A 57671-nucleotide genomic window follows, 5' to 3' on the forward strand; every position below is an offset into this window, starting at 1 on the left:
CCGGGTGCCGCTGCTCAGCCCGATCCTGCACTGCACCGGCGTGACCTACGACGAGACCGGCAGGGCCGTGGACGTGGTCCGCATCCACTACCGCGGCGACAGGTTCTCCTTCACCGTGACGATGGAGGCACCCTGACGGGCGTCAGTAGCATGCGTGTGGTGAGCGATGACGCGCCTTTGCTGCACGACCTGATGCCCTGGTCGGTGCGCCCGCTGCGCATCGGCCGCGGCTGGCCGATGGCGTCCGAACCCGCCTGCCTGCGGGCCCGCTGGACGCTCCTCACCACCGCGCCGGACGAGGCCACCAGAAACGCGTTGCTGCGCCCGACCCGGGCCCGGGGCCCGCACACCCCGGTCGGCCAGCTCCCCGGCCACCCCACTCCCACCACCGCGATCGCCCGCGAGGCCGGCCGCTGCCCGGAGCCGGTCCGCGTCCAGCACGGGCCGTTCGACCAGCAGTGGCTGATACCCGACCACCGGCTGATCGACGTGGCCCGGCCCGAGTTGTGGCGGATCGCCGACGACCGGCAGCTCTTCGCCGTCGAACACAGCCCGCTGCCGGACACCGCGGAGGCCGTGGTGACCTTCAGCGCGCTGCTTCCCGACGGGCGTTCGCCGGCCGGCAGGCCCGCGCTGATCCGGCCGCTGTACCGGCGCCCCGGCGGCCGCGACCCCAACCTCGCCCCGGGCCTGACCGGTTGGCTCGCCTCCCGCCTGGACACCGGCGTCACCGCCGAGGACACCCTCGCCTGGATTGCCGCCGCGGCCCGCCCCGGCCACCGGGGCTGCGAGGTGCCGCTCCCCCGCGACCTGGACCAGTGGCAGGAGGGGACGGCCCTGGGCCGCAGGTCGCTGTGGCTGCACACCCGGGGCGCCCGCTGCGCCGACCCCGGGCAGGGCCGCGACGCGTCCCGGCTGCGGCCTCCCGGGGGCAGCCGCCCCTACGTCCGTGCGGCGCTGCCCGAACGGCCCCGGCCGGACGACCTGCGGTACGACCCGCAGGAGCGCGCCCTGTGGGTCGGAACCGGCCAGGTGGCTCCGGTGGCGCCCGAGGCGTGGGAGGCCACCGCGGGCGGCGTGCGGGTGCTGGAGGCGTGGTACGGGCGGCGGACCGCGCCCGGCGAGCCCGGCTCGCTGGAGGCCCTGCGCCCGGCCGCCTGGACGCGGGCGACGACCTCGGAACTCCTGGAGCTGATCGGCGTGCTGACGCTGCTGGCCGGTCTCCGGGAGGAGGTGGCGGACTTCACGGCGCGGTCGGCAGCCGAGGGGGTCGACAGGGCGGGTGCGGCCGGCGCGGCGGCGCTGCGGGCGGCCGGGGTCCTTCCGGTGCCCGCGGCCAGGCGGAGGCCGGCCTCGGTGCTGGAACACCACGAGGAGGGCCCGGACGGGCAGTTCGCCCTGCTGTGACCGCGCGTGTGACCGCGCGTGCGGTGGTCGGGCTGCGGCCGCTGGGGAGGACGGCCGCATGCACCCCACCACCGAGGTGACAGCAGGACGGACGCGAACTGCTCGCGGACTCAGCGGTGATTGCCGAAGAGCGACCTCCGCAGCCGGCGCAGCGGCGCGAACAGGGACACCCGGGCGCCCTTGTCGGTCCTGACACGCGTGGCGTCACGCGAGGTCAGCTCCCGCAGCAGCACGGTGGCCTCCTCGGCCTCACGCTGCGGCACTGCGGGGCCGGCCAGTATCGAAAGGTGCCGGTCCAAACGCGCACTGGACGCCGTAGTACCGCAGTTGATGGCAGGCACTCTTGGCCTGCTGTGCATCGCTATCTGTTCCATGACTCTCCCCACCCTGTCGAGGGCACCCAGCACGGGCAGGGTAACCCTATCGCCCCGTCACGTCACGTGCGCGTCCCCCGTGCACCCCTGTCGCCCGATTCACCTTCCGCACAAGGGGGTTGACGCGGTAGTGCACACAAAGGGGCGACGTCGCACGTCGCGGCCCCGGCCGCACCGGAATCCTTTCCGGACACGCGTGCGGCGAATCAACCCTTTCGAGGGGTTTGGAAGTTCACACCAGGGCCCGAATCGAACCGAAAAGCACTGGGCGATCGCCCCTCCGTGCCGGATCATGGGCCCCATGTCCGCCACACCCCGTCCACCGAGGAGGCACGTGCCGCCCACCTCTCCCGCCGCCGACGCGACGGACGCCGCGGCCGCCGATCCGTTCCGCACCCTGCCCGTCCACCTGCGGCTGGACGACAGCGACTCGCCGTCCGACGTCGTCGACGCCCTGTTCCTGGGGCGTTTCACCTCGGGGCGGCAGCCCTTCGCCCGCAGCAGCTCGCTGGAGAACGTCAAGCCCGGCCTCACCCTGCTGCCGCCGGACGCGACCGTACTGCGGCAGGCGCGCGACAAGGACCGCAGCGCCCTGCTGGCCGAGGGGGAGGACTGGACGATCCTCGTCTCGCGCTGGAGCCGGGGCGCGGACGTCACGGTGACGGCGACCTCCGACGAACTCGCCGAGCGGGTGCTGAAGTCGGCGGTCGAGGACGCGGAGGACGAACCGGAGCCGCAGCCGGAGAACGTCACCATGGGCTTCTGGTACGTCTCCCCCCGGCGGGGCCCGCACCGCACGACCCGGAAGATCTCCGCCGGCACCTGGGACGAACTGCGCGGCAACTACTCGGCGCCGGTCGCCGACGCCATGGACGGCCTGATGAAGATGACGGCCGACGACATCACCGGGCGGCTGCTGCTGCTCCACGGACCGCCCGGCACCGGCAAGACGTCCGCCCTGCGCACCCTGGCGCGCTCCTGGCGCGACTGGTGCCAGGTGGACTGCGTCCTGGACCCCGAGCGGCTCTTCAACGACGTGGGCTACCTGATGGACATCGCCATCGGCGAGGACGAGAGCGAGGGCGGCCGCTGGCGGCTGCTCCTGCTGGAGGACTGCGACGAGCTGATCCGCGGGCAGGCCAAGCACGAGACCGGCCAGGCCCTGTCCCGCCTGCTCAACCTGACCGACGGCCTGCTCGGGCAGGGCCGCAACGTCCTGGTCGGCATCACCACCAACGAGGCCCTGGAACGCCTGCACCCGGCCGTCGTACGGCCCGGCCGCTGCCTCGCCCGCATCGAGGTCGGCCCGCTGAACCGGGAGGAGGCCGTGCGCTGGCTCGGCACCGGCGAGGGCGTCGGACGCGAGGGGGCCAGCCTCGCCGAGCTGTACGCCCTGCGCCGCGGCACCTCGCCGACCCTCGCCGTGCCGCCCCAGGCGGACGGCGGCCTCTACCTGTGACGCCGGCGCCGGTCCACCGCCGGCGTCCGCCGCCCCGGTCCGGCGCCCGGACCTACCCGCCGTACTCCGCGCGCAGCGCCTCCTCCACGGCGGCGCGTGCGGCGTCACGGTCCAGGCCGAGGCGGTGGACCCGCCGGGCGTAGCCGGCCGCGGCGTCCGCCACCTCGCGGGCCATGGCGTCGCCGGCCGCGACGTAGGTCCCGTGGCGGCCCCGGGTCTCGATCACCCCGTCCGCCTCCAGCGCCCGGTACGCCTTCGCGACGGTGTTCGCGGCGAGGCCCAACTGTTCGGCCAGCCCCCGTACGGTGGGCAGCTTGTGGTGGACGGGGAGCTCCCCCGAGCGGGCCTTCTCGGCGATCTGGCCGCGCACCTGCTCGTACGGCGCGGCGGTGGCGTCCGGATCGATCGTGATCTTCAGGCTCATACGCCGGATACTGGCACAGCGGCCGCCGCCAGCGGCACCGCTCGGGCCGGCCCGTCCGGGGCGTGGGCGATGGAGTCCCCGCTCTCGTGCAGGTGGAGCAGGAAGCGGTGGCCGGCCAGGAAGCCGTCCACCGCCGCACGGCAGTAGGCGACCATGTCGTCGGGCAGCGCGTCCAGCGGGTACCAGCCGAGCTCGGAGCACTTGTCCGGTTCGCGGTTGACCGGCTCGGGGCTCCCGGCCGCGTGGTGCGCGACGAAGAACCAGCCGATCCTGGCCCGGCCGTCGGGCGCCCGGTGCTGCATCACCATCGCGGCTTCCAGGTCGCCGGGGGCCAGGTCGAGCCCGATCTCCTCACGGGCCTCGCGGAGCATTCCGCTCCGGACGTCCTCGCCGTCCTCCAGGTGCCCGGACGGGGCGTGCAGCAGGCCGTCCGCGTATCCGGTCCCGTCCCGGCGGGAGAGCAGCACCTCCCGGCCGCGCAGCAGGAGCAGGTGCACGTCGACGATCTCGGTGTGCCGGCGGGCGGCCCGGTGCGCGGGGCGGACCACCGCCACGTACCTCTCGTCGCGGACCGCGCGTCCCCACAGCGGCGTGTCGTGTCCGAGCTGTTCGACCTGGACCGACCCGCCGAGCGGAGCGGCGAGTCGGACGAGGGTGTCGGCCGCGATACCGGCCGGGGGCGTCCCCCACCGGCCCTCCACGAGGACCAGGCGGCCGCCGGGCCGCAGCAGGTCCGCCCACCGCCGCAGCACCTCCTCGGGGTCCGGCAGCGCCCACAGGACGTGGCGGACGAGGACGACGTCGAAGCCGCCGGCGGCCACCGGCGGCCGGGCCGCGTCGCCGACGAGCACCCGCGCGCGCGTCCCGGAGAGTTTGGCGCGGGCCAGCGCGACCATCCGCTCCGACCGGTCCACCGCGGTGACGCGGTGCCCGTCCGCGGCCGCGAGGAGCGCGAGGCTTCCGGTTCCGCAGCCCAGGTCGAGGACGTCCGACGGCCCGGCGGGCAGCCAGGACCGCAGCCGCGCCTCCCAGGCCGAGCGCACGCCCGGGTCGCGCAGGCCGTGGTCGGGCTCGTCGTCGAAGTGGTCGGCGGCGGCGTCCCAGTACTGCCGGGCGTCCGGGTCCGGGCCCGATTCCGTGCTCGTGGCGTCCGTGCTCATGGGAGGAGCCTCCCACCTGCCACCGACAGCCGGGCGGCCCCGGACCGCCCGGCTCCCCGCCGGGAATCGACGATCCCCCCGAGGAGCCGGCCGGCCCGCGGGCGACCACGGACGCCGGGTGCGCGTGCCGGGCGTCGCGGGCCCGGCACGTTCCGCCGGACAGGGCCTGACCGGCTAGCTCGCCGCCGACAGGCAGGTGGTCCGGGTGGCGTGCGCGGGATCGAGCGCGTTGGCCGCCTCGTGGAACGCGATGCGGTCGGTCAGGCCGATGGCGACGTGTTCGGAGACGTCGAGCGGGCAGAGGTCCTGGAGCACCACGTTGTGGACGTTGGGCCCGGACAGTGCCTGCGTGGTGTAGGGGGTGACGACCTCGTCGTAGATGGTGGAGATCACGGTGTACTGCACGCCGGGCACCGTGTCGCCGCCCGCGTTCAGTTCACGCTGGAAGTCCGAGCCGGCCACCTGGTCGGCCAGGCCGGGAAGGTCGTCCTGGAGGAAGTCGGACGCGCCGGGGAAGTACGGCAGCAGCGCGGTCAGCCCGTCCAGCGTGGTCCCGTGGTTGTCGGGGGCGAGGGCGACCAGTGCGTTCACCTTGGACGCGCCGCCGAGGAACTGCAGGTAGTAGCGCGGCATCATGCCGCCCTGGGAGTGGCCGACGATGTCGACCTTGGACGCGTGGGTGGCCGCCAGCACCCGGTCGGTGAAGTCGGAGAGCTGCTGCGCCGAGTCGGCGATCGGCCCCAGCCCGCCGATCAGGTTCTCGCCGGGGAGCATGCCGTAGTCGAGCGAGAAGACGCAGTAGCCGCGCGCCACCAGGTAGGGGGCGAAGGCGAGCCAGTTGTCGGTGCCGTTGGCGAAGGTGCCGTGCACCAGGACGACGGGCCGGGGGTGTTGGGCGGAGGGGCGGCAGGAGTAGTTGTTCCAGCCGCTGGTCGGCGCGGAGCCGGCAGACGCGGAGCCGGTGGACGCGGAGGCGACGGCCGTGGGCGCGACCGCCATCGCGGTCGTCAGGGCGAACACGGCCAGGAGCCGTCTCCAGGACAGCCTCATGGGAACTCCTCACAGGGAAGCGGGGGCGCGACAACGACACCCGGCAGCCTGTGATCCGGATCACTTTGCTGGGCTCATGACAAGTTACGCACGAGTAGGAAGCCGCTGACTAGTTACGCGTGAGTAAAAAATGGCGCACCCGCCGCATCGGCCCTCCCGCGAGGGCGTTCAAGCCGGACGCGGGTCGGACGCGGGCGGGCTCGGGCCGGGCTCAGGACCGCCGGGCGGCCAGACGTGCGGCCATGGCCGCGAGGTGGTCGCGGTGGCAGCCGGGGGGCAGCTCCTCCAGCGCGGCCAGCGCGACGGCGAGGTGGTCCGCGGCGGTGGCCCGGGCGGCACCCAGCGCCCCGCCGGCCTCCAGGAGTTCGGCCAGGGCGTGCTGGGCGTCCTCCGCCGGCCGCCGCCACAGGTCCTGCAACAACAGGCGCTGCCGGGGGGCCGCGTCGGCGAAGGCGATCAGCACGGGCAGGGTCGGGCGCCGGTTGCGCAGGTCGCTGAGCGCGGGCTTGCCGGCCGCCCGGCCGTCGTCGGTGTACGGCAGCAGGTCGTCCTGCATCTGGAAGGCGACGCCGAGGTGGTCGGAGAACCGGGCCAGCGCCCGGGCGTGCGACGGTTCTGCGCCGGTCAGCACGGCGGCGGTGCGGGTCGCGGCGTCGAGCAGCGCGCCCGTCTTGAGCCGGACCATCCGAAGGTACTGCGCCATGGCGCAGTCCATGCGCCCGGCCAGGTCGGCCTCCATCATCTGGCCCCGGCTGACCTCGATCGCGGCCGTGCTGATCACCTCCAGCACCCGCAGGGCCCGGTCGGCGCCGTAGCCGCTGGAGGCCAGGGCCCTGGCCTGTCCGAGCGCGGCGCACATCATGGCGTCCCCGCCCACCAGGGCGTCGGCCTGGCCGAACCGCGCGGCCACGCTGGGGCGACCGCGCCGCAGCGCGTCCTGGTCGATGATGTCGTCGTGCACGAGCGTGGCGGCGTGCAGCATCTCCAGGGCCGCGGCGGCGGGCAGCGCCGCACCCGGGTCACCGCCGAGGGCCGCGACGGACTCCAGGAGGAGCAGCGGGCGCAGCAGCTTCCCGCCGGGCAGCAGGGCGTGGCGCATCAGCGCCCCCAGCCGGTCGTCCGAGGCGCACACGGACTCCAGGTGCCCGAGCAGGAGCGCGGCCATCTCCACGGCGCAGCCGTCCGCGACGGCGTCGGCGGGCGGGGAGAGCACCGTCAGGGGCTCGGGGCCGAGTTCCACGCCACCGCGCACACTCCACCAGCTCTCGGGCAGGACGGACGACAGGATCCACGCGCCCGCCCTCCGGCACGACGAACCGGGCGCAGGCCGACGAGCGGCAGATACCCACACAATATGCCGACCGTGTGGAGCGGCTGCCAGCGCCCCATGGATGGCGTGGGCGGCGGGCGGCCGGCGGGCGCGTTCGGATCGCCGCGCCTCGGCGTCGCGGCGCGGCCGGCCGCGGCCGGGCCGTGCCGTGCCGTGAGGAACGTCATGGCGGTCGGCGGCGCCGCGCCGCGTGCCGCCAAGTCCGTTGCCGGACCGCGGAGATGCCGCGCGGGCGTTCGATCCGGCCACCGCCTCCCGCGGTCCCGTCCGTCCGACGCGGGCGCGTTCGAGTCGCTGACCTGGGGCGACCGCGCTAAGCTAATCGAACGAACGTACGAGGAACGTTCCGGGTGGATGGCCGAAAAGGGGTGGAGCGGGAGGTGCGGCATGGCGGGCTTCGCCCATCTGCATGTCGCGTCCGGCTACTCCGAGCGGTACGGCGCCGCGCACCCCGAACAGCTCGCGCTGCGGGCCGCCGAGCGCGGCATGGAAGCGCTGGCGCTGACCGACCGGGACACCGTGACCGGGATCGTCCGCTTCGCGCAGGCGTGTACGCAGACGGGGGTGCGGCCGGTTTTCGGGATCGACCTCGCCGTGGCGGGCCTTCTGCCGCCGCCCCCGGCGCGGCGGACGCGGACTCCGGTGCGCGGCGGCGCCCACGTGGTCGAGCCGCCGCTGAGGTTCGTGCTGCTGGCCCGCGACCGGGAGGGCTGGGCGCGGCTGTGCCGGATCACCAGCGCCGCCCACGTGGGGACGGCGAGCCGCGCCGCGCCCGTACAGGTGTCGTGGGACGCGCTGCGCGAGCATGGCGGTGCCGGTCTGACCGTCCTGCTCGGACCGCTCTCGGAGCCGGTGCGGGCGCTGGCGGCCGGACGGGAGGACGTCGCGGCGCGGCTGCTGCGCCCCTGGCAGGAGGTCTTCGGTGACGGGGTGCGCCTGGAGGCGGCCGTCCACGGCCGGTCCGGAACCGGTCCGGGCTCCCTGCGGCTGGCCGCCCGTACCCTCGCGCTCGCCGACCGGACCCGTACGCCCGCGGTGCTGACCAACGCCGTCCGCTACGCCGACCCGGCACAGCACCGCCTCGCCGACGTCCTGGACGCCGCCCGGCTGCTGCGGCCCATCGACCGGCGCCGGCTGGACGGCGGACAGCGCTGGCTCAAGGGCGAGGAGGAGATGGCACGCGTCGCGCGGCAGGTCGCCGAGTGCGCCGGCGACGACCCGCGCCGGGCCGACCGGCTGCTCGCCGACACCGTCGCCACCGCGGCGGCCTGCCGCCTCGACCCGAAGGCGGATCTCGGGCTGGGGGCCCGGCACTTCCCCGAGCCGGCGGTCGTCGGCGCCGGCCCGGGCCCCGGCGCCGGTGCCCGGCTGCTGAGGGAGCGCTGCGCGGCGGGTCTGGCCCGCCGCGGCCTGGAGCGGGACGGGAAGGCGCTGGACCGGATGGACCGTGAGCTGGGGATCATCGGGAAGCTGGGCTACGACTCGTACTTCCTCGCCGTGGGGCAGGCCGTGGCCGACATCCGCGAGCTGGGCATCAGGGTCGCCGCCCGCGGTTCCAGCGCGGGCTCGATGGTCTGCCACGCCCTCGGCATCGCCACCGCCAACCCGCTCGACCACCACCTGCTGTTCGAACGCTTCCTCAGCGAGCGGCGCCGAAGCCTGCCGGACATCGACATCGACGTGGAGTCGATGCGCCGGTTGGAGTGCTATGACGCGATCTTCCGCCGGTTCGGCCACGAGCGGGTCGCGGTCACCGCGATGCCCGAGACCTACCGGGCGCGCAGGGCGCTGCGCGACACGGGACTGGCGCTCGGCATCCCCCCGGCGGAGGTGGACCGCGTCGCCAAGAGCTTCCCGCACCTGCGGGCCTGCGACATCACGAGCGCGCTCGCCGAGCTGCCCGAACTGCGCGCCCTCGCCGCCGAGGCCGGACGGTACGGGCCGCTGTGGGAGCTGGCCGAGGGGCTGGACTCCCTCGTCCACGGCATGGCCATGCACCCGTGCGGAGTGATCATCAGCGACGCGACCCTGCTGGACCGCCTCCCCGTCCAGCCGACCCCCCAGGGCGACTACCCCATGGCCATGGCGGCCAAGGAGGAGGTCGAGGCCCTGGGCAACATCAAGCTGGACGTCCTGGCCGTACGGATGCAGTCCTCGATGGCGCACGCGGTCACCGAGATCGAACGCGCCACCGGGAAGCGGATCGACCTCGACGACGGGAGGCAGGTCCCGCTGGACGACGTCTTCGCCTTCAGGCTGATCCAGGAGAGCCGGACCATCGGCATGTTCCAGCTCGAGTCGCCCGGCCAGCAGGATCTGCTCTCCCGCCTGCAACCGCGGGACGTGCAGGACGTCATCGCCGACATCAGCCTCTTCCGCCCCGGCCCGGTCCAGGGCGGCATGCCCGAGCGGTACATCGCCGCCCGGCACGGCGGCGTCCCGCACTTCGCCCACCGCGCCCTCGAACCCGTCCTCGCCGACACCTACGGGGTGACCATCTGGCACGAGCAGGTCATCGAGACGCTGCACGTGATGACCGGGTGCGGAAAGGACCGGGCGGAGATGGGCCGGCGCCTGCTCGGCGACAAGGAGAGGCTGCCGGGGATCCGGGACTGGTTCCACCGCGCCGCCGCCGCCCGCGGCTTCTCCCCCGAGGTGCGCGAGGAGGTGTGGGCGACGGTCGAGGCCTTCGGCGCCTACGGGTTCTGCCGGGCCCACGCCGTCGCCTTCGCCGTGCCCGCCCTGCAGTCCGCCTGGCTGAAGGCGCACTACCCGGCGTTCCTGCTGGCCGGTCTGCTGGAGCACGACCCGGGCATGTGGCCCAAGCGCGTCATCGTCGCCGACGCCCGCCGCATGGGAGTGCCCGTGCTGCCGGTCGACGTCAACCGCTCCCGTCCGGAGCACGTCGTCGAGCGGGCCGGGGACGGCCGGTGGGGGGTGCGGCTCGCGCTGTCCGGGGTACGCGGGATCGGTGAGGAGGAGTGCGCGCGGATCGCCGCCGGGCAGCCCTACGGATCGCTGTCCGACTTCTGGCAGCGGGCCCGGCCCAGCCGCCCGGTGGCCGAACAGCTCGCCGGGATCGGGGCCCTGCACGCGTTGCACGACGGGCGGTTGACCCGGCGGGACCTGCTGTTGCAGATCGCCGAGCTGCACCGGCAGTCCCGCCACCGGAACGCGGCCGAGGGGCAGCTCCCGCTCACCGCCGACGCGATCGGCGCGACCGAGCCCGCCGGGCTGCCCGAGATGACCGGACGCGAGATGCTCGGCGCGGAACTGCACACGCTCGGCATCGACGTCTCCCGGCACCTGATGGAGTACCACCACCGGCTGCTGAGGGAGGTCGGCGCGACCGACTCCGTCCACCTGGCCGACCTGCCCGCGGGCCGCCAGGTGCTCGTGGCCGGCATCCGCTCCGCGACCCAGACCCCTCCGATCGCCTCCGGCAAGCGGATCATCTTCGTCACCCTGGAGGACGGCTCCGGCCTGGTCGACCTCGCCTTCTTCGAGGACTCCCACGAGCGTTGCGCCCACACGGTCTTCCATTCCGGGCTGCTGCTGGTCCGCGGCACCGTCCAGGTCCGCGGCACCCGCCGGACGATCGTCGGCACCATGGCCTGGGATCTGGAGGAGGTCGCCGCCACCCGGCGGGACGACGGCCCCGAGGCCGCTCTCGCGCTCCTGGGAGCGGACGGCCCCCACCCGACACCGGCGCAGCCGCAGCCGCAGCCGCAGCGGACCCTGGAGAACGGCACCACCGGCGCCCGCCTCCACCCCTACGCCGACCTCCAGCCGGCCGGCTCCCGCACCGCCGACCTGCGCAGGCTCGGCCACCGCAGCCCGGGGAGCGCGGGATGAGGCCGCGCCACATCGCCCACCTCCACCTGCTCGCCGACAGCCTCGGCGAGGAGGGCTACGCGCAGGTGCTGGAGGTGCTGAGCGGCCTCACCCCCCACGTCCAGGCGTTCCCGCCCGACGCGGTGCAGCTCGACCTGACCTCGGCACTGCGCTACTTCGACCGCGGCCCCTACGACATCGTGCAGATGGCCAGGCTGCGGATCGCCGCCCTGTACGGCGTCCGGACCAGCGCGGGACTGGCCAGGAACCCGATGCTGGCGGCCATGGCGGCGGCCGCCTCCCCGCCCGGCCGCACCACGCGCGTCCCCGGCGACCAGGAGGCGGTGGACGCCTGGCTGGGACCGATGCCGGTGGTCACGCTGCCCGGGGTCGGCCGGGCCACCGCGGCCACGCTCGGCATGTACGGGCTGTACACCATCGGCCAGGTCGCGGGCGTCCCCGCGGCCACCCTCCAGCGGATCCTGGGCGCCGCCCCCGCCCGGCTGCTCGCCGAACGCGTCCGCGGCAACGACCCCCGCCCGGTCACGCCGCAGGCTCCCGCGGCGCACCTGACCGCCGACCTCGCGCTCGACCGCGACTGCCTCGATCCCCTGCACCACCGCCGCGCCGTGATCGGGCTGGTCGAGGACCTCGGCCACAGGCTGCGGACCGGGGACCGGGTCACCGGCCGCCTCACGCTCACCCTCCGGTACGCCGACCGGAGCGCCACCACCCGGACCCGTACGCTGCCCGAACCCACCGCCCACTCACCCCTGCTGGCCGCCTCCGCCCTGGACGTCCTGGCCTCCCTGGGCCTGCAACGCGCCCGGGTGCGCGGCTACTGCCTGACCGCCGACAGCCTGCTGGCCACCACCGACGCCACCCGCCAACTCAGCCTCGACGCCGCCGATGCCCGCGCCCGCGCCGCCGAAGCCGCCGCCGACCGGGCCCGCCGCCGCTTCGGACCGGGCGCGGTGAGCCCCGCGATCCTGGCCGGGCGCACCGGACCCGGCGGGTCAGGCGGGTCAGGCGGGCCAAGCGGTTCCGGCGATCCGGGCGGTCTCCTCCGGCGGTGAGTTCGGTGCGGACGCCGCCCCACCGGCCCGACCTCGGGTCCCCGTCCACTCGGACGAGTGAATCCGTGCGGATCGGCGTTCGAGCCGGAACAAGGGTCGGTCACGGTGCGTTCTCCCCACCACAGGCAGTAACCGACCGGTATCCGTCAGCACCCCTCCACCAGGAGCGATCATGCACCAGGCCCCCGCCACCAGCCCGCTGCTGGACCTGCTCAAGGAACAGCGGAACGGCGTGCTCGTCACCCTCAAGAAGGACGGCCGCCCCCAACTGTCCAACGTCACGTTCCTCTACGACGAGTCGACCCGCCTCATCCGGGTCTCCGCCACCGACAGCCGGGCCAAGACCCGCAATCTGCGCCGCGACCCGCGGGCGAGCTTCTACGTCACGACCCCGGACCTGGGGGCGTACCTGGTCGCCGAGGGCGAGGCGGAGCTGACCCCGGTGGCCGCCGACCCGCATGACGCCACCGTCGACGAACTGGTCGAGATCTACCGGGCGATCGCCGGGGAGCACCCGGACTGGGAGGAGTACCGCGCGGCGATGGTGGCCGACGGGAGGCTGGTCATACGCCTGCGGGCCGATCGTGCCTACGGATGGGGCCGCACCCAGGGCGGCACGAGCGGCGCTCTGGACTGAGCGGGCCCGCCCGGGGTCAGGGGGCGCCGCCGTCCCCGGCCGTGCGGCGGGCCGCGCGGGCCAGCCGGCCGGACACCGCCGCGAGGTGGGACACCAGCTCGGGCGGCTCCTTCACCTCGAACTCCGCGCCCGTCATGCCGATGAACATCGCCACCGCGTCCAGCGACTCGAACCCGGTGGTCAGTTCGCAGGCGTCGGGCCCGAGCGCGGTGAGCCGGCCGAAGCCGGACCAGGCGAGGGAGGCGATGGCGTCCAGCGGCGCGTGCAGCACCACCCGGGCCTGGTAGCGGTAGGCCCGTGAGGTGACGCCTTCGGCGACGTAGGAGGCGGCGTCGTCGGGGAGTCCACGCGGGGCGAACCGCGGACCGGTGGGCGGCCTGGGCTCGATCCGGTCCACCCGGAAGGTCCGCCAGTCGTCCCGGTCGGTGTCGAACGCGAGGAGGTACCAGCGCCGGCCGTGGTGGACCAGCCGGTAGGGCTCGACGGTGCGGCGGCTCCCGGTGCCGCGGTGGTCGAGGTAGTCGAAGCGCAGTTGCTCGCGGTCCCGGCAGGCGGCCCCGATGACGGTCAGCACCTCCTGGCTGACCGTCGTCGCGGCCGGCGCGGGGCCCACGGTGACCGCCTGCATCGCCTGCACCCGGTGCCGCAGCCGTGACGGGAGGACCTGCTCCAGCTTGGTCAGCGCCCGCCCCGAGGTCTCCTCGATGCCCTCGACGCCGCCGACCGCGCCCGTCCGCAGGCACAGCGCCACCGCGACGGCCTCCTCGTCGTCGAGCAGCAGCGGCGGCAGGGCGGCTCCCGCGCCCAGCCGGTAGCCGCCGGCCGTGCCGGGCGCGGCGTGGACGGGATAGCCGAGCGTGCGCAGGCGTTCGACGTCCCGCCGGACCGTGCGGGCGGTGACCTCCAGGCGCGCGGCGAGTTCGGGCCCCCTCCAGTCACGGCGCGACTGGAGGAGGGAGAGCAGGCGCAGCAGGCGCGCCGACGTTTCCAGCATGCGTGCAGTCTGGCAGCGGGCCGGGACAGGAGGCGGCCGCGCACCGGTCGGCCGCGGGGGCTCAGGCCGTGGGGCTCAGGCCGCGGGGCTCAGCAGTCGCACCCGCAGTCGCAGCAGTCGCAGTCCCCGCAGCACTCGGCGCACTGGCAGCAGTCGCCGCAACCGCTGCAGTCCCCGCAGTCCCCGCAGTCGCACGAGGTGCACCAGGCGTCGCGGGGCCGGCCGGTCCAGGCGTCCTGGTGGTCGGTGCAGCACAGTCGGCAGGTGCAGCACATGCCCGTGTAGACCAGGCATCCGGACAGCAGCCCGCGCCGGCGCGGCGGCTCGGGCGGGGGCGGGAAACCGCCGGGACCGGCCGGTCCGCCCGGCTGCCCGGGCGGGTAGGGCCGCTGGCCGGGCGCACCGGGCGCGTAGGGGCTGCCGGTGTACGGGTCGCCGGTGTACCGGTCGCCGTCCCGTGCCGACGGGCCGTGCGAGCAGCCGTCGGTGCCGAACACCCGGTCCACGGAGCGTTCCAGTTCGTGGACGAGCAGGGTGTGGGCCAGGCGGGCGGAGGCGGTGTCGGCGAAGTCGACGTCCCGCAGGGCGAGCCGGATGCCGTGCCGGGCGTCGTCGCACAGCCGGCGGGCCTCGGCGAGGTCGGTGCCGGTGGCGGCGAGCGGGTTCCAGGCGCCGGTGCGGGCGTCCTCGGCCAGGTCCTCGACCGCGTCGAGGAGGTGGGCGAGGCGGCCGAACAGCCGCCCGGCCTCCTGGAGCGGGGCGGTGTTGCCGGGCCGCCCGGCGAGGACTGCGGTGTGGGCGAAGGCCGCGGCGGTCGCGGTCTCGGTGGGCTCGGTGACGGCCAGCACGCAACTGCCGGGTCCGGCCGCCGCCTCGACCTCGCTCTGCCGTCCGACCGCGTCGAGCAGCAGGGCGGTGTCGAAGCCGAGGGCACCGCCGGTGCGCGCGCCGGCCCGGTCCCAGCGGCGGGCGACCCGGCGGGCCGCGAGCGCGACCGGGCGCCGGGCGAACGCCCCGTCCCCGTCGTCGACATGGTCGCGCACCTTCGCCGACGCCAGCACCAGCGAGACCGCCGCGGCCAGGCGGGCCCCCTCGCCCCTGGCGACCGGCGCGGTGCGCATGCCGCGCAGCGGGCAGGGCCCCGCGGTGCGGCGCCGACCGGCGGTGGACGCGGTCTGCGCCTCGACCAGGACGGAGATCACCAGACCGTCGTAATTGGTGGCGACACGGGCGAACTGGCCGTGTCCGTCGCGCAGGGCGAGGCACAGCCCGCACAGGTGGGCGAGCCAGGACGCGGCCATGCCCTCCGACATCCGGTGCCGGCACGGCCGAATGATTCCGAACACGCTTCCCACTCCCCCATCGGACCGCGGTGCGCCGACGCGGTGCCTTGAGGCGACGCGTGGGGCGGAGGCGGCGTGTGGGCCGCCCCGGGTCGTGCCCGGCCGCCACGCGCCCGCCATCACCAGCGCTTTGACCTTCGGTCAGGTTTCAGAACCCGGTCGGCGGTCATGTTATCGGTGCGGCACCCCGCTTCCGTACGGCCGTACGGCCCCCGAAATCACCCGATCGTGGAGGACGTTCCCATCACGTCGTCAGGTCTCCGATGCCTGCCCCTGCTTGACGGTGCGCCACTATCGTGTGTGCCAGTACCGTCACAAAGCACCTGCGTGGCGCGTATCCCCTTGGCGCATCACCCTCATCATGGATGACGATAGGACTAAGCGGACGGTACAGACCGCGTGCGAGAGAGGAGGCGTCCATGGGTTCTGTTCGACGGGCGAGTGCCTGGCTTGGCCTCGTCGACGACAACGGCGGCGAGGGTTACTACGACGAGGAGTACGCCGACTACGGCGAGGGCCCGGAGCGCGCCGACACGTGGGTGACCGACCCGCGGGTTCGGGTCGCCACCGAGTCGGCCGAGGAAGAGGGCCGGCGGATCGCCACGGTGACGCCCGACGGCTTCCGTGACGCGCGCGGCATCGGCGAGCTCTTCCGCGCCGGCGTCCCGGTGATCGTCAACCTCACCGCGATGGAGCCCTCCGACGCCAAGCGCGTGGTCGACTTCGCCGCCGGGCTGACCTTCGGCCTGCGCGGCTCCATCGAGCGGGTGGCCACCCGGGTGTTCCTGCTCACCCCGGCCGACTACTCCGTGATGAACGCCGACTCCCGCCGCGGCGGCGACGGCTTCTTCAACCAGAACTGAGTCCGGCCCCGGCCGCGCGCCCGCCGCTCCCCGCGGCCGCGCACCGGCCGGTGCCGGCGGCCGCCACCGCCTTCCGCGGGCAACGCCTCACCCGCGGAAGGCGTCGATCCCGGTGAGCGCCTTGCCCAGCACGAGCTGGTGCATCTCCACGGTGCCCTCGTAGGTCAGCACGGACTCCAGGTTGGTCGCGTGCCGCATCACCGGGTACTCCAGCGAGATGCCGTTGGCGCCCAGGATCGTGCGCGCGGTGCGGCAGATCTCGATCGCCTCGCGCACGTTGTTGAGCTTGCCGAAGCTGACCTGCTCCGGGCGCAGCGTGCCCGCGTCCATCCGCTGCCCGAGGTGGTGCGCCAGCAGGATCCCCTTGTGGAGTTCGACCGCCATGTCGGCCAGCTTGGCCTGGGTGAGCTGGAAGCCCCCGATCGGCCGTCCGAACTGCTCACGCTCGCCCGCGTACGCCAGCGCCGCCTCGAAACTGGACCGTGCCGCGCCCATCGCGCCCCACACGATGCCGTAGCGCGCGTGGTTGAGGCAGCTCAGCGGACCGCGCAGGCCGGTGACCTCGGGCAGCACCGCGTCCGCGGGCAGCCGTACGCCGTCCAGCACCAGTTCGCTGGTGACCGAGGCGCGCAGGCTCCACTTGTGGCGGATCTCGGGTGCGGAGAACCCGGGGGCGTCGGTGGGGACGACGAAGCCGCGCACCCCCTCCTCCGTCGCGGCCCAGACCACGGCCACCCCGGCGACCGAGCCGTTGGTGATCCACATCTTGCGGCCGTCGAGCACCCAGTCCGAGCCGTCCCGGACCGCGCGGGTGCGCATGCCGGCCGGGTCGGAGCCGTGGTCGGGCTCGGTCAGCCCGAAGCAGCCGATCACCTCGCCCGCGGCCATCGACGGCAGCCAGCGCTCCTTCTGGGCGTCGGAGCCGAAGCGGTGGACGGCGTACATGGCGAGCGAACCCTGCACCGACACCAGTGAGCGGATGCCGGAGTCGGCGGCCTCCAACTCCAGGCAGGCCAGGCCGTACTGCACCGCGCTCGCGCCCGCGCAGCCGTAACCGTCCAGTTGCATGCCGAGGGCGCCGATGGAGCCGAGTTCGCGGGCCAGTTCGCGGACCTCGGGCAGCTCGCCGCGCTCGTACCAGCCCGCCACGTGGGGCAGCACCCGGTCGGCGGCCCAGCCGCGTACGGTCTCGCGCACCGCGCGGTCCTCGGCGGTGAGCAGGTCGTCCAGACCCAGCGGGTCGTGCGGGTCGAAGGGCGCCTTCGCGGCGTGCGGCATCAGTGGACCTCCGGCCGGGAAAACTAGCGGTGGTAATCGCGACTCGGCGCCGACGTTACGGCTCAGTCCCGCGCCCGTCCAGAGCGTACGGCGCCCGAGGGCGCGGCCGTGGAACGCCCGGCCGAGCGATCCGCCCGCACCGGCCAGGGCAGTTCCGCGGCCCCGGACCCGGGCGCGGCCTCCGGCCCCGGGCGGTTCCCCTGCCGAAGTCCGGCGCCGGCCCCGGCCCCGGGGGCCGCGTCCGCCACGCACTCCATCCCGCGCGGCAGCCGCCGCGCCGCCCACGCCCCCGACAGCAGCAGCACCGCGCTCACCACGAGCGTCACGTGCAGGCCGTGCACGAACGAGTGACGCGCGGCCGTGCGCAGCGCCGCGCCCGGAGCGCCGCCGACCCGGTCGGCCACGTCGTACGCCCCGCCCAGCGACTGGCCGGCCGCAGTGGTGTCGGCGGCGCCGATGCCGCGGGCGTGCGGCGCGTAGACGGCGTTCATCACGCTGCCGAGCAGCGCGATGCCGAGCCCGGCGCCGAGCTGGTAGGCGGTCTCGCCGACCGCGGCCGCGCCACCCGCCCGGTAGGCCGGGGCCTGGCTGAGCATCGACTCGTACGACCCGAACAGCGTGGCCTCCAGGCCGAAGCCCAGCACGACGAAGACGACGGTGAGCAGTCCGGGGCGGTCCTGCTGCCCCATCGCGGTCAGCGACAGCACCGCCAGCGCGGTGAGCAGGAAGCCGCCGCCGACCATCCGGCGCGGCCCGAAGCGGGCCAGCGCCCGGGAACCCGCCAGCCCGCCGGCCATCGCGGCGAAGGTGAGCGGCAGCAGGCGCAGCCCGGTGTCCAGCGGACTCAACCCGAGCACCAGTTGGAGGTACTGCACCGCGATGAGCTCCAGCCCGACCAGCGCCAGCATGGCCAGCACGATGCAGCCCACCGACGTGGAGAACGCCGCCTGGGCGAACATCCGCACGTCGATCAGCGGGTGCGCGAGGCGGCGCTGGCGGCGGACGAAGTACACCAGGAGGGCCAGGCCGAGCAGCAGCGGCACCCAGACCGAGGGGGCCAGCGGGGCCGCGCCGGCGCCGAACCGCTTGACGCCGAAGACGGCGCCGAGGATGCCGAGCGCGGCGGTGGCGGCACCGACCACGTCCCAGGGTCCGTCGGCGCAGCCGCGCGAGTCGGGCAGCAGCATCCGGCCGAGCGGCAGCATCACGGCCATCAGCGGGATGTTGACCAGGAAGACCGAGCCCCACCAGAAGTGCTCCACCAGGAAGCCGCCGAGCACCGGCCCGACCGCCGCCCCGACGGCGGCCACCGCGCTCCACACCCCGATCGCGGTCGCCCGCTCGCGCCGGTCGGGGAAGACCTGCCGCAGGATGGAGAGTGTGGCGGGCATGATCATCGCACCGCCGGCGCCGAGCAGGCCGCGCGCGGCGATCAGGATGTCCGGGGTGGGCGCGAAGGCGGCCAGCGCGGAGGCGGCGCCGAAGAGCGCGTAGCCGATCAGCAGCACCCGGCGGTGGCCGATCCGGTCCCCGAGGGTGCCGAAGAGGATCAGCAGCGACGCGGCGATCAGCGGGTACACGTCGACGATCCACAGCAGGTCCTGGGAGCCGGGCCGCAGGTCCTCGGTGAGTGCGGGCACCGCCACGTGCAGCACGGTGGCGTCCAGCGCGACGATCAGCAGGCTCGCGCACAGCACGACGAGGATGGTCCAGCGGCCGGCCTGCCGCGTCATAGGCGTACCTCCACGGCTTGCTCCGTGACTCCCGGGCGTGAGCCGCCAGCGTACGTGACCGGACTGTGCCGGGCCTGTGGCCGACGCCCCCGGCCGCCCGCCGCCGGCCGGCCGCCCGCCCGCGGCTGCCCGCCGGCCGCCCGCGGCTGCCCGGCCCGTCCCGCCGACGGGCGGGAAACCCCGAATAAATTCGAGGGAAATAAGCGCCGAATAAGAACGGGAGCATGTGAGTATCGACACCCGAACATAAACTCCACGGCCTCCTCGCATTCACCTCAATCACCGTCCCCCAAAGGGGTGGTGAGACGCACTCCACATCACATCGTCATTACAGATCCGCTCGTACGGCGGTTGCATGCCATCACACGCTGTAACGTCGTTTCAGTGCGAACCGATAACGGGCCCGACCTCGCGGCGGAGCGACCGGCGAGCCGTGGCCTGCCGCGGATGAGTCGAACACGTGTGTGGCTGTTCGCCCTCACCGTCGCCTCCTACGTCGCGATCGTCGTCGGCGTGATCACCACCTCGAAGCTGGTGACGCTCGACTGGCAGGTCATGCTGTGGCGCCCCTACAAGCAGTGGCCGCAGATCCACGCCTTCCTGGACTACTTCGTGGTCCTGGGGCAGCGCGGCCCCACCGCCGTGATGGTGCTCGCCTGGCTGGGCTGGCGCGCCTGGCGCCACCGCACCCTGCACCCCCTCCTGGTGCTCGGCACCTCCCTGCTGCTGCTCAACATCACCGTGGGGGCCGTGAAATACGGCCTCGGCCGGCTCGGTCCGCATTACGCGACGACGGTCGGCTCCGCGGAGATGTTCGCCGGCGGCGATATATTCCCTTCCGGGCATACCGCCAACGCGGTGGTGACCTGGGGCGTACTGGCCTATCTCGCCACAACTCCCCGCGCCCGCCGCTGGGGTTCGATCGCCAGCGCGCTGCTGGCGCTCGGGGTCGGCGCGACGACCGTCTACCTGGGAACCCACTGGGTGAGCGACGTGCTGCTGGGCTGGGCGGCGGGGCTGCTGATCCTGCTGGCGCTGCCGTGGTTCGAGCCCTTCATGTCCCGCGCGGAGGAGTGGATCACCGGCACCTGGGCCCGGTTCCGCGCCCGGCGCGCCGCCCCGCGGACGCAACCCCCGGCCGCCCCGGCCGGCCCCGCCCGGCCCGGCCGGGGCAGCGGGGAGGGCGAGCCGGACCGCGAGACGGTGGGCACGGCCGCGCAGGTCGCCGCGTCCGCCGGCGCCGCGGGTGCCGCCCCGACCGGTCCGGCACCTGCCGCCGCGAGCGCCCCGAAGCCCGCTCCGGCGGCCTCACCGACGGGCACGGGCAGCGGCCACGCCGCCGGCCGGCCGCCCACGGTGCGCGGCGAGCGCACCCCTCCCGGCGCGGTCGGCGCCCGCCGGCGGCCGGTGGACCGGCAGATCATGCGCCCGGTGCCGCCGCTCAGCCAAGCCAGCACCGCTGCACGCGGCCCTCGGCCACGATGAAGTTGAGCCGCCCGAGGACGTACTCCATCGTCACCACCGTCCCGGGCGGCAGACTACGAACCGTGGTCCATCCGCGTTCCCGCGCCCGCGCCTCCGCCTCCTCACGCGTCAGGCCGCGATAGGCGTCGAGGTCGTCGTCCGGATTGCGGTCATGCGGGTTCGGCAGCGGTCCCATGGGTCAACGGTATTCGGTGCCATAGCCGTACGGGTGACGGCATGCGGCGGTCGGCCCGCACATGCTTCGCACAGCTCCCGCACAAAAACTCATCATTTCCAGTGGTTTACCGGGCCATCACACGTTAAGCCGCCAGAAGACGCGATCGACGCGATCGACGCGATCGACGCGATCGACGCGGACGACCCGACGACCCGACGACCCGACGACCCGACGACCCGACGACCCGACGGCACCACGGCACCACGGCACGGCAGCGGGGCCGACGGGGATTCCCCGTCGGCCCCGCGCACCCCGCCCGGTCCGCCCGGCGGCCGGACGCGCCTTCCGCGCCCCGCGGCCGGGTCGCCACCGGTTCAGTGGCCACCGGATCAGTTGACGGTGAGGACCATGCCCGGCTCCAAGTGGTTCGGGTCGGACCCGATCAGGCTCTTGTTGAGGTCGTACACCTGCTCCCAGCCGCCGTCCACGCCGTAGGAGTCGGCGATCCCCGCGAGGGTCTCACCGGGCTGCACGGTGTGCACGAGGTGCTGGAAGCCGCTGCGGCCGATCCGCCGCGAGCACACCGGCCAGGCGTTCCAGCCCTGCACCCGCAGCACCGCCTCGGCGATGTCGATCTGGTGCTGCGGCGAGGCCAGGTCGGGGCGGCGGGCGTACTTCAGGCCGCCGAACATCTCCCAGGTGGGCTGCCAGAACTGGAGCCCGCCGTAGTAGCCGTTGCCGGTGTTGATCTGCCAGTCGCCGCTGCTCTCGCACATCGCGAGGTCGTCCCAGACCGAGCGCTGCCGGGTGAACGTGGCCGCGCGCGGTGCGGCGGCGGGACCGGAGGCGGCGAGCGGAGCGGTGCGGGCGGCGGTCGGGTCGGCCGGCCGGGAGCGGTCGACGGGGGCGGCCGCGGGGGCTGCCTTGGGGGCGAGGAGCCCGGAAACCTCGTCCTTCCGCACGGCGCCGGGCCGCTGCGCGGCCGGCTGCGGGAGGAGCGACGCGTGGCGGAGCGGCTCGTGGAGCGCGGGCTTCCGCGGGGCGGGGGCCGGGGCCGCGACGGCGGACTGCGTCACCAGCGGGAGCAGCGCGCAGGCGCCGAGCACGGCGGCCGCGGTGGCGGCGCGCGGGCCGCGGATCCGCGCGAGGGCGATCCGGCGGACGCCGCCGACGTGGCGCGAGAGACGCGCGGCACCCCACACCCCGCCTCCGGGCGCCTCCGGGGCGGGCCAGGCCGGCGTCTGCGGCGCAGGGGCCGGCCGGGCCGCCTGCCGGGCCGTCGACGGGACGACCGATCCGACCGCCGGCCCGACCACCGGCCGGCCTGCCGGCGCGGCCGACGACCCGGGCACCGACGGGGTTGACTGAACCGGCTGAGCTGGCGGGGCTGACAAATCAGATGAGTCCGACAAGTTCGACAGTTCGATCATCGGGCCACGCTAGGCACGCCTCCCGCCGGGAACCCGGGTGCCACGGCCCGTGGACCCCCTACCTCACCCGGACGGCGCACGCACCCGGCGCAACCCGTATCCCGCAAACCGTGACCCCCCGCGCGGGCCGTCCGTTGTCACAGTGCGCCGGGGCCCGCCCGGCCGCCGGACTTCCGGCCCGCGTTCATGACCGCAGCACCGCACTTCCAAGGAGACTCCCGTGGCGCCCATGCTCGACGTGAGCGATGAGGTACGAGCCGAGATCGGCGACGAGGAGACCGACCGGCTCCTCACCGGCGAGAGCTTGCCGGGCACGTACGACTGCACGTCCTGCCGGACGCCCGGGGACAGCGGGCAGGAGCGGACCAGCACCGTGCTCTTCGTGGGCGACGAGACCGCCGTGCTGGCGTTCGCGCACGCCGCGTGCATCCCCTCGCAGGTCGTACCGGTGTCCGAGGCCCAGTTGCAGGGCGCGGTCGCCAGCATCTCCGGGGCCCCCGCCGGCCCGGCCGGCCCCGCCGCGGGGCTCTCCGCGGGCGTCCCGCCGCAGACCGAGTCGTACGGCGTCCCCGCGGGCGGCGGCTCCGCCGGCGGCCCGGCCGCCGTCCGGCCGACGGACCCGGCCGTGCCCGACCTCGACCTCGCGCCCCGACAGGCGGTGCTGGGCATCACCTGCGGTCTGATCATCGTGGAGGAGCAGCTCCGCCCGGCCCTGGTGGTCGAGCCGACCGGCCCGGTCGCCCGGGTGGGCTCCACCGGCGACGGCGACGACTTCCTGCCGCTCCTGATCGAGCAGGGCTTCGTGCCCCAGCTCGACCTGGAGGCGCCGCCGTCGCCGCTGCCGGGGTGGTCGGTGCTGCTGGCCATGGGCAAGCTGCACGCCGTGCTCCAGCCGGGCGCCAACGGCGGCCCCGCGGCGGCCTGGTGGCAGGCGCACCAGCCGCTCCAGGTCAGCGACGGCTGGCGGGCCGCGGTGCAGCGCGGCAACGAGGTGTACGTGTACGCGGGCCCGGCCGGCTCGATCGGCCGGCAGCCGCGCGAGGACCTGATGCGGGACGCGCTGGCCCGGGCCTGCTCGCGCGGCCAGCTCGTCGCGGCCACCATGCCCCTGTCGGGCACCTGACCGGAACCCGATCAGCACACGGTCATACGGCTGGGGCCTGTCCGGCGGATCCCGCCGGTCGGGCTCGCGGCGTCCGGTGCCGTGCACCGCACGCCGGAGAACCGTCCCCGTACCGGGTCGTACGCGGAGGGTTCGACAACGCGCGGAGGTGCGGCACCGGGCGTGGCGGGCCCGGCGAGATCCGCCGGGCAGGCCCTTGGGCCGTCCGGAGGGCGCGCGCGGCGTGCTGCGCGCGCCTTCGCGCGTCCTGCCGCCGACACCACCCTGTTGACCTGGTCAAAGATCGGCAATTCAACCGCGCGGCCCGCATCCCGCCCGGCGCCGGGTCGTTGGCAGTTACGTGTACAGCTTCGACGCATCCTCCCGAGCCCCTTACCAGCGCTACATCCCGCCCATGCGCACCGCGCAGGACGGGAGCGGGGCCGGTGCGTCGAACACGCCGATCTACGACGCCCTGTACTCGGAGTACCGCCGGCTGTTCCGCACCCTTCCCGGCGACCGCAGCGGCGAGGAGTCGCTGCAGTTCAAGGGGTTCGCGGCCTGGCAGGCGGAGTACCCGCCACTGGCGCCGGGCGGCCGGCACCGCAGCGACCCCGGGGGCACGGCCGGCCAGGGGCACGGGGGCACCCAGGGATCGGGCGGGGGCGGTGCGAACGGCACCGGCGGGCGGGGCGGCCGCGGCGGGCGGCGCGGGGCCGACGGTGACGGCCCGGCGGCGCTGCCCCCGGGCCGTGGCGACAACCGGATGCGGTAGCGACCGCCCGCGGCCCGCGGAGTACCGCGTCACCGCGCACCGCCATCGCGTGCCGTCCGCCACGCGCCGTCCCCGGTCACGGGCCGTCCCACCGCAGGCCGCACACCGCCGCAGTACCCCGCACCGGGCAGCGGAGGGAGCGGAGGGAGTGGACGCCCGAGTCGGGCGCTCCGCTCCCTCCCGCCCGCCCGCCGCTACTTCTTCCGGCCGCGCTTCTCCCGCACCCGCACCGACACCTGGATCGGCGTGCCCTCGAAACCGAACTCCTCGCGCAGCCGGCGCTCGATGAACCGGCGGTAGCCCGCCTCCAGGAAGCCGGACGCGAAGAGCACGAAACGCGGCGGCCGGGTGCCCGCCTGGGTGCCGAACAGGATGCGCGGCTGCTTGCCGCCGCGGATCGGGTGCGGGTGGGCGGAGACCAGCTCGCCGAGGAAGGCGTTCAGCCGCCCGGTCGGCACCCGGGTCTCCCAGCCGGCGAGCGCGGTCTCGATCGCCGGGACCAGCTTCTCCATGTGCCGTCCGGTCTGCGCCGAGACGTTGACCCGGGGCGCCCATTGGACCTGGACGAGGTCGCGCTCGATCTCGCGCTCCAGGTAGTACCGGCGCTCCTCGTCCAGCAGGTCCCACTTGTTGTAGGCGATGACCACGGCGCGGCCGGCCTCCACGGCCATCGAGATGATCCGGGTGTCCTGCTCGCTGAGCGTCTCGCTCGCGTCGATCAGGACCACCGCGACCTCGGCCTTCTCCACCGCGGCCGCGGTGCGCAGGGAGGCGTAGTAGTCGGCGCCCTCGGTGAGGTGCACCCGCCGCCGGATGCCGGCGGTGTCGACGAACTTCCAGGTGACCCCGCCCAGCTCGATCAGCTCGTCGACCGGGTCGCGGGTGGTGCCGGCGACCTCGTTGACGACCACCCGGTCGCTGCCGGCCACCTTGTTCAGCAGCGAGGACTTGCCGACGTTGGGGCGGCCGATCAGCGCGATGCGGCGCGGGCCGCCGAGGGCCTCGCCGAAGGTCATCGCGGGCGCCTCCGGCAGCGCCTCCATGATGGCGTCCAGCAGGTCGCCGGTGCCGCGGCCGTGCAGCGAGGAGATCGGGTGGGGCTCGCCGAGGCCGAGGTTCCACAGCGTGTACGCGTCGGCCTCCCCGGAGGGGCCGTCGACCTTGTTGGCGGCCAGCACCACGGGCTTGCCGGCCCGGCGCAGCAGCTTCACGACCGCCTCGTCGGTGTCGGTGGCGCCCACCGTCGCGTCGACCACGAAGACCACCGCGTCGGCGGCGTCGATCGCGAACTCGGCCTGCGCGGCCACCGACGCGTCGATGCCGAGCACGTCCTGCTCCCAGCCGCCGGTGTCGACCAGCTTGAAGCGCCGCCCGTTCCAGTTCGCCTCGTAGGTGACCCGGTCGCGGGTGACGCCGGGGCGGTCCTCCACGACGGCCTCGCGGCGGCCGATGATCCGGTTCACCAGTGTCGACTTGCCGACGTTCGGCCGGCCGACCACGGCGAGCACGGGGAGCGGCCCGTGGCCGGCCTCCGCGAGGTCGTCGGCGACCTCCGCCGGGTCGAAGCCCTCCTCCTCGGCGAGCTGCATGAACTCGGCGTATTCGGCGTCGCCGAGCGCGTCGGCGGCGTCGTGTTCGTATCCCTGGTCCATGAGGTCTCTCCGTCGATCAGCAAGAAGTACGTGGGCGCCGCTGCCGGGACGCCCGGGCGGGGCGCGGTCCCCGGCCGGGGGCCGTCGGGCGGGCCCGGGTCACGCCCGCCCGGTGGTCCGCCGGGCCTCGGCGAGGTGCGCGGTCAGGTGCGCCTGGATGCGCCGGGTGGCGTCGTCGAGGGCGGTACGGGTCCGCCGCCCGCTCCCGTCGCCCGCCTCGAACGGTTCGCCGTAGACGACGTCGATACGGGCGCGCAGCGGCGGCAGGCCCCCGACGAGCCGGCCGCGCCGGGCGCTGCCGAGGACGGCGACGGGCACCACCGGGGCGCCCGAGCGCACCGCGAAGTACGCCAGCCCGGCCCGCAACTGCGCGAAGTCGCCCTCCCCGCGGGTGCCCTCGGGGAAGATGCCCAGCACCCCGCCCCGCTCCAGCACGCCGAGCGCCGCGGTGATCGCGCCGCGGTCGGCGCCGGAACGGTCGACCTCGACCTGCCCGATGGCCCGCAGGAACGGGTCGAGCGGGCCGACGAACGCCTCCTTCTTCACCAGGAAGTGCAGCGGCCGCGGGCAGGTGCCGATCAGCATCGGCCCGTCGATGTTGTGGCTGTGGTTGCCCGCCAGGATGACCGGGCCGTGGGCGGGCAGCCGCCAGTCGCCGAGCACCCGGGGCCGCCACAGGCCGTTCATCAGCCCGATGCCGATGCCCCGGGCCACCGCGGCGCCGCGCGCGCTCGGCAGCGGCGGGGCGGAGGGCGTGGACGGCGGCGCCGCGGGCGGCGCCAGGGTCCCGCGCTGGGTGCTCACCGCGCCGCTCGCTTCTCCCCGACCAGAGCGACGACCTGCTCGACGACCTGGTCGAGGGTGAGCTCGCTGGTGTCGACCTCCACGGCGTCGTCGGCCTTGGCCAGCGGCGAGGTCTTGCGGCCGGAGTCGGCGGCGTCGCGCCGGACCAGGGCCGCCTGGGTGTCGGCGACGGACTGGGCGCCCTTCAGTTCGCCGCTGCGGCGCGCGGCGCGGACCTCGGCGGAGGCGGTGAGGTAGATCTTGACGGTGGCGTCGGGCAGCACGGTGGTGCCGATGTCACGACCCTCGACCACGATGCCGGCGGGCGCGGCGGCGGCACAGGCGCGCTGGATCTCGACCATCCGGGTCCGCACCTCGGGCACGGCGCTCACCGCGCTGACCGCGGCGGTGACCTCCTGGGTGCGGATCGGGCCGGAGGCGTCCACGCCGTCCACGGTGATCGCGGGGGCGGCCGGGTCGGTGCCGGACACGATCGCGGGCTTGCCCGCCTGGTCGGCCACGGCCGCCGCGTCGTCGACGTCCACGCCGTTGGCCAGCATCCACCAGGTGATCGCGCGGTACTGCGCGCCCGTGTCGAGGTAGCTGAGGCCGAGCCGGGACGCGACCGCCCGGGACGTGCTGGACTTGCCCGTGCCGGAGGGGCCGTCGATCGCGACGATCACCGGATTTGACACAGCGGATGGCCTTCCTCGTGCACGGATGCGGGTACGGGCGGGCCGGCGGGGTGGCCGGATGCCATCCCTCAAGGTTACCGGCCCCCCGGGTGGCCCAGCGCCACCCGTGCCAAGGGGCACGGGGCACGGGGCGGCACCGGACAGGACCTACGGCCGCAGCGCCCAGCCGCGCTCCCGCAGCGCCGCCGACAGCACCGGGGCGCTGCGCGGCTCGACCGTGAGGTGCACCAGACCCGCCTGCTGGCCGGTGGAGTGCTCGATCCGCACGTCCTCGATGTTGACGCCCGCGGCGCCGGCGTCCGCGAAGAGCCTGGCCAGCTCGCCGGGCTGGTCGCCGATGAGCACCCCGACGCTCTCGTACGGCTTGGGGGCGGCGCCGTGCTTGCCGGGGACCTTGGCGCGGCCGGCGTTGCCGCGGCGCAGGACGTCCTCGATGCCGGCCGCGCCCTCGCGCCGCTTGCCGTCGTCGGCGGACTGCAGGGCCCGCAGCGCGCTGACGGTCCCGGCCAGGTCGTTCGCCAGGTCGTCGAGGACGTCGGCGACCGGGCCGGGGTTGGCCGCGAGGATGTCCATCCACATGCCCGGCTCGGACCCGGCGACCCGGGTGACGTCGAGGATGCCCTGCCCGCACAGGCGGACGGCGGCGTCCTCCGCGTGCTCCAGCCGGGCGGCGACCATGCTGGAGACGAGCTGCGGGGTGTGCGAGACCAGCGCGACCGCGCGGTCGTGCGCGTCGGCGTCCATCACGACCGGGACCGCGCGGCACAGGGCGACCAGCTCCAGCGCGAGGTTGAGCACCTCGGTGTCGGTGCCGGCCGTGGGGGTGAGCACCCAGGGGCGGCCCTCGAAGAGTTCGGCGGCGGCCGCCAGCGGGCCGGAGCGCTCCCGTCCGGCCATGGGGTGGGTGCCGATGTAGCGGGTGAGGTCGCAGCCCAGGGCGACCAGTTCCCGGCGCGGACCGCCCTTGACGCTGGCCACGTCCAGGTAGCCGCGGCCCAGGCCGTCGCGGATCGCCCCGGCGAGGGTGACGGCCACGTGGGCGGGCGGGACCGCGACGACCACGAGGTCCACGGGCCGCGGCGGCTGCCCCGAGCTGCCCGCGCCGAGCGCCTCGGCGGTACGGGCGGCGGATTCGTCGTGGTCCGTCAGGTACACGTCGACGCCGCGGCCGCTGAGCGCGAGTGCGGCGGACGTGCCCATCAGGCCGGTTCCGATGACGAGGGCGGTCCTCACGAAGGGTGTCCTTGCGGGTGCGGGGGCGGATGTACGGGCGGAAGCGGATGCACGGGTGGGAGCGGTTGCACGGGTGGAGCGGCCGCGAGCGGCGGGGGCGGAAGGCCGGCGGACGGGCGCCGGGTCGGCGCGGGGAGCAGCCGCGGGCCGGGGTGCGGCGCGGCGGCGGTACGACCGGGTGGCGGTCCCCGTCCAGCCTAAGGGCTGTCCCGTCGGGCGGAGGCGGCCGGCACCGCGGGCCGGGACGGGCCGGGTCGTAACGCGCCGGGGGCGTACCAGGGCGGCGGGCGGTCCCGGCTCCCCCGCGGCACCATGCGTCCCGTAGCCCGCGTACCGACCCGCGCGGAACACGAAAAGTGCGCGCGCGAGCCGGCCGGATGGCCATAATCGCCCTCATGCGCGAATCGCTGGGGGACGACGTGGGGCACGGACTGGTCACGGACCACACGGTCTACGCGTGCGTGATGGGCTCGCGCGCCTTCGGGCTGGCCACCGACGACAGCGACATCGACCGGCGCGGGGTGTTCGTCGCGCCCACCCCGCTGTTCTGGCGGCTGGACAAGCCGCCCACCCACGTCACGGGACCGCTGGACGAGCAGTTCTCCTGGGAGCTGGAGCGGTTCTGCGTGCTCGCGCTGCGCGGCAACCCCAACGTCCTGGAGTGCCTGCACTCCCCCCTGGTCGAGTACGCCGACGCGACCGGCCGCGAACTGCTCGCGCTGCGCGGCGCCTTCCTCTCCCGCCGCGCCGAGGCGGCGCTCCGCGGGTACGCCGTCCAGCAGCTCGGCAGGCTGGAGGCGGACCTGCGCGCCCACCGGCGGCCGCGCTGGAAGCACGGCATGCACCTGCTGCGGCTGCTGCTGAGCTGCCGTGACCTGCTGCGCACCGGCCGGCTCAGCATCGACGCGGGCCCATACCGCGACCGCCTGCTGGCGGTCAAGCGCGGCGAGCTGGCCTGGGACGAGGTACGGGCGTGGACGCGCGCCCTCACCGAGGAGATCGACGCGGCCGCCACCCGTACCGCGCTGCCGGACGAGCCGGACGTGACCCGGGTCGAGGACTTCCTGATCCGCGTGCGCGGCGCCTCCGCCGCCCCTGACCTGGCACCGCGCTCCCCGGCGCTGTCGCCGGTCCCCCGCTCCTTCCCGTAGGTACGCGCGGGTCTCAGACGGCGGCCTCGCGGGTGCGGACGACCAGGTCGTGGAGCGCGTCCTGGGCGCTCGGGTGCTCCGGGAGCCGGGAGGCGCCCTGGGCGGCGGTCAGGGCACCGTGCAGGGCCGCCACGTCGCCGGCGAGGCGTACGGAGGGCAGCTCGGGGGTCGGGCCGTGCTCGGCCTCGGCCTTGGCGGCGACCAGGTCGGGCAGGTAGGCCGGGGCTTCCGGCACCTCCTCGACGAGGGTGGGCAGGTGGGCCAGCACCCGGCCGGTGCGCATCAGGTGGATGCCGGTGAGCAGGCCCCGGAACGTGTACAGGAGCGGCTTGAGCTCGCCGTTCTTCTCGTGCAGGCGCCACTGGGTGGTGGCGAACCCGCGGTAGTGGTGGGCGTGGCCCGCCGTGACCGCTCCGGGCGCCAGGGCGGTGAGCTCGGCGTGGACCGCCGTGGTGTGGACGACCAGCGGCGAGAGCAGTTGTTCCAGCACGTAGCCGTTGCGGCGCAGCATCAGCCGGGCGAACTTCAGCAGGTCGTGGGTGACCAGGTCCAGGTCGAGGCCGTCGCGCTGCCACATCCGGGTCCGCGTCGGTTCGCCCTCGCGCAGGCCGATGACCTCGCGCAGGCGCAGCAGGTGCACGCCGCGCAGGTCCACGTCGGAGTCCCGGGACGGGAACCCGTACAGGTGGGCGCCGGAGACGGTGGCGAACAGCAGCTCGGGGCCGGCGCCGAGCAGGTCGGCGACGGCCGGGGCGAGGTCGGGCACCTGTGCGGCCGCGAGCGCGGACAGGGAGGCGACGGGCACGGCGGGGGAGGTCGCGGAGGCGGGGGGCGTGGTCACGGGTCCATCCAAGCCGCGGGCGGTGACGGGTGTCGAGGCGGGGTGGGCGAGGAGCGCGGCGAGCACGGGCGCGGGCGGCGGACGGGACGGGCGGCGGCGGCCCGGGTAAGGGGCCGCCGCCTGGAGCGCGCCCCTTACCCGGGGCGGCCGCTCGTCCTAGAGGTCGACCTCGCGCATCAGCATCCCGACCTCGGTGTTGGTGAGGCGGCGCAGCCAGCCGGACTTCTGGTCGCCGAGCGGGATCGGCCCGAAGCTGGTGCGCACCAGCTTGTCGACGGGGAAGCCCGCCTCGGCCAGCATGCGGCGCACGATGTGCTTGCGGCCCTCGTGGAGGGTCACCTCGACCAGGTAGTTCTTGCCGGTGTTGTGCACGATCCGGAAGTGGTCGGCGCGCGCCCAGCCGTCCTCCAGCTCGATGCCGCTCTTGAGCTGCTTGCCCAGGTCGCGGGGCAACGGGCCCTGGATCGCGGCGAGGTAGGTCTTCTGCACGCCGTAGCGCGGGTGGGTCAGCCGGTGGGCCAGCTCGCCGTGGTTGGTGAGCAGGATCAGGCCCTCGGTCTCGGTGTCGAGCCGGCCGACGTGGAAGAGCCGGGTGTCGCGGTTGGTGACGTAGTCCCCGAGGCACTGCCGCCCGTCGGGGTCCTCCATCGTGGACACGACGCCGGCCGGCTTGTTCAGCGCGAAGAACAGGTACGACTGCGTGGCGACGGTGAGCCCGTCGACCTTCACCTCGTCGCGGTCGGGGTCGACCCGCATGCCCTGCTCGGTGACGATCTCGCCGTTCACCTCGACGCGGTGCTGCTCGATCAGCTCCTCGCACGCCCGGCGCGACCCCATGCCGGCCCTGGCCAGCACCTTCTGCAGCCGCTCGCCCTCCTGCTCGGCGCCGGGGAACGTCTTGGGCGTCTTGACCTGCGGCTTGTTGTGGCGCTCGCGGTTGCGCTGCTCGATCTGGGCGTCGAGCTCGCGCGGCCGCGCCGGGACCGGCTTGCGGCCGCGGTTGCCGGTCGGCCGGGCGCCGGGCTTCGCACCGCCCGCGTCCTTGGTACGGGGCATGCCGCCGGGCTTGTTCGCACCGGACTGCCCGGTGCCGCCGACGTCGTAGCGGCGCTCCTCCGGACGCGGCTTGCGGGGGCGCTCCGGCTGGTCGCCGCGCCGGCCGCCCGCAGAACCGCCGGCGGAACGGCCGGCGGAGCCGCCACCGCCACTGCCGCCGCGGGGTTTCCGGTTGCCGCCGCTGTTCCTGTCGCTGCTTCGCATCAAGGTTCCGTAATCGAGGTGATCGAGGTCGAGGTCGTCGGTGGATCGTCCGGGGCGTCGGGGTCGAAGGACGGGAGCCCTTCCGCGGACTCCGCCTCGACCGCTTCCGCCTCCGGCAGGAACGGGGCGAGCTCGGGCAGCTCGTCGAGGCTGCGCAGGCCCATGCGTTCCAGGAAGTAGTTCGTCGTCCCGTACAGGATCGCACCTGTCTCGGGTTCCGTCCCACCTTCCTCCACCAGCCCGCGCTGGAGCAGGGTGCGCATGACCCCGTCGCAGTTCACTCCGCGCACCGCCGAGACCCGGGACCGGCTCACCGGCTGCCGGTACGCCACCACCGCCAGCGTCTCCAGCGCGGCCTGGGTCAGCCGGGCCTGCTGGCCGTCCAGCACGAAGCTCTCCACCGCCGGCGAGAAGGCCGGGCGGGTGTAGAACCGCCAGCCCCCCGCGACCAGCCGCAGGTCGAAGCCCCTGCCGTCGCGGGTGTAGTCGTCGGACAGCTCGCGCAGCGCCCTGCCGACCGCTCGGCGCGGCCGGCCCAGCACCTTGGCGAGGTGCTCCTCGGTCGCGGGCTCGTCCACCACCATCAGCACGGCCTCCAGCGCCGGCTTGAGCTCCAGTTCGGCGGTCGCGGCCGCGAGCAGCCCGGTCGGGGCGGCGTCGTCGGGGACGGGGGCGGGCACGGGGGCGCCCGCGGCGGCCCGCGTGAGGTCGGTCACGTCGGTCATCACTGCTCTCCCTTCCCGGCCGCGCCGGGGTCGTCGGTGTCACCGGCGGACGAGCCGCCCCCGGTGGGCACGCCTCCGGCAGGCGCGCCCGTGCCGGCCGGACCGCTTCCGGTACGCGCGCCACCGGGGCGGCCGGGCGCCGGGGCGGCCTCCTGGTCGAACTCGTCGGTCACCAGCGGCGCCGTGTCCTCGGTGGCGCCCGTCCACCGCACCTGGAGCACGCCGAGCGCCTCCTCCTGGTCCAGCGCGACCGCCTTCTCCCGGTACAGCTCCAGCAGCGCCAGGAAGCGCGCCACGACCGTGAGGGTGTCCGCCGCGTCGGCGGTCAGCTCCCCGAAGCTCGCCGCACCGCGCTCGCGCAGCAGCGCGATCACGTGCTCGGCCTGTTCGCGCACGCTCACCAGCGGCGCGTGGATGTGGTCCACGTACACCTGCGGCCTCGGCTTGGGCTGCATCGCCTTGACCGCGAGCCGGGCGAACCGCTCGGGACCGATGCCCAGCACCACCTCCGGCAGCAACTCCGCGTGCTGGGGCTCCAGTCCGACGGTGCGCGGGTGGCGCAGCGCCTCCTGCTCCAGCCGCTCCGCGAAGATCGCGGCGATCTGCTTGTACGCGCGGTACTGGAGCAGCCGGGCGAACAGCAGGTCGCGCGCCTCCAGCAGGGCGAGGTCCGCCTCGTCCTCCACCTCGGCCGCGGGCAGCAGCCGGGCCGCCTTGAGGTCCAGCAGCGTGGCCGCGACCACCAGGAACTCCGTGGTCTGGTCGAGATCCCAGTCCGCGCCCATGGAGCGGAGGTGCGCCATGAACTCGTTGGTGACCTTCGACAGGGCGATCTCGGTCACGTCGAGGCGGTGCTTGGCGATCAGTTGGAGCAGCAGGTCGAACGGCCCCTCGAAGTTGGCGAGCCGGACGGTGAACCGGTCGCCGCTCCCCCCGGGTTCGGCGTCCCCGGGTTCGGTGGCCCCGGGTTCGGCGTCCTCGGGTGCTCCCCCGGGTTCTGCCGCGTCTCCCGGGCCGGCCTCGGCGCCCTCCGCCGCCGTTTCCGGCACGGACCCATGCTCCGGCACCGACGCATGTTCCGGGGCCGCCGGCTCCGCTGCCGCGGCAGGCTCCGGCTCCCCTTCCGCGGCGGACCGCGGTTCCGGGGCGGCCTCCGGCTCCGACGCCGCGACGGCGGCGGCGGCGCCGCGTCCGAGGCTGCGGCGGGGGGTGGCGGGTGAGGTAGGCATCGTGAGCAGGCTACTCGCCGGCGCGGGTCGGACCCGGTGCCTGCGACGGGAGCCGCGCGGGCTCAGGTGTGCGGTCGGAGGCGGCGGGAGCCGCGCCGCCTGCGGTCGGACCGGCGCACGGTCCGGGCGCTTCGGTGGCCGGGCACCGCGTGCGGTCCCGTGGACGGGTCAGCGGCCGCGCAGGCGGCGGACCAGGATGCTGGCGTCCCCGCGCGACTCGAGGTCGGCGAGGACCACGGCGACGGCCTCGCGGACGATCCGGCCGCGGTCGATGGCCAGCCCGTGTTCGCCGCGCAGCACCAGCCGGGCGTGTTCGAGGTCCATCAGCTCCTCCGCGGAGACGTAGACCGTGATCTTCTCGTCGTGGCGTTCGCGCCCGCTGGGGCGGCGGTTCTGCCGGGGCGCCTTGCGCCGCGCGGGCGCGGCGGGTTGGGGCGTCGCGGTGATCGGGGGCGGGGTGGGCTTCTGCGAGGTGACGGTCGCGGTGGCCACCGGGGGCGTGACCGTGGCGGCGGCCTGCACCGTGCCGCCGCGCTCGGGGCCGCGCTCCCCGGTCGGACGGCGCTGGCCGGGCGGCACGGGGTGCGCGCCGTCGCGGCCGCCGTGCTCGTCGGCGGGCGCGGACACCGCGCCGTTGGCCGTGGGGGCGGCGGGCGCGGCGCCGCCTGCCTGCGAGCCCGGGCCGCCGGAGCGCGCGTCGGCGTCCGCCTCTGCGCCGTGGGACGGCGAGGGTGCCTGGAGCGACGCACCACCGGTGGTCCGGAACAGCTCGTCGGCCCCCGGCAGACTCACTCGGCGTGGCACCGCGCGAGCACCTCCCTGGCGAGTTGGCGATAGGCGGCGGCTCCGACGGAGTTGGACGCGTACGTGGTGATCGGCTCGCCGGCCACGGTGGTCTCCGGGAAGCGCACGGTACGGCCGATGACGGTGTGGAAGACGTGGTCGTCGAATGCCTCGACCACCCGGGCCAGCACCTCGCGGCTGTGCACGGTGCGCGAGTCGTACATGGTGGCGAGGATGCCGTCGAGCTCCAGCTCGGGGTTGAGCCGCTCGCGGACCTTCTCGATGGTCTCGGTGAGCAGCGCGACCCCGCGCAGCGCGAAGAACTCGCACTCCAGCGGCACGATCACCGAGTGCGCCGCGGTGAGGGCGTTGACGGTGAGTAGGCCCAGCGACGGCTGGCAGTCGATGACGATGTAGTCGTAGTCGGACATCAGCGGCTTGAGGGCGCGCTGCAGCGCGGACTCGCGGGCCACCTCGCTGACGAGCTGCACCTCGGCGGCGGACAGGTCGATGTTGCTCGGCAGCAGGTCCATGCCGGGGACCGCGGTCTTCAGCAGCACCTCGTCGGCGGCCAGCCCGCGTTCCATCAGCAGGTTGTAGACGGTGATGTCGAGTTCCATCGGGTTGACCCCGAGGCCGACCGACAGGGCGCCCTGCGGGTCGAAGTCGACGAGCAGCACCCGGCGGCCGTACTCGGCGAGCGCGGCACCCAGGTTGATGGTCGAGGTGGTCTTGCCGACCCCGCCCTTCTGGTTGCACATCGCGATGATCTTCGCCGGCCCGTGGTCGGTGAGCGGGTTCGGGATCGGGAAGTACGGCAACGGGCGGCCGGTGGGGCCGACGCGCTCGCGGCGCTGGCGGGCGGCGTCCGGCGCGAGCGTGGCAGCGTACTCCGGGTCCGGCTCGTATTCGGCGTCCGGGTCGTAGAACTGACCGTCTTGCAGGTCGTGGTCGTCGTCGTAAGGAGCCATGGCGTAACCGGGGATTGTCTCCGTGGTCGTCGTCTCGGGCCGGCGGGAATCGAAGGTACGGACCGCAACGGAACCGACGGTCGTTCCTGGTTGACCACCCCCGGGAGCAAATGTCGACTCATTCACAAGTCGTCTTACCTCCTTGGTGACCAGGAAACATCTAGATAGGTCAGCGTGACTACAGCCGACGTTTCGCGACTCTATGGCGTGTCGGTGGTTCGCAGCAACACAATCCGCCGGACACGGCACGATGTGTCGGGAACGGAACACCCCTCTGTCAAGGGCGTAACCACGCGAACGGCGGGGTCTCGGTGGACAAGACCCCGCCGTCGGTGCGCAGTTGGTGCGAGCCGCAGCCGCGTGACGTTTTTTCGGACCTTCGTGCGGTCAGCCGAGCACCGTGTGCAGGTCGGCCGCGGGCAGGTCGTGCGCCTCGGCGACGGGACCGTAAACGACCTGGCCCTCATGGGTGTTGAGGCCGAGGGCGAGGGCGGCGTCGCGGCGCAGCGCCTCGCGCCAGCCGCGGTCGGCGAGCTCCACGATGTACGGCAGCGTCACGTTGGTGAGCGCGTAGGTCGAGGTGTTGGGCACCGCGCCGGGCATGTTCGCCACGCAGTAGAAGACCGAGTCGTGCACGGTGAAGGTCGGTTCGGCGTGGGTGGTGGGGCGCGAGTCCTCGAAGCAGCCGCCCTGGTCGATCGCGATGTCGACAAGTACCGAACCCTGCTTCATCCGCGAGACCAACTCGTTGGTGACCAGCTTGGGTGCCTTGGCACCGGGCACCAGCACCGCGCCGACGACCAGGTCCGCGTCGAGCACGGCCTGCTCCAGCGCGAGGGCGTTGGAGGTGATGGTCTGCACCCGGTTGCCGAACACCTTGTCGGCCTCGCGCAGTTTGTCGACATCCTTGTCGAGCAGGGTGACGTGGAAGCCGAGCCCGAGCGCGATGGTGGTGGCGTGCCAGCCGGAGACGCCGGCGCCGATCACCACGGCGCGGCCGGACTTCACCCCGGGCACCCCGCCGGGCAGCACCCCGCGGCCGCCCGCGGAGCGCATCAGGTGGTACGCGCCGACCTGCGGGGCGAGCCGCCCGGCGACCTCGGACATCGGGGCGAGCAGCGGCAGCCGGCGACCGGGCGTCTCGACCGTCTCGTACGCGATCGCGGTGGTGCCGGACTCCAGGAGCGCGTCGGTGCACGCGCGGGAGGCGGCCAGGTGCAGGTAGGTGAAGAGGACCTGGTCCTTGCGCAGTCGGTGGTACTCCTCGGCGACCGGCTCCTTGACCTTCAGCAGCAGGTCCGCGGCGCCCCACACCTCGTCGGCGGTGCCGAGCACGGCGGCACCCGCGGCCAGGTACTCCTCGTCGGGGATGGACGAGCCGCCGCCGGCGCCCCGCTCGACGACGACCTCGTGGCCGTGCCGGACGAGTTCGTGCACGCCGGCCGGGGTGATGGCCACGCGGAACTCGTTGTTCTTGACCTCGCGGGGGATGCCCACCTTCACGTCGATCACGGTCCTTGCACTCAGGAGGTTCGGGGAGGGTGCGCCCACACGTCCGGTGTACGGACATGGTGCGGCATCGCACGACACTCCGGACCTGACCGGCTTGTGTGCGGCGGAACTCAGTCTAGTGAAGGAGGAGCCGCTGTCCAGCCTTACAAAGTGGTGGGTTTGGCGGAGAGCATTGGCAGTTTCGTAGGCTGGTCGCCGCTACGGACGGAAAGTCCAGGTGCCGACTGGTCCGCAGCGCGAGACCCGCCGCCCCAGCCACCCCGGGCGCCGCCGGAGCCTCGGACCACCGGAGCCGGGGACCACCGGGGCCCCGGGCCAGCGGCGCCCCGGGCCAGTGGTGCCGCGGACCACCGGGGCCCCGGGTCGGCGACGAGCCCAGGGGCGCCCGGTCAGAACGCCGGGCGCTCACCCGCGCGCAGCAGACGGCGGGCGGCGGCGCGCTGGAGGTCGGCGCCCCCGGTGTCGCCGAGGTGCTGGAGCGCGTCGGCCATCCGCAGCAGCACGGCGGCCTCCAACCGCCGCTCGCCGACCTGGCGGGCGTAGTAGAGGGCGTCGCGGCAGGTGCGCAGCGCGTCCTCCGGCAGGCCGGCGTACTCCTGCACCCGCGCCGCCTCGGCCAGCGCCCGGGCCTGCGACGCCGCGTCGCCGAGCCGGCGGTGCACCCCGGCGGCCGCGCGCCACTCCCGCAGCGCGGGGCCGTGGCTGCCCAGGTAGGTCAGGACCGCGCCGATCCGGGCGTGCAGCCGGGCCTGGTCGGCGAGTTCACCGCGGCCCTGGCGCAGCGCGAGCGCGCGGCCGAACCAGTCGCCGGCCCGCGAGAGGTCCCCGAGTTCGAGGTGGCAGCCCCCGATCGCCTCCAGCACCCGGCCCTCCGCCCCGCTGTCGTCGGCGGCGCGGGCGGCTTCGAGCGCCCGGCGGTAGGAGGTGACCGCCTCCTCGGTCCGGCCCGCCTCCACGTCCAGGTCGGCGAGGTTGATCAGCGCGGCGGCCCGCTCGCGCGGCAGGCGGCGCCGCTCGGCGACGGTCAGGGCCAGGGTGTGCAGGGCGTGGCGGTCCGCACGGGTCGCGGGGCGGCGGGTGCCGCCCGCCGGTGCGGGGTCGCCCTCGGCGCCGGGGGCCGGCCCGCCCGCGGGCAGCGCGAGCAGGGCACGGACGAGAGCGGCGATCAGCCGGCGGGCGAGGGTGTCGAGTTCGCCGTCGGCCACGGCGGCGCGGGCCGCGGCCATCAGCGCGGGGCGGCGGGCGAGCAGCCAGCCGGCCGCGGCGGCCGGGGAGGTGAACCGCACGTTGCCCGGCAGCGCGTCGGCGCCGCCCTCGCGGGCCAGCGTCAGCCGGCACGACTCCAGCAGCCGTACGGTCCGCTCCAGCATCCGTGCCCGGGCCAACCGGACGTCCTGCGGACGGTCGGTGCCCTCCAGCAGGGCGCGCAGCAGCGGCACGAGGCAGCCCGGCACCCGGTACAGGCCCTCGACCGGGCCGCGGACCAGCAGTGCGGCGTCGGCGAGACCGTCGAGGGCGCGCTCGGCGGCGTCCACCGCGCAGCCGACCAGCGCGGAGGCGACGTGGGCGTCGATGCTGCCGGCCGGGGCGAGTACGAGGCTGCGCAGCAGGCGGGCGGCGGCCGGCGGCAGGACGCCGTAGGCGGCCCGGAAGGCGCGCAGCAGTTCGGGCGGGGCGGGAGGGCGGCGGGGCGCGTCCTGGTGCCCGGCGGTCGCACGTTCGCGCGCGGCCGATGCCCCTGCCGTCGCCCCTGCCGCCTCGCCGGGCGCCTCGGTGGGCGTGGGGCCCGGGGCCACGTCCGTCCCCGCGGCGGGCGGGGCGGGCGGCGGAACGGGCACCGCGGGCGGGTACGGCGTGCCGGGGAGCGCCCGCAGCCGGGCGGCCGCCTCGGACAGCGGCATGCGGGGCTGCGCCGCGAGCCATGCCGCCGCCAGGCGCAGCGCGGTGGGGTGCCCGGACAGTTCCTGGACGAGCGTCTCGGCGGCCCGCGGGTCGTTGGTGAGCCGGGTGCCGCCGGTGGTGTGGGCGATCAGCGCGAGGGAGGCGGGCGTGTCCAGGCCGCCGAGGGCGCAGGGGCGGACGTCGGCGACGCCGGGCAGCGGGCCGTCCGCGGTCGCCACGACCAGGCTGCCGGGCGCCTGCGGCAGCAGCCCGGAGAGCTGCTCGGCGCGCCCCACGTCGTCGAGCACCAGCAGCAGGCGGCGCCCGGCGGTGGCGGCGCGCAGCGCGGCCACCGGTCCCGCGGCGGGGTCGTCGTCCGTACGGCCCCCGGCTGCCTGCCCGGGGACGGCGGGGCGGGCGGCCGCGGGTCCGCGGGCGGCCAGGGTCCGGAGCAGCGCGCGGGCGGCGCGCTCGACGGGGACGGGGGCGCCGTCGGTGTCGGTCAGCGTCAGGAAGAACTGCCCGTCGGGGTAGGCCGCCGCGACCTCGCGGGCGAGCTTGACCGCCAGTTCGGTGCGGCCGGCCCCGGGCCGGCCGACGACCAGCAGCACCCTGGCGCGTTCCGGCCGCTTCCCGCCGGCCGCGACGAGCCCGGGCCCCACGATGTCGGCGCGCAACTGGGCCAGTTCCCGCCGGCGCCCCGCGAAGTACGGTGCGGACGCGGGCAGTCCGCGCACGTCGCCGCCAGGCTCCGTGGCGGGCGGATACGACGGGCGGGGCGGCGCCGCGGGGGCCGCGGAAGCGGCCGAAGCGGCGGGAGCAGAGGAAGCAGCCGGAACGCCGGGAGCCGGAACGGGCACCGCCCCGGTCCCGACGCGGACACCGGGACCGGCCGCAGCCGCCGCCGACGCACCTGGCCCGGGCCGCGCGACAGGCCCCGCCGCGGCCCGCGACGACGACGCACCCGGCGCGGAACGGACGACCGAACCCGCCGAGGCGCCGGCGCGGGTGGGTGGCGGTGTACCGGGCGCGCCCCCTTCCGCGTCGGCACCGCGCCACGGGGATCGGGGCTCGGACCCGGGCTCGGGCGCCCGGGCGGGTGGCATCGGGGCCGGGCTCTCCGCCGCGGCGCCCACCGGCTCGCCGACCGGCTCGCCCGCGGGCACGGCAGCCGCAGCCGGGACGTCGGCGCCGGACCGCCCACCCGCCGCCTCGCCGCGGTCTGCGGACGGTTGACGCTCCCCCGCCGCGGTGCCCTCGGAATCCCGCTCCCGCGGGCCGTGTGCCGGTGTCCCGGGCCCGACCGGCGCCGTCGGCACCGTCATCGCCGCCGCGTCGGCGTCCGACGCGGCGCGGGCGGGCCCGCCGCCGGTCCCGGCGTCGTCCACCGGCCTGTCGCCTTCGTCCCCCGGGTCGAGCGCGGCACCGTCGCCGGCCGGTCCGTCCGCCTCGGGCGCGACCGCCGCCGGCACCCGCTCGGGCTCCCGCGACGGCGGCTCCTGCCCGGCCGGAGCGGCGCCCTCCGTGGTCGGCGGCACCGCCGCCGGGTGCGGCCCCGGCTCCGCGGGGGTCCGCCCGGGCGCGGGGCTCCCCGTCTCGCCGGTGCTCCCCGCAGGGGACCGCCACGGGTCGAGGGCCTGGTCCGGCACTGGCACGCTCCCGGAGGTGAGGTGGTGCCCCGGGAAGGGGGCGCGTCGAGCCTAGTTCACGCCGGGCACCGCGCCCCTGGGCCCACGGCCGACGGCGGCGCCAATGATCACCCTTTCAGATCACCGCGCGCCCCTCGGGGCCCCGCGCGTCCCCGGGCCCTCCCGCGACCGCCGACCGCCGACCGCCGCACCCCGCCACGCCGTGACCGGACCCCGCCATGCCGTGAGGCCGTCCGCCCGGCCGCGAAAGCACCCGCCGCACCGTGGAAGCGCCCGCACCGTGAAAGCGCCGGCACCGTGAAAGCGCCCGCTACGCCGTGAACGGGCGCGCCGGCCACGGCGACTCCGCCGGCCGCAGCGCGTCCAGCCCGTCCGCGGCGAGCGCGGCGTTCAGCGCGAGCACCCCGACCACCAGGCAGCTGTTGTGGAGTTCGCCCGCCAGCACCCCCTGGACCAGTTCGGCCAGCGGCACCCGCGCGTACTCCAGGTCGGCCTCCTCCTCGCTGACCTCGAAGCGCTCGCCCTCGGCCTCGGAGACGCCGCGGGCCAGGAAGACCCGCACGGCCTCGTCGGAACCGCCGGGCGAGGTGTAGATGTCGGCGAGCACCCGCCAGTCGTCCGCCTTGACGTGCGCCTCCTCGTACAGCTCGCGCTGGGCGGCGTGCAGCGGGTTCTCGCCGGGGATGTCGAGCAGTCCGGCGGGGATCTCCCACAGCTTCCGGCGGACCGGGTGCCGGTACTGCTTGAGCACCAGGACGCGGTCGGCGTCGTCGAGGGCGAGGACGGCGACGGAGCCGGGGTGGACCTGGTAGTCACGGCTGACGGTGGAACCGTCGGGCATCACCACCTGGTCGGTGCGCACGCCGGTCTTCTTGCCGGTGAACGGCGTGGAGGTGGCCGTGACCTGCCACTCCTGCGGAGTGTCCTGGAGCATGCTGCGCCTTCCGGGATGTCAGGGGGTCGGGATCGCCGCCCGGCGCGCGGGACGCCGGGCGGGAGGTCGGGCGGGAGGTCGGCGGCGGATCCGCGGTCTGGTCCGCGGTCTGGTCCGCGGCGGGTCGGCGACGGGTCAGCGGTGCGCCTGGGCCGCGACCGCGGCCTTGACCAGGCCGGCGAACAGCGGGTGCGGCCGGGTCGGCCGGGACTTCAGCTCCGGGTGCGCCTGGGTGGCCACCAGGTAGGGGTGCACGTCGCGCGGGTACTCGACGTACTCCACCAGCTTGTCGTCGGGCGAGGTGCCGGAGAAGACCAGGCCGGTCTTCTGCTCCAGCTCGGAGCGGTAGGCGTTGTTGACCTCGTAGCGGTGGCGGTGCCGCTCCTCGACGCGGGGCCGGTCGCCGTAGACCTCGCGGACGATGGAGCCCTCGGCGAGCTGCGCGGGGTAGGTGCCCAGCCGCATGGTGCCGCCGAGGTCGCCCTTGCCGTCCACGATGTCGAGCTGTTCGGCCATGGTGGAGATGACCGGGTGGGCGGTGGCCGGGTCGAACTCGGTGGAGTTCGCGTCGGCGATCCCCGCCAGGTTGCGGGCGGCCTCGATCACGATGCACTGGAGGCCCAGGCACAGGCCGAGCAGCGGGATGCGCCGCTCGCGCGCGTAGGTGATGGCGCCGACCTTGCCCTCCACGCCGCGGTCGCCGAAGCCGCCGGGCACGCACACCGCGTCGACGCCGGCGAGCTGCGCGGCGGCTCCCGCCGGTGTCTCGCAGTCGTCGGAGGCGACCCACTTCACGGTGACGCGGGCGTTGTTCGCGAAGCCGCCGGCCCGGATCGCCTCGGTGACCGACAGGTAGGCGTCGGGCAGGTCGATGTACTTGCCGACCAGGGCGACGGTGACCTCGTGGGCGGGCTCGTGCACCCGCCTGAGCAGGTCGTCCCACTCGGTCCAGTCCACGTCGCGGAAGGGCAGGTCGAGGCGCCGCACCACGTAGGCGTCCAGGCCCTCGGTGTGCAGGACCTTGGGGATGTCGTAGATCGAGGGGGCGTCGATCGCGGCGACCACCGCGTCCTCGTCGACGTCGCACATCAGGGAGACCTTGCGCTTGATGGCGGTGGGCACCTCGCGGTCGGCGCGCAGCACGATCGCGTCGGGCTGGATGCCGATGTTGCGCAGGGCCGCCACCGAGTGCTGGGTCGGCTTGGTCTTCAGCTCGCCGGACGGGCCGATGTAGGGGAGCAGGGAGATGTGCACCACGAACACGTTGTCGCGGCCGACCTCGTGGCGGACCTGGCGGACCGACTCCAGGAAGGGCAGCGACTCGATGTCGCCGACGGTGCCGCCGACCTCGGTGATGACCACGTCGACGTCCTCGCCGGCCATCCGCCGGATGCGGGACTTGATCTCGTTGGTGATGTGCGGGATGACCTGGACGGTGTCGCCGAGGTACTCCCCGCGCCGCTCCTTGGCGATCACCGAGGAGTAGACCTGGCCGGTGGTGACGTTCGCCGACCCGGCGAGGTTCACGTCGAGGAAGCGCTCGTAGTGGCCGATGTCGAGGTCGGTCTCGGCGCCGTCGTCGGTGACGAAGACCTCGCCGTGCTGGAACGGGTTCATCGTGCCCGGGTCCACGTTGAGGTACGGGTCGAGCTTCTGCATGGTGACGCGCAGGCCGCGTGCCTTGAGCAAGGCGCCGAGGCTGGAGGCGGTGAGCCCCTTGCCCAGCGAGGAGGCCACCCCACCGGTGACGAAGATGTGCTTGGTCGTCGTGGATTTCGGCGCAGTTGCCAAGAGGGGGCTCCCGTGGTCGCGAGGTGAGTGTCGGGACGGCGCTCGGTCTTGTCGCGCCGTCGCGGCGGTTCAGTGGTTCACAGCCCACCGGCCCACGGGCTACCAGGGTATCAGCGCCCGCGGGCGCGGACGGCGACAGGCGCGGGCCGCCGGTGCGTGTGCGCGGCGCGACGACCGCATGGCGATGATGTGAGGAAACCGTGGTGACCGCGCGGACACGGGGTGCCGATCGCGTGCGCGCCGGCCGGCGTGCGAGGCTGGACGGCGGGCGGACACCGTGCCTGCCTGCGGCGATGTCCGATCCGCGCGGGCCGGCGGGCGTGGCCGTACGACCGGCGCGGCGAAGATCAGCGAGAGGCGCACACCGTCGGCCGCGAGGACGTATTCTGCTCGAACGCATTGCGCGAGCGACCGGCACGGCACATCCCCGCCCCCCTCCGGATCACTAGCTCGTCCACAGTTCCAGAGCTGACTTTGCCGAAGGAATTGCCCCCATACCGCAAGACCGTCCCAGCGGGGGCGGCGCCGTGTTCGACTGGAGTTTCACGTGGCAGGGCGTATCGAGGACTACGCACTCATCGGTGACATGCAGACCGCAGCGCTGGTCTGCAGGGACGGCACCGTCGACTGGCTGTGCCTGCCCCGGTTCGACTCGCCGGCGGTCTTCGCCGGCCTGCTCGGCACCGATCAGCACGGCTTCTGGCGGATCGGTCCGGCCGTGCCCGAGGGCGAGAAGACGCCGGACGCGACCCGCCGTCACTACCGTGGCGAGTCGCTGGTCCTGGAGTCGGAGTGGGACACCGGCAGCGGCACCGCGCGGGTGGTCGACTTCATGCCGCCGCGCGACGGCGCTCCGCAGGTGATCCGGATAGTGGAGGGCGTCAGCGGCCGGGTGGCGATGCGCTCCTCGCTGCGGATGCGCTTCTCCTACGGCCAGGTGGTGCCGTGGGTGCAGCAGGTCGGCGACCGCACCGTCGCGGTGGCCGGCCCGGACTCCGTGTGGCTGGACACCGATGTCGAGACGTACGGCGAGGACCTGACGACGTACAGCGACTTCACCGTGTCGCCCGGCGACCGGTACTGCTTCACGATCAGCTGGGAGCCGTCGCACAAGCCGCAGCCCTCGCTGCCCGACCCGCAGGGCTCGCTCACCGCGACCGAGGACTTCTGGCGGGAGTGGGTCGAGCAGTGCACCTACTCCGGCCCCTACCGCGAGGCCGTCATCCGGTCGCTGATCACGCTCAAGGCCCTCACCTACGGGCCGACCGGCGGGATCGTGGCCGCCCCCACCACCTCCCTGCCCGAGGACATCGGCGGGGTGCGCAACTGGGACTACCGCTTCACCTGGCTGCGGGACGCCGCGATCACCCTGTCCTCGCTGCTGCGCACCGGCTACCGCGAGGAGGCCCGCGCCTGGCGCGAGTGGCTGCTGCGCGCGGTGGCCGGCGATCCGGAGAACCTCCAGATCATGTACGGCATCGCCGGCGAGCGCGAGCTCGGCGAGAACATGCTGCACTGGCTGCCCGGGTACGAGGGGTCCTCGCCGGTGCGGATCGGCAACGGCGCCGCCCACCAGCTCCAGCTCGACGTCTACGGCGAGGTCACCGAGGCGCTTCACCTGGGCCACATGACCGGCCTGGCGCGCAACGACTACGCGAGCGTGCTCCAGCTCAAGCTGATCCGCTACCTGGAGAAGCACTGGATGGAGCCCGACGAGGGCATCTGGGAGGTGCGCGGCCCGCGCCGCCACTTCGTGCACTCCAAGGTGATGGCCTGGGTGGCCGTCGACCGCACCGTCAAGCTCATCGAGTCCGGCGAGATCGAGGGCCCGCTGGAGGAGCTGAAGGAACTGCGGGACGAGATCCACTACGACGTCTGCGAGAAGGGCTACGACCGGGAGCGCAACACCTTCACCCAGTCCTACGGCTCCCGGGAGCTGGACGCCTCGCTGCTGCTGATCCCGCAGATGGGCTTCCTCCCGCCGGACGACAAGCGGGTGATCGGCACCATCGAGGCGATCCAGCGGGAGCTGTCCACGGAGGACGGGTTCGTGCTGCGCTACCCGACGTCGAGCGTCGACGAGAACCTCGACGGGCTGCCCGGTGACGAGGGGGCCTTCCTGGCCTGCTCGTTCTGGCTCGCGGACGACCTCGCGATGATCGGGCGGGTGCAGGAGGCGCGCCGGCTGTTCGAGAAGCTGCTCGCCCTGCGCAACGACCTCGGGCTGCTCGCGGAGGAGTGGGACCCGCGCCGCCAGCGCCAGGTCGGGAACTTCCCGCAGGCGTTCAGCCACGTCCCCCTCATCGACACCGCCCTGCGGCTGACCGCCTGCGGCGCCTTCGAGGGGTAGGCCCGGGCCCGGACCCACCGGGGGGCCCACCGGGGCGGGCGGTTCCGACGGTTCGGCACCACCCGCCCGGCGACGGTCGCACGCGCCGTTCCCCGCGCCCCTGGGCGGGTGCGGGCGCCTCCGCGGCATGCTCAAGGAGCCGTCAGCTCGTCGTAGACGCTGAGCACCTGGGCGACGGTGTCGTCCTCGGTGGGCCAGGTCGCCGCCTGGGCGCGGCCGGCGATGGCGAGGGCGGCCCGCCGGTCGGCGTCGGCCAGCAGGTCGGTGACCGCTCGGGCCAGGACGTACGGGTCGCCGTAGGGCACCAGCAGGGCCGCGTCGCCGACGAGTTCGGGGGTGCCGCCGACCGCGGTGGCGACCAGGGGGACGCCCGCGTGCAGCGCCTCCTGGGCGATCAGCGGGCGTCCCTCCCACCGGCTGGGCAGCACCACCAGGTCGGCGGCGGACAGCAGTTCGGGCACGTCGTCGCGGCGGCCGAGCAGCACCGCCGGCAACTTCTCGGCGTCGATGCGGTGTTCCAGCGCCGTCCGCTCCTGCCCCTCCCCCGCGATCGCCAGCAGCGGCCGCGCCTCGGAGTCGGCCCAGTGCGAGGCGGCCGTCAGCAGGAAGTCGTAGCCCTTGGCCGGCTCGAGCCGGCCGACGGACAGCAGCAGCGGCCGCTCCTCGGCACCGAACTCGGCCCGCACCTGCTGCTTCCTGCGCTCCCCGTCGGCCGGCGGCATCGGCGGACGGGCCCGTGGCCGCGGTACGGCCGCGGGTGCGAGCCGCACGTCGCGCGCGCCGTGGCCGCGCGCCCGGTCGACCAGGTCGGAGGAGACCCCGAGCACCACGGTGGCCGCGCGGACCGCCCGCCGCTCCAGCCAGCGCGCCGTCAGCCCGGCCCGGCCCGCCGCGGGGGTCTCGCCGCCGTGCCAGGTCACCACCAGCGGCACCCGGCGGCCGCCCAGCGCGAGCGCGGCCAGCAGCCCGGCGCGCAGCCCGTGGGCGTGGACCACGCCCGCCCGGGCGCACGCGGTCCGCAGTGCCGCCACCGCGGGGGCGTCGGCGGCCGCGGAACGGCCGACCTCGACCGGGCGGAAGCGGGCGCCGGCGCGGGCGAAGCCGTACTCGGCGTCGGTGCCGGCCGGTCCGCAGACGGTGACGTCCACCCCGCGGGCGACGAGCCCGGCGGCCAGCGAGCGGACGTGCGCGCCCGCCGCCGCGCCCAGCACGTGCACGGCGTGGAGCTGCCCCTGGACGGGGTGCGGGCTGCTGCTCACGCGGGTGGGGCTCCTGACTCGGCGGGCGGGGGCACGGGCGCGGTCGACGCGGACACGGCGGGCGTGCGCGCGAGCGACGCGGACTGGCTGGACGTGAGCGCGGTCGACGCGGACCCGCCGGACACGGCCGGCGCGGGGGCGGTCGACGCGGACTCGGCGGGCGCCGGTCGGGGCGCCCGCTCCAGCATGCCAGGCCCTGGCCCGGGCCTGACCGCCCAGGAGGGCATCATTGCCGCCTGTGCGTGCCCCGGATCACCCATTCGGGTGGGGCGTGCGGCCCCAGGCGTCGAACCGGCGTACCACCGGCGCGCTCCAGAACCGCTGCCCCGCGCCGGCCCGGTCCCCCGCCGCGGCCAGGGCGACCACGAGCGCCGCGTGGGTGACCAGCGCGCCGCGCCCGTCGGCGAAGGCGAGGGCCGCGCCCAGCGCCGCGCCCAAGGCGTGGGCGCCGGCGTCGCCGAGCATCGTCCGCTCGTGCAGGTCGTCGCCGAGCACGGCGGCGGCCGCGCCGAGCGGCGCGGAGGCCAGCACCGCGCCCGGGCCTCGCCGCAGCAGACCCGGCAGCCCGGCGGTGATCACGGCCTTCGCGGCGCGGCCGGGCGCCACGTCGGCGAGGTTCACCGCGTGCGCGCTGCCGGCGATGACCACACCGGCCAGGACCTGGTCGAGCGGCCGGGCCTTCAGCAGCACCCCCGCGGCCAGGCCCGCCGCACCGATGCCGAGCAGCTTCACACCGCCGGAGGTCAGGCGCCGCTCGCGCAGTGCCTCCAGGTGCGCCGCGAAGCCGCGTTCGCCGGGGACGCCCTTCTGGTCGTCGTAGGCCCCGCACGCGCCGGCCGCCAGGGCCGCGCCGACCGCGGCGACACGGGCGCGCACGCTCACCCCGCGGGCCGCGGCCATCGCGGTCGCGGCGCCCGCGGCCGCCGCCAGCCCCCCGTACAGTTCCACACCGCGACCGGCGTAGTTGGTGCGCTGCCACATCCGTGCCTCGACCGGGGGCCTGCGGCGCAACTGCTGGTAGGCCGCCCTCGTGGCCGCGGCCGCCGCCGCGGCGACCGATACGTACCCGCTTCTCGGGTTCACCGTGTGCGGCTCCTCGCCGTAGTCGATCGCGTTCCGCGCCCGGGCGCGGCGCCGTCGCGGCCCGTCGCGCGGTGCGTCCCGCGCGGCCCCGGCCGGACCGGCCCCGGGCAGGCGGGAGGCCGGCGGCCGCCGGCCGACAGGGCCGGCCCGGTGCGGCCGTACGCGGCGGGCCCGCCGCCCCGGACGGACGGAACGGGGTGCCCCCGGCGACCAGGGGCACCCTCGACCATCAGCGGGACGCCTTGGCCGCGGCGAGGAGTTCCTCGGCGTGGGCGCGGCCCAGCTCCGAGTCCTCCAGCCCCGCGAGCATGCGGGACAGCTCGCGGACCCGGTCCTCGCCTTCCAGGACGGATACCCCGCTGCGGGTGACGGACCCGTCGTTCGTCTTCTCGACCAGCAACTGCCGGTCGGCGAACGCGGCCACCTGGGGCAGGTGGGTGACGACGACGACCTGGGCGGTGCGCGCCAGCCGGGCGAGCCGCCGGCCGACCTCGACCGCCGCCTTGCCGCCGACACCGGCGTCCACCTCGTCGAAGAGGTAGGTGGGCACCGGGTCGGAGCCGGCGAAGACCACCTCCACCGCGAGCATCACCCGGGACAGCTCACCGCCGGAGGCGCCCTTGGCGATCGGCCGCGCGGGCGAGCCCGGGTGCGGGGCGAGCTGCAACTCGACCTCGTCGGCACCGGTGGGGCCGCAGAGCACCGCGCGGCCGCCGACCTCGATCCCGGTCGCGGGGTCGGTCGCCTCGGTCTGCCGGATGCCGACGGTGACGCGGGCGTGCGGCATGGCCAGTTCGGCCAGTTCGGCGGTCACGGCGACCGCGAACCGCTCGGCGGCCTCCGTGCGCGCGTCGGTCAGGCGCTGGGCGAGGTCGCCGAGCTGACCGAGCAGCCCGTCGCGTTCCGCGGTCAGTTCGGCGATCCGCTCGTCGTCGCCCTCGAGTTCGTCGAGCCTGGCGGCGCCGCGCTCGCCCCAGGCGAGGACCGCGTCGATGCCGCCGCCCGCCTCCGCGTCGGCGGTGTCCGCGCCGTACTTGCGGACGAGGTGGGCCAGCACGGACCGCCGCTCCTCGACCGCGGCCAGCCGCAGCGGGTCGGCGTCGAGGTTGTCGGCGTATCCGGCCAGCTCGCCCGCGACGTCGCCGGCGAGGATGCCGATCTCGCCGAGCCGGACCGCGAGGTCGGCCAGCACCGGGTCATGGGAGCTGACCGCGTCCAGCGCGCGCTGCGCGGCCGCCACCAGGGTGCCCGCGTCGACGCCCTCGGGGTCCTCCGGGTTGCCGGCCAGGCCGGCGTGCGCGAGCGTGGCCGCCGACGCGAGCGCCTCCGCGTTGCCCAGGCGCTCCGCCTCCGCGGCGAGTTCGGCGTCCTCGCCGGGCAGCGGCTCGGCCGCGGAGATCTCCTCGACGCCGAAGCGCAGCAGATCCGCCTCCTGGGCGCGTTCCCGGGCGCGGGTGGTCAGCTCGTCGAGCCGGTCGGCGACCTCCCGCAGCCGGCGGTACGCGGTGGCGTACGCCGCCAGCGGTCCGGCGACGGCGTCACCGGCGTAGCGGTCGAGCGCCTCGCGCTGCCGAGCGGGGCGCAGCAGGCCCTGCTGGTCGGTCTGGCCGTGCACCGCGACCAGCTCGTCGGCGAGTTCGCCGAGCAGGCCGACCGGCACGCCGCGGCCGCCCACGTGCGCGCGGGACCGTCCCTCGGCCGAGACCGTACGGCTGATCAGGAGCGCGCCGTCGTCCAGTTCGGCGCCCGCCTCCGCGGCGCGCACCGCGGCCGGCGCCCGCGGGTCGAGGGCGATCCTGCCCTCGACCACCGCCTGCTTGGCGCCGATCCGCACCAGCGCCGGGTCGGCGCGACCGCCGAGCAGCAGCCCCAGGCTGGTGACGACCATGGTCTTGCCCGCGCCGGTCTCGCCGGTCACCGCGGTGAAGCCGGGCGACAGCTCCACCACGGCGTCCTCGATGACTCCGAGCGACCGAATCCGCATTTCCTCCAACACGGATACGACCATACGAGGTTTCGGCTGGCCGTGGGACCGCGCGGGGTACCCGTTCGCGTGACGTGTGCGGCCGCGGCGCCCCGGACCACCCCGGAGGGTCAGGGCGCCACCACCCCGCGCCAGCCGGAGACCGGGAGGGCGAACTTGGCGACCAGCCGGTCGGTGAACGACGCGTGGTGCAGCCGCGCCAGCCGGACCGGTACCGCCCCGCGCCGCACCTCCACCCGGGCGCCCGGGCGCAGTTCGACGGTCCGCCGGCCGTCGCACCACAGGACCCCGTACTGGGACTGCGGCTGCACCTCGACCGCGAGGACGGACCGGGGCGAGGTCACCAGCGGCCGGGCGAACAGCGCGTGCGCGCTGATCGGCACCATCAGCAGCGCCTCCACCTCCGGCCACACCACCGGCCCGCCGGCGGAGAACGCGTAGGCGGTCGAACCGGTGGGCGTGGCGCAGACGACGCCGTCGCCGCCGAACCCGGAGACCGGGCGGCCGTCGACCTCGGTGACGACCTCCAGCAGCCGCTCCCGGGACGCCTTCTCCACCGACGCCTCGTTGAGCGCCCAGTCGGTGTGCACGATCCGGCCGTCGTTGCGGACCAGAACGTCGAGGGTCATGCGCTCCTCGACCTCGTACTCCTTGGTGACGACCCGGTCGACCACCTTGTCGAGGTCGTCCCGTTCGGCCTCGGCGAGGAAGCCGACCCGGCCGAGGTTGACGCCGAGCATCGGCACCCCGGAGGCCCGGGCGAACTCCGCGCCGCGCAGCAGGGTTCCGTCGCCGCCCAGCACGATGATCAGCTCGCAGCCCTGCACCGAGCCCGGCCCGACCTCGCCGACGAGTTCGACGGCGGGCGGCAGCGGCAGGTCCGCGGCCTCGTCCTCCAGCAGCCGCACCCCGATGCCGCAGCGCATCAGCCCGTTCACCACCCGCTCGGCGCTGCGGATCGCCGCCTCGCGGCCGGTGTGGGTGAGCAGGAAGACGGTACGGCTCGCCCCGGCGTCCTCCGCGGACGACCCGGAAGAGGTTGACGAGGTGGACGTATCGGACAGCTCGGTCATCGGGGCCCCTCCGCCACAGCACGGTCGACTTCGGCCGGATCCAGCGCGGGGGCGCCGGAGCGCAGCCACAGAAAGTACTCCACGTTCCCGGACGGGCCGGGCAGCGGGCTGGCGGTGACGCCGAGGGCGCCCAGCCCCAGTGCGGCGGCCTGCTCGGCCACCTTCCGCACGCTCTCGGCGCGCAATTGGGTGCTGCGGACCACTCCGCCGGCACCGAGCCGCTCCCGCCCCACCTCGAACTGCGGCTTCACCATCAGCACCAGGTCCGCGTCCGGCGCGGCGCAGCGCACCAGCGCGGGCAGCACCAGGCCGAGCGGGATGAAGGACAGGTCGCCGACGACGAGGTCGGCCGGCCGGCCGTCGATCGTCTCCAACGTCAACTCCCGCACGTTCGTGCGGTCCTTGACGACGACGCGGTCGTCGCTCTGCAGGGACCAGGCGAGCTGGCCGTAGCCCACGTCCACCGCGACCACCTCGGCGGCGCCCGCGCGCAGCAGCACGTCGGTGAACCCTCCGGTGGAGGCGCCCGCGTCCAGGGCCCGGCGGCCGGCCACGACCAGGCCGCGCGGGGTGAACGCGGCGAGCGCGCCGGCCAGCTTGTGGCCGCCGCGCGACACGTAGTCGGGGTCGTCGTGGTCCACGGCGACCACCAGGGCCGCACTGGTCTCCACCTGTGTGGCGGACTTGGTCGCGGTCGCCCCGGCCACGGTCACCCGGCCCGCGGCGATCAACTGGCCTGCGTGCTCGCGGGAGCGCGCGAGTTTCCGGCGCACCAGCTCGGCGTCGAGTCGGCGTCGTGCCACGTACGGTTCAGCCCCTGTTCTCGTCCAGCGCGGTCAGCGCGTTCCGCAGTCCGGCGTGCACATCCTCGTAGACCTCGATGTGCGCGTCGGTGGGGAGCGCGTCCGCGTCCCGCAGCCGCTCAACCGCGGCATCCACCTCAGCATTCCCCGTCGCCTCGACCGTCACCCCCAACGGCTCGGGTGGCCGGTCGGTTCCGGCGCCGGTCGCCGCGTCGGTCCCGGTCCCGGTCCCGGCTTCCGCCCCGGCGCCGGTCGCCGCCTCGGCGGGCGGAGCCCCGCCGGGGGCACCGGCGGTGCCGGGTACCCGGGGCGGTGCGGTGCCGGGCGGCGCAGGCGTGGGCGCCCCCGGCCACGGCTGGGGGGCCGCACCGGGCAGATCGTAGCCCTCACGCATCGCCGCCGCCGGGCCGGGTGGTGGGCTCCGAGGCGGCATCGGGCCCGGCGGGCGCCTGCTGGGACGACGGGTCCGCCGCGGCCGGCTTCTCCCCCGCGGCCGTCTTCTTGGCGGGCGTGTTCCCGGCGGGCGTGCGCTTGGCGGCGGTCTTCCTGCCCGTGCTCTTCTTGGCCGTGCTCTTCTTGGCGGCCGTGCTCTTCTTGGCCGCCGCGGCCTTCGTGGCCGAGGTCGTCCGCTTGGCGGCAGTCGCCTTCCTGGCGGCCCCGGCGGGCGCCGTCCCCGCGGAGGTGGGCGCCGCATCCGGCGCGGCGAGGGCCTGTTGCGCCGCGCTCCCCTGCGTCGCGGCCGTCTCCACCGCGCTCTTCTTCGCCGGGACCGACTTCCTCCCGGCTGCGGCCTTCTTCGCCGCGGCCGGCTTCCGAGCGGTGGTCTTCTTCGCCGCGGCCCCGGCGGGCGCCGCCCCCGCGGAGGTGGGCGCCGACGCCGCCTTCTTGGCCACGGTCTTCTTCGCCGCGGTCTTCTTCGCCGCGGTGCGCTTGGCGGGAGCCGTCTCCTTCGCGGGAGTGGTCTTCTTCGCGGGAGCCTTCTTCGCCGCCGCGGGCGGCGACTTCTTCGCGGGAGCCGTCTTCTTGGCCGCGGGCGACTTCTTCGCCGGGGTGGCCGGCCGGTCGGTCGCGGCGGTCCGACGCGGGTTGGCCACCGACGTGGGCGCCGCCGCGGGCGGGGCGGGTGGCGAGGGCTCGGCGTCGACCCGGACGTGCTCGACCGGGGGCGCCGGCCGCGGCCGGGCCGGCGGCTTCGGAGCGGCCGGGCGGGAGGACTCCGCGTCCTGCGTACGCCCCTTCACCCCGGGCGCACGACCGGTGTCCTCGCCGCCGGCCTTCGCCTCCGGCTCCGCGGCCGTCCCGTCGCCGGAACCGGGCCCTTCCAGGTTCCTGATCCGGCGCTCCAGCGTCTCCAGGACGACGCCGACCTTGGTGACCTCGTCGGCGAGCCGTCCGACCCGGCCCATCGTCTTGTCGACTTCTTCCCTGACGATGCCGAGCAGCAGGTCGCGGTTGGCGCGGCCCGAGGCGACCAGCTCGTCCGCGAGGGTCTGCACCTCCGGGGGGATCGCCGCGCCGATCCGCTCCTGGAGGGCCACGGGGTCGATCCCGGCCTGGTCCAGCATCTCCTTGGCCGCCTCGACCGCACGGCGCCGGGTGGCCTCGGTCAGGCCGCCCGCGATCTGCAGACAGGTACGCAGTGCGTCCCGCATCGCTCACACTCCTCGCCTCGCCGCCGGCGCATTGTCGCCGCACGCTGGTGCACGCGGTGACGACGCTACCCCTTTCCGTCGCCGCGCCCCGAGCACGGGCCCTGCGGTACCGTCATCCGGACGTACCGACCACCGGGAGACATCTCAGCCGATGGCCACCATCGAGGAGTGCCGCAGCGCGCTCGACACCCTCTCGGCGAACCTCGCGAAGGCCGACGGCGCCGTCCGCGACGCCACCGCGCTGGACCGCTCGCTGAGCTGCCGGATCACCGACCTGGACATCACCTTCGTGGGCCGGCTGGCCGGCGGCAGCATCCAGGACGTGGTGACGGTGCCGGGCACCCCCGAGCAGAAGGCCCAGATCCGGCTGGCGATGACCGGCGACGTCCTGGTCCAACTGGTCGGCGGCGAGCTGCACTTCGCGAAGGCGTGGGGCGCCGGCCGGGTCAGGGTGCAGGCGGGCCTGCGGGACCTGCTGAAGCTGCGCTCGCTGCTGTAGCGGTGCCGCCGCGCGCCGTTCCCGCCTCCGCGTGGGCCTCCGGTCCGCGCGCGCCCGCCGGGCGCCGGGCCGCGGGCACCACCAGCGGCGTACCGCTCTCCGGGTCGTCGATGATCCGGCACCGCACCCCGAAGACGCGTTCCACCAGTTCGGTGGTGATGATCTCGGACGGCGGGCCCTGGGCCTCGATCCGGCCCTCCTTCATGGCGATGAGGTGGGTGGCGTAGCGGGCGGCCTGGTTGAGGTCGTGCAGGACCGCGACGAGCGTGCGGCCACGCTGCTCGTGCAGGTCGGCGCACAGGTCGAGGACGTCGATCTGGTGCTGGATGTCGAGGAAGGTGGTCGGTTCGTCGAGCAGCAGCAGCGGGGTCTGCTGGGCGAGGGCCATCGCGATCCAGACGCGCTGCCGCTGGCCGCCGGAGAGTTCGTCGACAAAGCGATCGGCGAGGGCGGCGATACCGGTCGCGGCCATCGACTCGTCGACGATCCGCTCGTCCTCGGACGACCACTGCCGCAGCAGGCCCTGGTGCGGGTAGCGGCCGCGGGCGACCAGCCCGGAGACGGTGATGCCGTCGGGCGCGACCGAACTCTGCGGCAGCAGGCCCAGCGTCCTGGCCACGGACTTCGCCGGCAGCGAGCCGATCGCGCGCCCGTCGAGCAGCACCCGTCCCTGGGCGGGCTTGAGCAGCCGGGACAGGGCGCGCAGCAATGTCGACTTGCCGCACGCGTTCGGGCCGACGATGACGGTGAAGGAGCGGTCGGGTATCTCGACCGACAGGTCCTCGGCGATGATCCGCTGGTCGTAGCCGAGCGTGACGGATTCGGCGGCGAGGCGGGTGCCGTCGGCCGGTTCTTCCTCCCGGCCCCGGCCGGGCCCCTCAGCGGTGGTACGTGTCGACTTGTCGGTGCCGCGGAACATCCGGCGGAACCCCTTTCCTGGTCGGGCCGTTGACTGCTCCGGCGCCTGGTCCGCCCACCGGTCCGGGGCGCGTCCCTGCACCGCGCCGCCCCCGCTTCCCGTCCCGCTCATATCCTGCCCGCCCTGCGCTCGCTGACCAGCAGCCACAGCAGGTAGCCGCCGCCGAGCACCCCGGTGGCCACGCCGACGGGCACCTCGCCGGACCCGAAGGCGCGTTGGGCCGCCCAGTCGGCGGCGACCAGCAGCGTCGCGCCCATGAGCGCGGACGGCACGAGGGCGACGCCGGGTGAACGGGTCAGGCGGCGGGCCAGTTGGGGGGCGGTGAGCGCGACGAACGAGATCGGGCCGGCCGCCGCGGTCGCGGAGGCGGTGAGCAGCACCGCGGCGAGCACGGTGACGAGTCTGATCCGCTCGACGTGTACACCCAGCGCGCTGGCCGCGTCGTCCCCCATCTCGGTGATACGCAGCGCGCGCCCGCTGACGACCAGGACCGGCATGAGGACGACGGCCGCGCCGAGCAGGGGCCACGCCTGCGACCAGTCCCGGCCGTCGAGCGACCCGGTGATCCACACCACGGCCCGCGCCGCGTCCACGATGTCCGCCTTGACCAGCAGGTAGCTGTTGACCGCCGAGAGCACCGCGGACGCGCCGATGCCGACCAGCACCAGCCGGTAGCCGTGCACCCCGCGCTTCCAGGCCAGCAGGTAGACCGCGATGCCGGTGAGCAGGCCGCCGGCCACCGCGCCGATCGCGACCTGGTACGACGACCCCTTCAGCAGCACGATGACGACCAGCGCACCGACGGCCGAGCCCTGGCCGAAGCCGATGACGTCCGGGCTGCCGAGCGGGTTGCGGGAGACGGTCTGGAAGGCGGCGCCGGCCATGCCCAGGCTCGCGCCGACCAGCAGCGCCACCACGACCCGCGGCAGCCGCAACTGGCGGACGATGAAGTCCTGGCCCGGGTTGCCGTGCCCGGCGAGGCTGCGCAGCACGTCGAGCGGGGCGATGTGGAAGTCGCCGGTGCCGATCAGCACCACGGAGACGGCCAGCGCGACCACCACCAGGCCCGTGCACACCAGCAGCGAGCGCCGGTCGACCCGCACGGAGCGGCCGCCGCGGCGCAGTACGGTCGGGCTCACAGTTCGGCCATCCTTCGGCGTCGGACCAGCGCGATGAAGACGGGGCCGCCGATCACGGCGGTGACGATGCCGACCTGGAGTTCGGCCGGCCGGGTGACGACCCGTCCGATCACGTCGGAACCGAGCAGCAGCACCGGCGAGAGCACCGCGGCGTACGGGATGATCCAGCGCATGTCCGGGCCGGTGATGCCCCGCACCACGTGCGGGACCATCAGGCCGACGAAGACGATCGGGCCGCACGCGGCGGTCGCGGCGCCGCACAGCAGGGTGATCGCGGCCATCACCGTCACACGGGTGCGGGTGAGCTTCGCGCCCAGCCCGCGCGCGGTGTCGTCGCCGAGCGCGACCGCGTTGAGCGGCCGGGCGCTGGCCAGGGCGAGCACCGCGCCGACCGCGAGGAAGGGCGCGACGTCCCGGACGGTGGACATGTTCGCGGAGGACAGGGAGCCGACCTGCCAGAAGCGCATCCGGTCCAGGGCGACCTTGTCGGTGAGCTCGACCGCGGTGGTCCAGCCCTGGAGCAGCGCGGTGATCGCGGTGCCGGCGAGCGCGAGCCGTACCGGGGTCGCCGAGCGGCTGCCGCCGATGGCGTAGACGAGGACGGAGACCACGGCGGCGCCGGCCAGGGCGAACCAGACGTAGCCGGTGGTCGAGGAGACGCCGAGGAAGCTGATCCCCGAGACCACGGCCGCGGCCGCGCCGGCGTTCACGCCGAGCAGCCCGGGGTCGGCGAGCGGGTTGCGCGTCAGCGCCTGCATGGCGGCCCCGGCGACACCGAGCGCGGCGCCCACCAGCAGGCCGAGTACCGTACGGGGCAGCCGCAGTTCGCGGATGACCACGTCGTCGTCCGTACCGGAGTAGTGGAACAGGCCGTGCCACACGTGGCCGACCGGGACGTTCCGCGCGCCGATCGCGATGCTCGCCACCACGACGAGGGCGAGCAGGCCGATGGCCAGCAGCAGCCCGGCGGCCCGGCGGGCGTTGGCCCGCGCGACGCTGCCGCGCGGTGGGGCGGACGGGGGCCCGGTGTCCGCCCGGGGCGGGGTGTGACGGTCGACCAGCACGGACTTAGGTTAGCCTACCCTCGCCAGATCACTTCGAGCAGAGCGGTAGCACCATGCATTCGTCCCGTTTCGCAGCAGCTCCAGGAATGACGCGCCGAGGGGCCCTCGCCGCCGGCGGATCGGTCGGGCTGGGCGCACTGCTGGCGGCGTGCGGCGGATCGTCGGACTCCGGCTCGGACCCGGCCGCCTCGTCCGGCGGCACGGGCGCGAAGACGTCGTCCGGCCCCTGGAGCTTCACCGACGACCGCAAGCAGACCGTCAAGGCCGACCACGCGCCCGGCCACCTCGTGGCCTACATCGGCTCCGCCGCGGCCCTGCACGACTACGGCATCGAGTGCACCGGCGTCTTCGGCCCCACCACGCTCAAGGACGGCTCCGCCGACCCGATGGCCGGGGACGTCGACGTGAAGAAGGTCACCGTGATCGGCAACACCTGGGGCGAGTTCAACATCGAGAAGTACGCCGCCCTCGACCCCGGCCTGCTGATCAGCCACATGTACCAGGCCCCGGCGCTCTGGTACGTCCCGGACGACAGCTCGAAGAAGATCCTCGCCCTGGCCCCCAGCGTCGGCATCAACGTCGCCGGCGTCCCGATCACCACCCCGCTCCAGCGCTACGCCGAACTCGCCGAGTCCCTGGGCGCCGACATGTCCTCGGGCGCCAACGCCGCCCAGAAGACCCGCTTCGAGAAGTCGTCCGCCGCGCTGCGCGCCGCCGCCAAGGCGCACCCCGACATCACCGTGATGGCCGGTTCCGCGAGCGCCGACTCCCTCTACGTCTCCGACCCCGCCGCCGCGGCCGACCTGCGCTACTACAAGAGCCTCGGGGTGAACTTCATCGTCCCG

49 protein-coding genes (2 of these 49 cut by a window edge) are annotated in these 57671 nt (G+C 75.1%); 14 read left to right on the forward strand and 35 right to left on the reverse strand.

Annotated elements, in window-relative coordinates:
• Together RVR_RS06295 and RVR_RS06300 are read left to right on the forward strand one after the other, a co-directional pair.
• Window positions 1-136 carry the end of a GntR family transcriptional regulator gene (locus RVR_RS06295; RefSeq protein WP_202238427.1) on the forward strand. 611 nt of this gene lie to the left of the window's left edge, so 136 of the gene's 747 nt are visible here — the last part of the coding sequence; its start codon lies off the left edge, out of view; its stop codon occupies window positions 134-136.
• 14 nt (window positions 137-150) lie between these two features.
• Window positions 151-1407, forward strand: coding sequence for a type ISP restriction/modification enzyme (locus RVR_RS06300; protein WP_202232898.1), 1257 nt, complete (start codon window positions 151-153; stop codon window positions 1405-1407).
• 110 nt (window positions 1408-1517) lie between these two features.
• On the opposite strand, the gene RVR_RS06305 is transcribed toward RVR_RS06300, so the two are convergent.
• Window positions 1518-1781, reverse strand: a complete 264-nt coding sequence (locus tag RVR_RS06305; protein ID WP_202232899.1) for a hypothetical protein — start codon at window positions 1779-1781, stop codon at window positions 1518-1520.
• Window positions 1782-2073: 292 nt separating this feature from the next.
• Between RVR_RS06305 and RVR_RS06310 the strand changes: the two genes are divergently transcribed.
• Complete coding sequence (locus RVR_RS06310; RefSeq protein ID WP_430393107.1) at window positions 2074-3240, forward strand: DUF5925 domain-containing protein; 1167 nt, start codon at window positions 2074-2076, stop codon at window positions 3238-3240.
• A 52-nt stretch (window positions 3241-3292) separates the two neighbouring features.
• Here the strand turns inward: RVR_RS06310 and RVR_RS06315 are convergent, their stop codons facing one another.
• From RVR_RS06315 to RVR_RS06330, 4 genes are all read right to left on the reverse strand, one after another.
• Complete coding sequence (locus tag RVR_RS06315) at window positions 3293-3664, reverse strand: GntR family transcriptional regulator (protein ID WP_202232901.1); 372 nt, start codon at window positions 3662-3664, stop codon at window positions 3293-3295.
• Window positions 3661-4824, reverse strand: a complete 1164-nt coding sequence (locus RVR_RS06320; protein ID WP_202232902.1) for a methyltransferase domain-containing protein — start codon at window positions 4822-4824, stop codon at window positions 3661-3663. Before RVR_RS06320 ends, RVR_RS06315 begins: the two co-directional genes overlap by 4 nt.
• Window positions 4825-4998: 174 nt before the next feature.
• The gene (locus tag RVR_RS06325; RefSeq protein WP_202232903.1) at window positions 4999-5874 is read right to left on the reverse strand and encodes an esterase/lipase family protein; all 876 of its coding nucleotides are present in this window, start codon (window positions 5872-5874) and stop codon (window positions 4999-5001) included.
• 211 nt (window positions 5875-6085) lie between these two features.
• Complete coding sequence (locus RVR_RS06330) at window positions 6086-7114, reverse strand: polyprenyl synthetase family protein (RefSeq protein WP_202232904.1); 1029 nt, start codon at window positions 7112-7114, stop codon at window positions 6086-6088.
• A gap of 477 nt (window positions 7115-7591) precedes the next feature.
• Between RVR_RS06330 and RVR_RS06335 the strand changes: the two genes are divergently transcribed.
• From RVR_RS06335 to RVR_RS06345, 3 genes are all read left to right on the forward strand, one after another.
• Window positions 7592-11059, forward strand: a complete 3468-nt coding sequence (locus RVR_RS06335) for a DNA polymerase III subunit alpha (RefSeq protein ID WP_202232905.1) — start codon at window positions 7592-7594, stop codon at window positions 11057-11059.
• The gene (locus RVR_RS06340) at window positions 11056-12114 is read left to right on the forward strand and encodes a DNA polymerase Y family protein (RefSeq protein ID WP_202232906.1); all 1059 of its coding nucleotides are present in this window, start codon (window positions 11056-11058) and stop codon (window positions 12112-12114) included. The genes RVR_RS06335 and RVR_RS06340 overlap by 4 nt, the downstream gene beginning before the upstream one ends.
• A gap of 172 nt (window positions 12115-12286) precedes the next feature.
• Window positions 12287-12751: a PPOX class F420-dependent oxidoreductase gene (locus RVR_RS06345; RefSeq protein ID WP_202232907.1), complete on the forward strand. Its 465-nt coding sequence runs from the start codon at window positions 12287-12289 to the stop codon at window positions 12749-12751.
• Between the two features lie 16 nt (window positions 12752-12767).
• Here RVR_RS06345 and RVR_RS06350 read toward each other — a convergent pair whose 3' ends face one another.
• Both RVR_RS06350 and RVR_RS06355 read right to left on the reverse strand, forming a co-directional pair.
• Complete coding sequence (locus tag RVR_RS06350; RefSeq protein WP_202232908.1) at window positions 12768-13745, reverse strand: helix-turn-helix transcriptional regulator; 978 nt, start codon at window positions 13743-13745, stop codon at window positions 12768-12770.
• Window positions 13746-13834: 89 nt separating this feature from the next.
• Window positions 13835-15091: a DUF5685 family protein gene (locus RVR_RS06355; protein WP_202232909.1), complete on the reverse strand. Its 1257-nt coding sequence runs from the start codon at window positions 15089-15091 to the stop codon at window positions 13835-13837.
• Window positions 15092-15507: 416 nt separating this feature from the next.
• Here RVR_RS06355 and RVR_RS06360 point away from each other — a divergent pair, with 416 nt between their 5' ends.
• Entirely contained in the window at window positions 15508-15951 is a 444-nt protein-coding gene (locus tag RVR_RS06360) for a cell division protein SepF (protein ID WP_202232910.1), read from the forward strand.
• Between the two features lie 87 nt (window positions 15952-16038).
• Here RVR_RS06360 and RVR_RS06365 read toward each other — a convergent pair whose 3' ends face one another.
• Both RVR_RS06365 and RVR_RS06370 read right to left on the reverse strand, forming a co-directional pair.
• Window positions 16039-17229, reverse strand: a complete 1191-nt coding sequence (locus tag RVR_RS06365; protein WP_202232911.1) for an acyl-CoA dehydrogenase family protein — start codon at window positions 17227-17229, stop codon at window positions 16039-16041.
• Window positions 17230-17291: 62 nt separating this feature from the next.
• Entirely contained in the window at window positions 17292-18962 is a 1671-nt protein-coding gene (locus RVR_RS06370; protein WP_202232912.1) for an MFS transporter, read from the reverse strand.
• A 384-nt stretch (window positions 18963-19346) separates the two neighbouring features.
• Between RVR_RS06370 and RVR_RS06375 the strand changes: the two genes are divergently transcribed.
• A complete protein-coding gene (locus RVR_RS06375) occupies window positions 19347-20447 on the forward strand; it encodes a phosphatase PAP2 family protein (RefSeq protein ID WP_237404600.1) in 1101 nt (366 codons plus the stop codon).
• Here RVR_RS06375 and RVR_RS06380 read toward each other — a convergent pair.
• Together RVR_RS06380 and RVR_RS38550 are read right to left on the reverse strand one after the other, a co-directional pair.
• Window positions 20404-20622 (reverse strand): I78 family peptidase inhibitor, encoded by a 219-nt coding sequence (locus RVR_RS06380; protein ID WP_202232914.1) that lies wholly within the window; start codon window positions 20620-20622, stop codon window positions 20404-20406. The genes RVR_RS06375 and RVR_RS06380 overlap by 44 nt on opposite strands.
• A gap of 371 nt (window positions 20623-20993) precedes the next feature.
• A complete protein-coding gene (locus RVR_RS38550) occupies window positions 20994-21806 on the reverse strand; it encodes a LysM peptidoglycan-binding domain-containing protein (RefSeq protein ID WP_272933060.1) in 813 nt (270 codons plus the stop codon).
• 457 nt (window positions 21807-22263) lie between these two features.
• Between RVR_RS38550 and RVR_RS06390 the strand changes: the two genes are divergently transcribed.
• Window positions 22264-23157 (forward strand): hypothetical protein, encoded by an 894-nt coding sequence (locus tag RVR_RS06390; RefSeq protein ID WP_202238429.1) that lies wholly within the window; start codon window positions 22264-22266, stop codon window positions 23155-23157.
• A 394-nt stretch (window positions 23158-23551) separates the two neighbouring features.
• Window positions 23552-23911: a hypothetical protein gene (locus tag RVR_RS06395; protein ID WP_202232915.1), complete on the forward strand. Its 360-nt coding sequence runs from the start codon at window positions 23552-23554 to the stop codon at window positions 23909-23911.
• A 194-nt stretch (window positions 23912-24105) separates the two neighbouring features.
• Here RVR_RS06395 and der read toward each other — a convergent pair whose 3' ends face one another.
• From der to RVR_RS06415, 4 genes are all read right to left on the reverse strand, one after another.
• Complete coding sequence (gene der / locus RVR_RS06400; RefSeq protein ID WP_202232916.1) at window positions 24106-25563, reverse strand: ribosome biogenesis GTPase Der; 1458 nt, start codon at window positions 25561-25563, stop codon at window positions 24106-24108.
• Between the two features lie 99 nt (window positions 25564-25662).
• On the reverse strand, window positions 25663-26250 hold the full coding sequence (locus RVR_RS06405; protein WP_202238430.1) for a lysophospholipid acyltransferase family protein: 588 nt from the start codon (window positions 26248-26250) through the stop codon (window positions 25663-25665).
• A 113-nt stretch (window positions 26251-26363) separates the two neighbouring features.
• Window positions 26364-27041, reverse strand: coding sequence for a (d)CMP kinase (gene cmk / locus RVR_RS06410; RefSeq protein WP_237404601.1), 678 nt, complete (start codon window positions 27039-27041; stop codon window positions 26364-26366).
• A 147-nt stretch (window positions 27042-27188) separates the two neighbouring features.
• On the reverse strand, window positions 27189-28274 hold the full coding sequence (locus RVR_RS06415; RefSeq protein WP_202232917.1) for a prephenate dehydrogenase: 1086 nt from the start codon (window positions 28272-28274) through the stop codon (window positions 27189-27191).
• Window positions 28275-28669: 395 nt separating this feature from the next.
• Here RVR_RS06415 and RVR_RS06420 point away from each other — a divergent pair, with 395 nt between their 5' ends.
• Complete coding sequence (locus RVR_RS06420) at window positions 28670-29425, forward strand: nucleotidyltransferase domain-containing protein (RefSeq protein ID WP_202232918.1); 756 nt, start codon at window positions 28670-28672, stop codon at window positions 29423-29425.
• A 13-nt stretch (window positions 29426-29438) separates the two neighbouring features.
• Here RVR_RS06420 and RVR_RS06425 read toward each other — a convergent pair whose 3' ends face one another.
• The 10 genes from RVR_RS06425 to pyrG all read right to left on the reverse strand — a co-directional run bounded on the left by RVR_RS06425 (window position 29439) and on the right by pyrG (window position 43001).
• Window positions 29439-30215, reverse strand: coding sequence for a nucleotidyltransferase domain-containing protein (locus RVR_RS06425; protein WP_430393219.1), 777 nt, complete (start codon window positions 30213-30215; stop codon window positions 29439-29441).
• Between the two features lie 207 nt (window positions 30216-30422).
• On the reverse strand, window positions 30423-31526 hold the full coding sequence (locus RVR_RS06430; protein WP_202232919.1) for a pseudouridine synthase: 1104 nt from the start codon (window positions 31524-31526) through the stop codon (window positions 30423-30425).
• A complete protein-coding gene (scpB, locus tag RVR_RS06435) occupies window positions 31526-32110 on the reverse strand; it encodes an SMC-Scp complex subunit ScpB (RefSeq protein WP_237405251.1) in 585 nt (194 codons plus the stop codon). Before scpB ends, RVR_RS06430 begins: the two co-directional genes overlap by 1 nt.
• Before the next feature lie 140 nt (window positions 32111-32250).
• Window positions 32251-33480, reverse strand: coding sequence for a segregation and condensation protein A (locus RVR_RS06440; RefSeq protein ID WP_202232920.1), 1230 nt, complete (start codon window positions 33478-33480; stop codon window positions 32251-32253).
• Window positions 33481-33648: 168 nt separating this feature from the next.
• Window positions 33649-34272 carry a hypothetical protein gene (locus tag RVR_RS06445; protein ID WP_202232921.1) on the reverse strand — a complete coding sequence of 208 codons (624 nt, stop codon included), beginning with the start codon at window positions 34270-34272 and terminating at the stop codon, window positions 33649-33651.
• A complete protein-coding gene (locus RVR_RS06450) occupies window positions 34269-35360 on the reverse strand; it encodes a ParA family protein (RefSeq protein WP_202232922.1) in 1092 nt (363 codons plus the stop codon). Before RVR_RS06450 ends, RVR_RS06445 begins: the two co-directional genes overlap by 4 nt.
• A gap of 261 nt (window positions 35361-35621) precedes the next feature.
• Window positions 35622-36746 (reverse strand): alanine dehydrogenase, encoded by a 1125-nt coding sequence (gene ald / locus RVR_RS06455; RefSeq protein ID WP_202238434.1) that lies wholly within the window; start codon window positions 36744-36746, stop codon window positions 35622-35624.
• A 389-nt stretch (window positions 36747-37135) separates the two neighbouring features.
• On the reverse strand, window positions 37136-39364 hold the full coding sequence (locus RVR_RS06460; RefSeq protein ID WP_237404602.1) for a tetratricopeptide repeat protein: 2229 nt from the start codon (window positions 39362-39364) through the stop codon (window positions 37136-37138).
• Window positions 39365-40586: 1222 nt separating this feature from the next.
• Complete coding sequence (locus RVR_RS06465) at window positions 40587-41210, reverse strand: NUDIX domain-containing protein (protein WP_202232923.1); 624 nt, start codon at window positions 41208-41210, stop codon at window positions 40587-40589.
• A gap of 135 nt (window positions 41211-41345) precedes the next feature.
• Window positions 41346-43001 (reverse strand): CTP synthase, encoded by a 1656-nt coding sequence (gene pyrG, locus RVR_RS06470; protein WP_202232924.1) that lies wholly within the window; start codon window positions 42999-43001, stop codon window positions 41346-41348.
• A gap of 535 nt (window positions 43002-43536) precedes the next feature.
• Between pyrG and RVR_RS06475 the strand changes: the two genes are divergently transcribed.
• Window positions 43537-45351, forward strand: a complete 1815-nt coding sequence (locus RVR_RS06475; protein WP_272933135.1) for a glycoside hydrolase family 15 protein — start codon at window positions 43537-43539, stop codon at window positions 45349-45351.
• Between the two features lie 131 nt (window positions 45352-45482).
• On the opposite strand, the gene RVR_RS06480 is transcribed toward RVR_RS06475, so the two are convergent.
• The 7 genes from RVR_RS06480 to RVR_RS06510 all read right to left on the reverse strand — a co-directional run bounded on the left by RVR_RS06480 (window position 45483) and on the right by RVR_RS06510 (window position 53205).
• Window positions 45483-46610, reverse strand: a complete 1128-nt coding sequence (locus tag RVR_RS06480; RefSeq protein ID WP_202232926.1) for a glycosyltransferase family 4 protein — start codon at window positions 46608-46610, stop codon at window positions 45483-45485.
• A 252-nt stretch (window positions 46611-46862) separates the two neighbouring features.
• On the reverse strand, window positions 46863-47693 hold the full coding sequence (locus tag RVR_RS06485) for a hypothetical protein (RefSeq protein ID WP_237404603.1): 831 nt from the start codon (window positions 47691-47693) through the stop codon (window positions 46863-46865).
• A 229-nt stretch (window positions 47694-47922) separates the two neighbouring features.
• Window positions 47923-49701 carry a DNA repair protein RecN gene (recN, locus tag RVR_RS06490; RefSeq protein ID WP_202232927.1) on the reverse strand — a complete coding sequence of 593 codons (1779 nt, stop codon included), beginning with the start codon at window positions 49699-49701 and terminating at the stop codon, window positions 47923-47925.
• An 86-nt stretch (window positions 49702-49787) separates the two neighbouring features.
• The gene (locus RVR_RS06495) at window positions 49788-50750 is read right to left on the reverse strand and encodes an NAD kinase (protein WP_202232928.1); all 963 of its coding nucleotides are present in this window, start codon (window positions 50748-50750) and stop codon (window positions 49788-49790) included.
• Window positions 50747-51553 carry a TlyA family RNA methyltransferase gene (locus RVR_RS06500; RefSeq protein ID WP_202232929.1) on the reverse strand — a complete coding sequence of 269 codons (807 nt, stop codon included), beginning with the start codon at window positions 51551-51553 and terminating at the stop codon, window positions 50747-50749. The genes RVR_RS06495 and RVR_RS06500 overlap by 4 nt, the downstream gene beginning before the upstream one ends.
• A gap of 7 nt (window positions 51554-51560) precedes the next feature.
• Window positions 51561-51689, reverse strand: coding sequence for a hypothetical protein (locus RVR_RS38860; protein WP_346731439.1), 129 nt, complete (start codon window positions 51687-51689; stop codon window positions 51561-51563).
• A gap of 250 nt (window positions 51690-51939) precedes the next feature.
• The gene (locus RVR_RS06510; protein ID WP_202232931.1) at window positions 51940-53205 is read right to left on the reverse strand and encodes a hypothetical protein; all 1266 of its coding nucleotides are present in this window, start codon (window positions 53203-53205) and stop codon (window positions 51940-51942) included.
• A gap of 151 nt (window positions 53206-53356) precedes the next feature.
• On the opposite strand from RVR_RS06510, the gene RVR_RS06515 reads away from it, so the two are divergent.
• Entirely contained in the window at window positions 53357-53704 is a 348-nt protein-coding gene (locus RVR_RS06515; protein ID WP_202232932.1) for a sterol-binding protein, read from the forward strand.
• Here the strand turns inward: RVR_RS06515 and RVR_RS06520 are convergent.
• The 3 genes from RVR_RS06520 to RVR_RS06530 all read right to left on the reverse strand — a co-directional run bounded on the left by RVR_RS06520 (window position 53652) and on the right by RVR_RS06530 (window position 56826).
• Window positions 53652-54623, reverse strand: coding sequence for an ABC transporter ATP-binding protein (locus RVR_RS06520; RefSeq protein ID WP_202232933.1), 972 nt, complete (start codon window positions 54621-54623; stop codon window positions 53652-53654). The genes RVR_RS06515 and RVR_RS06520 overlap by 53 nt on opposite strands.
• 107 nt (window positions 54624-54730) lie before the next feature.
• The gene (locus RVR_RS06525; protein WP_202232934.1) at window positions 54731-55762 is read right to left on the reverse strand and encodes a FecCD family ABC transporter permease; all 1032 of its coding nucleotides are present in this window, start codon (window positions 55760-55762) and stop codon (window positions 54731-54733) included.
• Window positions 55759-56826, reverse strand: a complete 1068-nt coding sequence (locus tag RVR_RS06530; protein ID WP_202232935.1) for a FecCD family ABC transporter permease — start codon at window positions 56824-56826, stop codon at window positions 55759-55761. The genes RVR_RS06525 and RVR_RS06530 overlap by 4 nt, the downstream gene beginning before the upstream one ends.
• An 86-nt stretch (window positions 56827-56912) precedes the next feature.
• Between RVR_RS06530 and RVR_RS06535 the strand changes: the two genes are divergently transcribed.
• Window positions 56913-57671, forward strand: partial view of an ABC transporter substrate-binding protein gene (locus RVR_RS06535; RefSeq protein ID WP_272933062.1) — the 5' portion only. The gene runs 264 nt beyond the window's last position; 759 of the gene's 1023 nt are visible here — the first part of the coding sequence; the start codon lies at window positions 56913-56915; its stop codon lies beyond the right edge, outside the window.

Origin of the sequence: Streptomyces sp. SN-593, assembly GCF_016756395.1 — a bacterium.
Taxonomy (GTDB): Bacteria; Actinomycetota; Actinomycetes; order Streptomycetales; family Streptomycetaceae; genus Actinacidiphila; species Actinacidiphila reveromycinica.

Bases quoted from the DNA above. Each gene is read 5' to 3' on its own strand.
- RVR_RS06305 (WP_202232899.1), bottom strand. From the start codon at position 1,781: ATGGAACAGATAGCGATGCACAGCAGGCCAAGAGTGCCTGCCATCAAC.
- scpB (WP_237405251.1), bottom strand. From the start codon at position 32,110: ATGGTGGTGGACGAGCCCGCGACCGAGGAGCACCTCGCCAAGGTGCTG.
- RVR_RS06300 (WP_202232898.1), top strand. From the start codon at position 151: ATGCGTGTGGTGAGCGATGACGCGCCTTTGCTGCACGACCTGATGCCC.
- RVR_RS06325 (WP_202232903.1), bottom strand. From the start codon at position 5,874: ATGAGGCTGTCCTGGAGACGGCTCCTGGCCGTGTTCGCCCTGACGACC.
- RVR_RS06340 (WP_202232906.1), top strand. From the start codon at position 11,056: ATGAGGCCGCGCCACATCGCCCACCTCCACCTGCTCGCCGACAGCCTC.
- RVR_RS06520 (WP_202232933.1), bottom strand. From the start codon at position 54,623: ATGTTCCGCGGCACCGACAAGTCGACACGTACCACCGCTGAGGGGCCC.
- RVR_RS06370 (WP_202232912.1), bottom strand. From the start codon at position 18,962: ATGACGCGGCAGGCCGGCCGCTGGACCATCCTCGTCGTGCTGTGCGCG.
- RVR_RS06380 (WP_202232914.1), bottom strand. From the start codon at position 20,622: ATGGGACCGCTGCCGAACCCGCATGACCGCAATCCGGACGACGACCTC.
- RVR_RS06345 (WP_202232907.1), top strand. From the start codon at position 12,287: ATGCACCAGGCCCCCGCCACCAGCCCGCTGCTGGACCTGCTCAAGGAA.
- RVR_RS06320 (WP_202232902.1), bottom strand. From the start codon at position 4,824: ATGAGCACGGACGCCACGAGCACGGAATCGGGCCCGGACCCGGACGCC.
- RVR_RS06310 (WP_430393107.1), top strand. From the start codon at position 2,074: ATGGGCCCCATGTCCGCCACACCCCGTCCACCGAGGAGGCACGTGCCG.
- RVR_RS06430 (WP_202232919.1), bottom strand. From the start codon at position 31,526: ATGCGAAGCAGCGACAGGAACAGCGGCGGCAACCGGAAACCCCGCGGC.
- RVR_RS06365 (WP_202232911.1), bottom strand. From the start codon at position 17,229: ATGCCGCACGCCGCGAAGGCGCCCTTCGACCCGCACGACCCGCTGGGT.
- RVR_RS06360 (WP_202232910.1), top strand. From the start codon at position 15,508: ATGGGTTCTGTTCGACGGGCGAGTGCCTGGCTTGGCCTCGTCGACGAC.
- RVR_RS06495 (WP_202232928.1), bottom strand. From the start codon at position 50,750: ATGACCGAGCTGTCCGATACGTCCACCTCGTCAACCTCTTCCGGGTCG.
- RVR_RS06395 (WP_202232915.1), top strand. From the start codon at position 23,552: ATGCGCACCGCGCAGGACGGGAGCGGGGCCGGTGCGTCGAACACGCCG.
- RVR_RS06390 (WP_202238429.1), top strand. From the start codon at position 22,264: ATGCTCGACGTGAGCGATGAGGTACGAGCCGAGATCGGCGACGAGGAG.
- RVR_RS06440 (WP_202232920.1), bottom strand. From the start codon at position 33,480: ATGCCTACCTCACCCGCCACCCCCCGCCGCAGCCTCGGACGCGGCGCC.
- recN (WP_202232927.1), bottom strand. From the start codon at position 49,701: ATGGTCGTATCCGTGTTGGAGGAAATGCGGATTCGGTCGCTCGGAGTC.
- RVR_RS06335 (WP_202232905.1), top strand. From the start codon at position 7,592: ATGGCGGGCTTCGCCCATCTGCATGTCGCGTCCGGCTACTCCGAGCGG.
- RVR_RS06420 (WP_202232918.1), top strand. From the start codon at position 28,670: ATGCGCGAATCGCTGGGGGACGACGTGGGGCACGGACTGGTCACGGAC.
- RVR_RS06405 (WP_202238430.1), bottom strand. From the start codon at position 26,250: ATGAACGGCCTGTGGCGGCCCCGGGTGCTCGGCGACTGGCGGCTGCCC.
- RVR_RS06515 (WP_202232932.1), top strand. From the start codon at position 53,357: ATGGCCACCATCGAGGAGTGCCGCAGCGCGCTCGACACCCTCTCGGCG.
- RVR_RS06465 (WP_202232923.1), bottom strand. From the start codon at position 41,210: ATGCTCCAGGACACTCCGCAGGAGTGGCAGGTCACGGCCACCTCCACG.
- der (WP_202232916.1), bottom strand. From the start codon at position 25,563: ATGGACCAGGGATACGAACACGACGCCGCCGACGCGCTCGGCGACGCC.
- RVR_RS06315 (WP_202232901.1), bottom strand. From the start codon at position 3,664: ATGAGCCTGAAGATCACGATCGATCCGGACGCCACCGCCGCGCCGTAC.
- RVR_RS06510 (WP_202232931.1), bottom strand. From the start codon at position 53,205: ATGCGGGACGCACTGCGTACCTGTCTGCAGATCGCGGGCGGCCTGACC.
- RVR_RS06350 (WP_202232908.1), bottom strand. From the start codon at position 13,745: ATGCTGGAAACGTCGGCGCGCCTGCTGCGCCTGCTCTCCCTCCTCCAG.